At 60.4% G+C, this 54,802-nt stretch carries 59 protein-coding genes (1 of these 59 only partly in view); 23 read left to right on the top strand and 36 right to left on the bottom strand.

Annotation, left to right across the window (positions count from 1 at the left end; translation table 11 throughout):
- The 4 genes from GE543_RS20955 to GE543_RS20940 form a co-directional block, all read right to left on the bottom strand.
- A protein-coding gene (locus tag GE543_RS20955; protein WP_153222293.1) for a TonB-dependent receptor crosses the window boundary here: on the bottom strand, nucleotides 1–236 show its 5' portion. It extends 2,071 nt beyond the left edge of the window; the window shows 236 of its 2,307 coding nt (coding positions 1–236); its start codon is at nucleotides 234–236; its stop codon lies off the left edge, out of view.
- A 71-nt stretch (nucleotides 237–307) separates the two neighbouring features.
- Nucleotides 308–712, bottom strand: coding sequence for a biopolymer transporter ExbD (locus GE543_RS20950; protein ID WP_010438282.1), 405 nt, complete (start codon nucleotides 710–712; stop codon nucleotides 308–310).
- 1 nt (nucleotide 713) lies between these two features.
- Nucleotides 714–1,406 (bottom strand): MotA/TolQ/ExbB proton channel family protein, encoded by a 693-nt coding sequence (locus tag GE543_RS20945; RefSeq protein WP_003317067.1) that lies wholly within the window; start codon nucleotides 1,404–1,406, stop codon nucleotides 714–716.
- A gap of 10 nt (nucleotides 1,407–1,416) precedes the next feature.
- Nucleotides 1,417–2,265: an energy transducer TonB gene (locus GE543_RS20940; protein ID WP_153222292.1), complete on the bottom strand. Its 849-nt coding sequence runs from the start codon at nucleotides 2,263–2,265 to the stop codon at nucleotides 1,417–1,419.
- A gap of 320 nt (nucleotides 2,266–2,585) precedes the next feature.
- Here GE543_RS20940 and GE543_RS20935 point away from each other — a divergent pair, with 320 nt between their 5' ends.
- Complete coding sequence (locus tag GE543_RS20935; protein ID WP_004412103.1) at nucleotides 2,586–3,434, top strand: ureidoglycolate lyase; 849 nt, start codon at nucleotides 2,586–2,588, stop codon at nucleotides 3,432–3,434.
- A gap of 48 nt (nucleotides 3,435–3,482) precedes the next feature.
- On the opposite strand, the gene GE543_RS20930 is transcribed toward GE543_RS20935, so the two are convergent.
- Nucleotides 3,483–4,301 carry an alpha/beta fold hydrolase gene (locus tag GE543_RS20930; protein WP_153222291.1) on the bottom strand — a complete coding sequence of 273 codons (819 nt, stop codon included), beginning with the start codon at nucleotides 4,299–4,301 and terminating at the stop codon, nucleotides 3,483–3,485.
- Between the two features lie 291 nt (nucleotides 4,302–4,592).
- Between GE543_RS20930 and GE543_RS20925 the strand changes: the two genes are divergently transcribed.
- The 3 genes from GE543_RS20925 (at nucleotide 4,593) to GE543_RS20915 (ending at nucleotide 8,867) form a co-directional block, all read left to right on the top strand.
- Entirely contained in the window at nucleotides 4,593–6,911 is a 2,319-nt protein-coding gene (locus tag GE543_RS20925; protein ID WP_371927218.1) for a mechanosensitive ion channel family protein, read from the top strand.
- A 152-nt stretch (nucleotides 6,912–7,063) separates the two neighbouring features.
- On the top strand, nucleotides 7,064–7,948 hold the full coding sequence (locus tag GE543_RS20920) for a sugar nucleotide-binding protein (protein ID WP_003426665.1): 885 nt from the start codon (nucleotides 7,064–7,066) through the stop codon (nucleotides 7,946–7,948).
- Nucleotides 7,941–8,867 (top strand): NAD-dependent epimerase/dehydratase family protein, encoded by a 927-nt coding sequence (locus GE543_RS20915; protein WP_153222289.1) that lies wholly within the window; start codon nucleotides 7,941–7,943, stop codon nucleotides 8,865–8,867. The genes GE543_RS20920 and GE543_RS20915 overlap by 8 nt, the downstream gene beginning before the upstream one ends.
- A 483-nt stretch (nucleotides 8,868–9,350) precedes the next feature.
- Here GE543_RS20915 and GE543_RS20905 read toward each other — a convergent pair whose 3' ends face one another.
- The 5 genes from GE543_RS20905 to GE543_RS20885 form a co-directional block, all read right to left on the bottom strand.
- Nucleotides 9,351–10,037, bottom strand: a complete 687-nt coding sequence (locus GE543_RS20905; protein WP_004412095.1) for an OmpW family protein — start codon at nucleotides 10,035–10,037, stop codon at nucleotides 9,351–9,353.
- 103 nt (nucleotides 10,038–10,140) lie between these two features.
- Nucleotides 10,141–10,665 carry a DUF3299 domain-containing protein gene (locus GE543_RS20900; protein WP_004412093.1) on the bottom strand — a complete coding sequence of 175 codons (525 nt, stop codon included), beginning with the start codon at nucleotides 10,663–10,665 and terminating at the stop codon, nucleotides 10,141–10,143.
- Nucleotides 10,666–10,673: 8 nt separating this feature from the next.
- On the bottom strand, nucleotides 10,674–11,939 hold the full coding sequence (locus GE543_RS20895; RefSeq protein ID WP_003317058.1) for an ABC transporter permease: 1,266 nt from the start codon (nucleotides 11,937–11,939) through the stop codon (nucleotides 10,674–10,676).
- A 1-nt stretch (nucleotide 11,940) separates the two neighbouring features.
- On the bottom strand, nucleotides 11,941–12,651 hold the full coding sequence (locus GE543_RS20890; RefSeq protein ID WP_003400342.1) for an ABC transporter ATP-binding protein: 711 nt from the start codon (nucleotides 12,649–12,651) through the stop codon (nucleotides 11,941–11,943).
- 69 nt (nucleotides 12,652–12,720) lie between these two features.
- Nucleotides 12,721–13,308 (bottom strand): DUF2796 domain-containing protein, encoded by a 588-nt coding sequence (locus GE543_RS20885; protein ID WP_153222288.1) that lies wholly within the window; start codon nucleotides 13,306–13,308, stop codon nucleotides 12,721–12,723.
- Between the two features lie 301 nt (nucleotides 13,309–13,609).
- Here GE543_RS20885 and GE543_RS20880 point away from each other — a divergent pair, with 301 nt between their 5' ends.
- Nucleotides 13,610–14,032: a nuclear transport factor 2 family protein gene (locus GE543_RS20880; protein ID WP_003317055.1), complete on the top strand. Its 423-nt coding sequence runs from the start codon at nucleotides 13,610–13,612 to the stop codon at nucleotides 14,030–14,032.
- A gap of 61 nt (nucleotides 14,033–14,093) precedes the next feature.
- Entirely contained in the window at nucleotides 14,094–14,447 is a 354-nt protein-coding gene (locus GE543_RS20875) for a hypothetical protein (RefSeq protein ID WP_100073338.1), read from the top strand.
- Between the two features lie 55 nt (nucleotides 14,448–14,502).
- Here GE543_RS20875 and trxA read toward each other — a convergent pair whose 3' ends face one another.
- From trxA to GE543_RS20860, 3 genes are all read right to left on the bottom strand, one after another.
- Complete coding sequence (trxA, locus tag GE543_RS20870; RefSeq protein WP_153222287.1) at nucleotides 14,503–15,375, bottom strand: thioredoxin; 873 nt, start codon at nucleotides 15,373–15,375, stop codon at nucleotides 14,503–14,505.
- 269 nt (nucleotides 15,376–15,644) lie between these two features.
- Entirely contained in the window at nucleotides 15,645–16,298 is a 654-nt protein-coding gene (locus GE543_RS20865; RefSeq protein WP_153222286.1) for a methyltransferase, read from the bottom strand.
- Nucleotides 16,295–16,744, bottom strand: a complete 450-nt coding sequence (locus tag GE543_RS20860) for a lipoprotein (RefSeq protein ID WP_003419544.1) — start codon at nucleotides 16,742–16,744, stop codon at nucleotides 16,295–16,297. The genes GE543_RS20865 and GE543_RS20860 overlap by 4 nt, the downstream gene beginning before the upstream one ends.
- Nucleotides 16,745–16,920: 176 nt before the next feature.
- On the opposite strand from GE543_RS20860, the gene nrdR reads away from it, so the two are divergent.
- The 9 genes from nrdR to GE543_RS20815 all read left to right on the top strand — a co-directional run bounded on the left by nrdR (nucleotide 16,921) and on the right by GE543_RS20815 (nucleotide 23,599).
- Nucleotides 16,921–17,385 (top strand): transcriptional regulator NrdR, encoded by a 465-nt coding sequence (nrdR, locus tag GE543_RS20855; RefSeq protein ID WP_003317051.1) that lies wholly within the window; start codon nucleotides 16,921–16,923, stop codon nucleotides 17,383–17,385.
- Nucleotides 17,386–17,426: 41 nt separating this feature from the next.
- Nucleotides 17,427–18,527, top strand: a complete 1,101-nt coding sequence (gene ribD, locus GE543_RS20850; RefSeq protein ID WP_153222310.1) for a bifunctional diaminohydroxyphosphoribosylaminopyrimidine deaminase/5-amino-6-(5-phosphoribosylamino)uracil reductase RibD — start codon at nucleotides 17,427–17,429, stop codon at nucleotides 18,525–18,527.
- A 47-nt stretch (nucleotides 18,528–18,574) separates the two neighbouring features.
- On the top strand, nucleotides 18,575–19,237 hold the full coding sequence (locus GE543_RS20845) for a riboflavin synthase (protein WP_153222285.1): 663 nt from the start codon (nucleotides 18,575–18,577) through the stop codon (nucleotides 19,235–19,237).
- 21 nt (nucleotides 19,238–19,258) lie between these two features.
- Complete coding sequence (gene ribBA, locus GE543_RS20840) at nucleotides 19,259–20,350, top strand: bifunctional 3,4-dihydroxy-2-butanone-4-phosphate synthase/GTP cyclohydrolase II (protein WP_003368927.1); 1,092 nt, start codon at nucleotides 19,259–19,261, stop codon at nucleotides 20,348–20,350.
- A 129-nt stretch (nucleotides 20,351–20,479) separates the two neighbouring features.
- Complete coding sequence (ribE, locus tag GE543_RS20835; RefSeq protein ID WP_002555427.1) at nucleotides 20,480–20,956, top strand: 6,7-dimethyl-8-ribityllumazine synthase; 477 nt, start codon at nucleotides 20,480–20,482, stop codon at nucleotides 20,954–20,956.
- Nucleotides 20,953–21,450, top strand: a complete 498-nt coding sequence (nusB, locus tag GE543_RS20830) for a transcription antitermination factor NusB (protein ID WP_003419525.1) — start codon at nucleotides 20,953–20,955, stop codon at nucleotides 21,448–21,450. The genes ribE and nusB overlap by 4 nt, the downstream gene beginning before the upstream one ends.
- Before the next feature lie 16 nt (nucleotides 21,451–21,466).
- Entirely contained in the window at nucleotides 21,467–22,432 is a 966-nt protein-coding gene (gene thiL / locus GE543_RS20825; RefSeq protein WP_153222284.1) for a thiamine-phosphate kinase, read from the top strand.
- A gap of 133 nt (nucleotides 22,433–22,565) precedes the next feature.
- Nucleotides 22,566–23,183 (top strand): GTP cyclohydrolase II, encoded by a 618-nt coding sequence (gene ribA, locus GE543_RS20820; protein WP_003419520.1) that lies wholly within the window; start codon nucleotides 22,566–22,568, stop codon nucleotides 23,181–23,183.
- Entirely contained in the window at nucleotides 23,180–23,599 is a 420-nt protein-coding gene (locus tag GE543_RS20815; protein WP_003419519.1) for a hypothetical protein, read from the top strand. The genes ribA and GE543_RS20815 overlap by 4 nt, the downstream gene beginning before the upstream one ends.
- A gap of 41 nt (nucleotides 23,600–23,640) precedes the next feature.
- Here GE543_RS20815 and GE543_RS20810 read toward each other — a convergent pair whose 3' ends face one another.
- The 5 genes from GE543_RS20810 to GE543_RS20790 all read right to left on the bottom strand — a co-directional run bounded on the left by GE543_RS20810 (nucleotide 23,641) and on the right by GE543_RS20790 (nucleotide 26,915).
- Entirely contained in the window at nucleotides 23,641–24,213 is a 573-nt protein-coding gene (locus tag GE543_RS20810; protein WP_153222283.1) for a HupE/UreJ family protein, read from the bottom strand.
- A gap of 25 nt (nucleotides 24,214–24,238) precedes the next feature.
- Nucleotides 24,239–24,856, bottom strand: coding sequence for an urease accessory protein UreG (ureG, locus tag GE543_RS20805; protein WP_003368915.1), 618 nt, complete (start codon nucleotides 24,854–24,856; stop codon nucleotides 24,239–24,241).
- A 21-nt stretch (nucleotides 24,857–24,877) separates the two neighbouring features.
- Entirely contained in the window at nucleotides 24,878–25,552 is a 675-nt protein-coding gene (locus GE543_RS20800; protein ID WP_371927217.1) for an urease accessory protein UreF, read from the bottom strand.
- Entirely contained in the window at nucleotides 25,549–26,049 is a 501-nt protein-coding gene (gene ureE / locus GE543_RS20795; protein ID WP_003347894.1) for an urease accessory protein UreE, read from the bottom strand. The genes GE543_RS20800 and ureE overlap by 4 nt, the downstream gene beginning before the upstream one ends.
- Before the next feature lie 233 nt (nucleotides 26,050–26,282).
- Nucleotides 26,283–26,915, bottom strand: coding sequence for a TetR family transcriptional regulator (locus GE543_RS20790; protein ID WP_002555418.1), 633 nt, complete (start codon nucleotides 26,913–26,915; stop codon nucleotides 26,283–26,285).
- A gap of 223 nt (nucleotides 26,916–27,138) precedes the next feature.
- Between GE543_RS20790 and GE543_RS20785 the strand changes: the two genes are divergently transcribed.
- Complete coding sequence (locus GE543_RS20785; protein WP_153222282.1) at nucleotides 27,139–29,205, top strand: AsmA family protein; 2,067 nt, start codon at nucleotides 27,139–27,141, stop codon at nucleotides 29,203–29,205.
- Between the two features lie 122 nt (nucleotides 29,206–29,327).
- Here GE543_RS20785 and GE543_RS20780 read toward each other — a convergent pair whose 3' ends face one another.
- On the bottom strand, nucleotides 29,328–29,867 hold the full coding sequence (locus GE543_RS20780) for a bacterioferritin (protein ID WP_003317037.1): 540 nt from the start codon (nucleotides 29,865–29,867) through the stop codon (nucleotides 29,328–29,330).
- A gap of 506 nt (nucleotides 29,868–30,373) precedes the next feature.
- Nucleotides 30,374–30,712, bottom strand: coding sequence for an osmotically-inducible lipoprotein OsmE (osmE, locus tag GE543_RS20770; protein ID WP_003317036.1), 339 nt, complete (start codon nucleotides 30,710–30,712; stop codon nucleotides 30,374–30,376).
- Nucleotides 30,713–31,022: 310 nt separating this feature from the next.
- Between osmE and GE543_RS20765 the strand changes: the two genes are divergently transcribed.
- A complete protein-coding gene (locus GE543_RS20765) occupies nucleotides 31,023–31,256 on the top strand; it encodes a hypothetical protein (protein ID WP_003368905.1) in 234 nt (77 codons plus the stop codon).
- On the opposite strand, the gene GE543_RS20760 is transcribed toward GE543_RS20765, so the two are convergent.
- Nucleotides 31,253–32,134, bottom strand: a complete 882-nt coding sequence (locus GE543_RS20760; protein ID WP_153222281.1) for a DMT family transporter — start codon at nucleotides 32,132–32,134, stop codon at nucleotides 31,253–31,255. The two genes, GE543_RS20765 and GE543_RS20760, sit on opposite strands and share 4 nt — an antisense overlap.
- A 152-nt stretch (nucleotides 32,135–32,286) precedes the next feature.
- Between GE543_RS20760 and GE543_RS20755 the strand changes: the two genes are divergently transcribed.
- A complete protein-coding gene (locus tag GE543_RS20755) occupies nucleotides 32,287–32,577 on the top strand; it encodes a PsiF family protein (protein WP_032699795.1) in 291 nt (96 codons plus the stop codon).
- 188 nt (nucleotides 32,578–32,765) lie between these two features.
- The gene (locus GE543_RS20750) at nucleotides 32,766–33,776 is read left to right on the top strand and encodes an AI-2E family transporter (protein WP_003419507.1); all 1,011 of its coding nucleotides are present in this window, start codon (nucleotides 32,766–32,768) and stop codon (nucleotides 33,774–33,776) included.
- A 316-nt stretch (nucleotides 33,777–34,092) separates the two neighbouring features.
- On the opposite strand, the gene GE543_RS20745 is transcribed toward GE543_RS20750, so the two are convergent.
- On the bottom strand, nucleotides 34,093–35,358 hold the full coding sequence (locus GE543_RS20745; RefSeq protein WP_003347909.1) for an Hsp70 family protein: 1,266 nt from the start codon (nucleotides 35,356–35,358) through the stop codon (nucleotides 34,093–34,095).
- 327 nt (nucleotides 35,359–35,685) lie between these two features.
- Between GE543_RS20745 and cbpA the strand changes: the two genes are divergently transcribed.
- Nucleotides 35,686–36,630, top strand: a complete 945-nt coding sequence (gene cbpA / locus GE543_RS20740) for a curved DNA-binding protein (RefSeq protein WP_046237851.1) — start codon at nucleotides 35,686–35,688, stop codon at nucleotides 36,628–36,630.
- Between the two features lie 75 nt (nucleotides 36,631–36,705).
- Here cbpA and GE543_RS20735 read toward each other — a convergent pair whose 3' ends face one another.
- Nucleotides 36,706–37,836, bottom strand: a complete 1,131-nt coding sequence (locus tag GE543_RS20735; RefSeq protein ID WP_003419477.1) for a sensor histidine kinase KdpD — start codon at nucleotides 37,834–37,836, stop codon at nucleotides 36,706–36,708.
- A 160-nt stretch (nucleotides 37,837–37,996) separates the two neighbouring features.
- Between GE543_RS20735 and GE543_RS20730 the strand changes: the two genes are divergently transcribed.
- Both GE543_RS20730 and GE543_RS27175 read left to right on the top strand, forming a co-directional pair.
- On the top strand, nucleotides 37,997–38,383 hold the full coding sequence (locus GE543_RS20730; protein WP_052735663.1) for a co-chaperone YbbN: 387 nt from the start codon (nucleotides 37,997–37,999) through the stop codon (nucleotides 38,381–38,383).
- Nucleotides 38,380–38,997, top strand: a complete 618-nt coding sequence (locus tag GE543_RS27175; protein ID WP_046237848.1) for a co-chaperone YbbN — start codon at nucleotides 38,380–38,382, stop codon at nucleotides 38,995–38,997. The genes GE543_RS20730 and GE543_RS27175 overlap by 4 nt, the downstream gene beginning before the upstream one ends.
- Nucleotides 38,998–39,044: 47 nt before the next feature.
- Here GE543_RS27175 and ureC read toward each other — a convergent pair whose 3' ends face one another.
- From ureC to GE543_RS20660, 13 genes are all read right to left on the bottom strand, one after another.
- Nucleotides 39,045–40,745: an urease subunit alpha gene (gene ureC, locus GE543_RS20720; protein ID WP_024672058.1), complete on the bottom strand. Its 1,701-nt coding sequence runs from the start codon at nucleotides 40,743–40,745 to the stop codon at nucleotides 39,045–39,047.
- Between the two features lie 133 nt (nucleotides 40,746–40,878).
- Complete coding sequence (locus tag GE543_RS20715) at nucleotides 40,879–41,184, bottom strand: urease subunit beta (protein ID WP_003391866.1); 306 nt, start codon at nucleotides 41,182–41,184, stop codon at nucleotides 40,879–40,881.
- Nucleotides 41,181–41,714, bottom strand: coding sequence for an N-acetyltransferase (locus GE543_RS20710; protein WP_003419474.1), 534 nt, complete (start codon nucleotides 41,712–41,714; stop codon nucleotides 41,181–41,183). Before GE543_RS20710 ends, GE543_RS20715 begins: the two co-directional genes overlap by 4 nt.
- A gap of 10 nt (nucleotides 41,715–41,724) precedes the next feature.
- Nucleotides 41,725–42,267 (bottom strand): GNAT family N-acetyltransferase, encoded by a 543-nt coding sequence (locus GE543_RS20705; protein WP_003419473.1) that lies wholly within the window; start codon nucleotides 42,265–42,267, stop codon nucleotides 41,725–41,727.
- Between the two features lie 10 nt (nucleotides 42,268–42,277).
- Entirely contained in the window at nucleotides 42,278–42,580 is a 303-nt protein-coding gene (ureA, locus tag GE543_RS20700) for an urease subunit gamma (RefSeq protein ID WP_003317023.1), read from the bottom strand.
- Between the two features lie 302 nt (nucleotides 42,581–42,882).
- A complete protein-coding gene (locus GE543_RS20695) occupies nucleotides 42,883–43,728 on the bottom strand; it encodes an urease accessory protein UreD (RefSeq protein WP_153222280.1) in 846 nt (281 codons plus the stop codon).
- A 48-nt stretch (nucleotides 43,729–43,776) separates the two neighbouring features.
- The gene (gene urtE / locus GE543_RS20690) at nucleotides 43,777–44,475 is read right to left on the bottom strand and encodes an urea ABC transporter ATP-binding subunit UrtE (RefSeq protein ID WP_046237845.1); all 699 of its coding nucleotides are present in this window, start codon (nucleotides 44,473–44,475) and stop codon (nucleotides 43,777–43,779) included.
- 110 nt (nucleotides 44,476–44,585) lie between these two features.
- Nucleotides 44,586–45,446 carry an urea ABC transporter ATP-binding protein UrtD gene (gene urtD / locus GE543_RS20685; protein ID WP_046270577.1) on the bottom strand — a complete coding sequence of 287 codons (861 nt, stop codon included), beginning with the start codon at nucleotides 45,444–45,446 and terminating at the stop codon, nucleotides 44,586–44,588.
- Nucleotides 45,443–46,522 (bottom strand): urea ABC transporter permease subunit UrtC, encoded by a 1,080-nt coding sequence (urtC, locus tag GE543_RS20680; RefSeq protein ID WP_046237844.1) that lies wholly within the window; start codon nucleotides 46,520–46,522, stop codon nucleotides 45,443–45,445. Before urtC ends, urtD begins: the two co-directional genes overlap by 4 nt.
- Entirely contained in the window at nucleotides 46,522–48,111 is a 1,590-nt protein-coding gene (urtB, locus tag GE543_RS20675; RefSeq protein ID WP_003419453.1) for an urea ABC transporter permease subunit UrtB, read from the bottom strand. Before urtB ends, urtC begins: the two co-directional genes overlap by 1 nt.
- 250 nt (nucleotides 48,112–48,361) lie before the next feature.
- Entirely contained in the window at nucleotides 48,362–49,627 is a 1,266-nt protein-coding gene (urtA, locus tag GE543_RS20670) for an urea ABC transporter substrate-binding protein (RefSeq protein ID WP_046237842.1), read from the bottom strand.
- 255 nt (nucleotides 49,628–49,882) lie between these two features.
- Nucleotides 49,883–53,314: a dermonecrotic toxin domain-containing protein gene (locus GE543_RS20665; RefSeq protein WP_153222279.1), complete on the bottom strand. Its 3,432-nt coding sequence runs from the start codon at nucleotides 53,312–53,314 to the stop codon at nucleotides 49,883–49,885.
- 394 nt (nucleotides 53,315–53,708) lie between these two features.
- Nucleotides 53,709–54,170, bottom strand: coding sequence for a copper chaperone PCu(A)C (locus tag GE543_RS20660; protein WP_046237840.1), 462 nt, complete (start codon nucleotides 54,168–54,170; stop codon nucleotides 53,709–53,711).
- 142 nt (nucleotides 54,171–54,312) lie between these two features.
- On the opposite strand from GE543_RS20660, the gene GE543_RS20655 reads away from it, so the two are divergent.
- Nucleotides 54,313–54,771, top strand: coding sequence for a transposase (locus GE543_RS20655; RefSeq protein WP_153222278.1), 459 nt, complete (start codon nucleotides 54,313–54,315; stop codon nucleotides 54,769–54,771).
- The last annotated feature ends 31 nt before the right edge of the window (nucleotides 54,772–54,802 follow it).

The raw sequence follows: 54,802 nt of genomic DNA, 5'->3' as shown, positions 1-54,802 counted from the left end.
TTCACATCCTTTTGCGTCACGCGCTGCACCTGGCGCGTCTCGCCCTGACCAATCACCGACACCGTGCCCAGCGTCATGGCGGCGCTGTTGTCGCTGGCGGGCGCCGTTGCCGAGGTGGGCACATCGTCATCGGCCTGAATGAACGGGCTGATCAGGCACAAAGAGTTCAATGAAATCAGCAGCGCGAGGCGTGTTACCGGGAATCGAGGGGCACGCGATATCGATCGATTGTTCATGGAAAGGTTTTCCTGGGGCGTCAGGGTGCCGCGCTTGCGGCGGGTCATGTGGTTAACGACAGGTTCTTGTTTCAGGGGCTTTCGGTAATCACCGACAGGCGACTGATGCCGGCTTTCTGCACATCGGCCAGTACCTGCGCCACGCGGCCGTAACCCGTCGCCTGATCGGCGCGCAGGCTGACGGCGACGTCCGGGTCTTTGCTGTGCAGGGCTTGCAGCGCCTCCGGAAGTTGCTCCAGCGCTACAGCTTCGCTGTCGATGAACACGCCGCCGCTGGCGTCGACACTCACCACCACCGGGTCGGCCTGATCCAGTGAGGTGGTGGCGACGGTCTGCGGCAGGTCCAGCGGTATGGCGTTATTGAGCAGCGGCGCGGTGACGATGAAGGTCACCAGCAGTACCAGCATCACATCCACCAACGGCGTGATGTTGATGTCGCTGATTGCATCGTCATCGTTGGACGTGGAGAAGGACATGTCAGCTCACTCCTTTCAGGCTCGGGGCCGTCTTGTCGCGGTGGTCGGGTTGCAGCCGGAAGGCGTTGCGTTGCGAGAGGTTGAGGAAGTCCACGGCGAACTCTTCAAGGTCCGCGATCACCAGCTTCAGACGCCGCCCGAAAAAGTTGTAAGCCAGCACCGCAGGCACCGCGACGGCGATGCCGACACCGGTCGCTACCAGCGCTTCGCCAATCGGCCCGGCGACCACCGCAATGCTCGCCGACTTGGCCTGGCTGATCGCGCTGAGTGCATGAATGATCCCGAACACCGTACCGAACAGGCCGATGAAGGGCGCGGTGCTGCCGATCGATGCCAGCAGGATCATGCCGCTTTCCAGGCGACGACGTTCCTTGTGGATCTGTTGACGCAGGCTGCGCTCGAGCAAGTCCTGGCGGTTCCAGCTGTGGCCCAGGTCCGGCGAGTCGTGGGGCGCGGCGAGGGCCTGCGCGCCGGCATCGGTCAGGCGTGCCAGGCTGCCTTCACTGTTCGGCAGGTGCAGCGCATTTTTCAGGTCGCGGGCGGCCCAGAATTGCGTGGCGTAGCGTCGGTTCTGCCGGGTCAGTCGCCAGTGCTGAAAGGTCTTGCCGAGCAACAGCGCCCAGGTCACCAGCGAGAAAATCACCAGCAGGGCCATTGAGGATTGGGTAATGAGTACGGAGTAAGCAGTGTTCATGACGTGAGCCTCAGGGTGCGAGTTTGAAAGCCATGGGGACGTTGACCCAGCCTTCTACCGGGGTGTCGCCGCGTTTGGCGGGAATAAAGGTCCATTGCCGGACGGCGGCCTGTGCGGCTTCGTCCAGCGCCGGGACGCCGCTGCTTTGCAGCACTTGCACCTGGTCGGTACGTCCGTTGGGCAGCACATGCACGCGCAGCATCGTCGTGCCTTCCTGATGGCGGCGCGCGGCGGCAGGCGGATAGACCGGCGGCGGATTGTTCAGGTAACCGGCCCGGCCTATGGGGGCGGTGGTGGTTTGTGGTGCCGCAGGTGCAGGTGCAGGTGCAGGTGCAGGTGCAGGTCTTGGCGCTGGCGCTGCAGCAGGTGCGGGCGCCGCGACGGAGGGGGCCGGCGCAACAGGTCTGGCGACAGGTTTGCTCGGTGCGGTTCTGGGCTGCGCCTTGGGCTTGGGTAGCTCGGCAGGTTTGGGCTCAGGTGGCGCAGGCTTGGGGGCTGGCTCCGGCTTGGGAGCTGGCGCAGGCGGCTCCGGTGCTGGCTGAGGCGTTGGCTCTGGCGGTGTCGGTTGGGCTACCGGCGGCGCAACGGGCGGCGGCACCCACTGCACGGTGATCGGCATCGGCGGGGTCGGCTCGGGCGCTTGCGGGTGGTCGGCCATCAGCCACGCGGCCAGCGCGGCATGCAACCCGATCGCCAGTGCAATCGCCAATGCGGCGTGCGGCCATATGCGTGGTGCGTTGTCGCTGTGCTGCTGGACCGCAAGCGACGACGGGGCAACGTTGCAGTTACCCACAGGCTGATGGGGCCAGTGGCGTAGCTGGCGCGGCGGTAAGCGGCGGGACAGTATCAGCGTTGACATGAGTTCAGCTCACCCGTTAAAGAATACGAGCCCGTCGTGTTGGCGAAAGGCTCGTTTCAACTGGAGCTGATATTAATACTCGTTGTGTGTATTAATTATGACCGCCGCCGTGTGATCGTGGTTTTCTGTTGTTAAACGTGAACCCGGCTTGCCGCGCAACTGTTCGTAAATTTCATTAGGCGAGGCATCGGCTGCAATGCTATCTGTCCAGACGTGCCACGTTCGTACCTACACGAAAACGTATTGCCGCGCAGGCTGGGCAACAGGGCGTCACCCTCTTGATCCGCGGTTCACACCTTGGACAGAAACGGGAGAACTCGATGAAATTGCTACGTTACGGTGAGAAGGGGCTGGAAAAGCCAGGCTTGCTTGATGCTGCCAACCAGATCCGTGACCTGTCTGCACACGTCAAGGATATTGCTGGCGATGTGTTGAGCCCGGCAGGTCTTGCAAGCTTGGCTGCGCTGGATCCCGAGAGCCTGCCGCTGGTTCCGGGCCAACCACGCATCGGAGCGTGTGTCGGGCAGGTCGGCAAGTTCATCTGCATAGGCTTGAACTACGCTGACCACGCTGCGGAGTCGCAGATGGAAGTGCCGAAGGAACCGATCATCTTCAACAAGTGGACCAGTGCAATTTGCGGTCCCAACGATGATGTCCAGATCCCCCGTGGCTCGCTCAAGACTGACTGGGAGGTCGAGTTGGGCGTGATCATCGGCAAGGGCGGACGTTACATCGACGAAGCCGATGCCATGGAGCACGTGGCCGGGTATTGCGTGATCAATGATGTGTCCGAGCGCGAATGGCAGCTTGAGCGCGGTGGGACCTGGGACAAGGGTAAAGGCTTCGATACTTTCGGCCCGTTAGGTCCATGGCTGGTGACCCGCGACGAAGTTGCCGATCCTCATTCACTCGACCTGTGGCTGGAAGTGGACGGCCATCGTTATCAGAATGGCAATACGCGCACGATGATTTTCAGCGTGCCGCAACTGATCGCCTACCTGAGCCGTTGCATGAGCCTGCAACCAGGCGATGTCATCTCGACGGGGACGCCACCGGGTGTGGGGCAGGGCGTGAAGCCGCAACCTGTCTTCTTGCGTGCAGGGCAACGCATACGTCTGGGGATCGCGGGGCTGGGCGAGCAGAATCAGTTGACCGTTCCGGCCGACTGACCCGCTGCCAGCAGGGAGCTGGCAATCGGCTCCCTGTCACACGAACCATCAGCCCTGCACAAACGCCAGCAGGTCTTTGTTGAGCGTCTCTGCATGGGTCACTGCAAACCCGTGCGGCGCGCCTGGGTAGACCTTCAGTTCGGCCCCCTTGATCATCGCGGCAGCCCGTTTGCCCGAGGCTTCAAACGGCACTACCTGATCGTCGTCACCATGAATCACCAGGGTCGGCACATCGATTTTTTCCATGTCCGGGCGGAAGTCGGTTGCGGAGAACGCCGTCACGCAATCCAGCGTGCCCTTGAGCGAGGCGAGCAGGGCGATGTTCAGCGTCTGCGTCTGTACGCCTTCGGAGACTTTCTGGCCGTGGTTGATGCCGTAGAACGTGCTGGCGAAGTCGCTGATGAACTGAGCACGGTCCTTGAGCAGGCCTTCGGTGATGCCATCGAATACGGACTGCTCGACGCCTTCCGGGTTGTCTCCGGTTTTGAGGAAAAACGGCGTAACCGAGCCCAGCAATGCCAGCTTGGCCACCCGCTCGCTGCCATATTTGGCGATATAGCGTGTGACATCACCGCCGCCCATGGAGAAACCCACCAGTGTCACGTCGCGCAGATCGAGGTGTTCGATCAGCTCGGCGATGTCGTCAGCGAAGGTGTCATAGTCATAGCCGGTCCACGGCTGACCGGAACGACCGAACCCGCGGCGGTCGTAGGCGATGGTGCGATAGCCCCGGCTGCTCAGGTATTCCATCTGGTATTCCCACATGTCCGCATCCAGCGGCCAGCCGTGGCTGAACAGGACCGGTTTGCCCGTGCCCCAATCCTTGTAATAGATCTCGGTGCCATCTTTGGTGTTGAACGTGCTCATGCAGATTCCTCTTGATGTCAGGTTCTCGATGTCGGGTTGATCCGGCGAACGCCGTGCTGCGCAGGCGGGTGAACGCCTTCGGCAGCTCCCGATAATTCCGGCACTGGAGGTTTTGCATAGTTCAGTCGAGAAGACTGAGCGTACTGCCCAACCGCGGTTTTCTGAAACATTGCCTCATCGTATTTCCCTGCCGAAACCGAACTTGCCGCGCATACGGGAATCAGTTCATTGGGGTCGAGGCTTGCCTTGCCCTGTCTATGGTTTGACTTGCCCATTGAAGGAGAGAACTGCGTGGCGTCTCAGCTGAAAATCTTGATCCTTTCGGGTCTGCTGTTATTCGCAGGCAGTTTCAATCTCCAGGCGGCCGATGTACCTGCATTACCGATGGGCGCGGCGGTGCCGGCAGACGACAAGGCGGCTGAAAAGGCTGACCCCAAAGCCGACCCCAAGGCCGCTGACAAACCCGCCGCGAAAGCGGATGACAAGGCGGCTGACAAGGACAAGACCGATGCGAAACCGGCCGATGGTGCAGAGCCTGCGGCCGAGGCCCCAGAGTTGCTGGTGCAGGGCGGGTTGCTCGGTGCCATCAGTACCAGCATCGATGACGTCCAGGAAAAGCTCAATCTGGATGACAACCTGTTCGACGCCTGGCAACTGCGCGCCGATCGCGCCGCTGACGAGCTGGAAAAGCTGGTCAACAAACGCACCACACGCTCCCCATGGAGTGTCGCCGGGGACTTTCTCGCCCTGTCTTTTGTATGGATCGCATCGTTTGCGGTTCTGACCACGCTGGGTCGTTTTCTGGCCGTACGCTTGTGCCGCACACCGTTCATGCGGGTGCGCGCGCGCAGTCAGGCGCTGCTCAAGTACGTGTTGCCATTTACTCTGCCAGCCATCGTCTGCCTGCCGTTGACCCTTTACGTCAGCCACTTCATGCCGTCTTCGGTAGGCCGCGCGCTGGCGCTGTGTTTCGCGTATGCAACCAGCAGCGGCATCGTCTCGACTTCGGTGCTGCTCTGCGTGATCGTGATGTTCAACTTCGGGCATAAGCGTGCCGGCGTGCGCATGATCCGCCGCTACGCGCCGCGGCCACTGTTCGTGGTCGGCTTCCTGGCGGCGCTGAGTGACGCGCTGACCAGTCCGCAGATCGCCCGTCAGCTGGGCAGTAACGTCACCACCAGTGTTGCGGTGTTTACCGGGCTGTTTGCCTCGGTGGTGTTCTGCATGCTGATCATCAAGGTGCGTCGCCCGGTGGCCCACCTGATCCGTAACCGCTCCTTGAGCAGTCGTCTGCAGCGGCCCGCGCTGCAACAGTCGTTGAAGATATTCTCCAAGCTGTGGCACCTGCCGATCCTGCTGATGATTCTGGTCTCGGCGATCAACCTGATTGGCGCTGGCGAGGACAGTCAGCAAGCGCTGCGGTGTGCGTTGTTCACCACCATTCTGCTGATTGCCACGGTGTTCCTCAGCACCGTGTTCCAGCACCTGTTCAAACCGACGGAAACCCTCGGGCGCGGCGGGCATGTGTACAAGGCGCGCCTGCTGAGCCTGGTGTACGCGGTGTTGCGTATCGCGCTGGCCATCGGGTTCATCGAGATACTGGGGCGGATCTGGGGCTTCTCGATGTTCGAGTTTGCCCAACGCAATACTCTGGGCCGAGTGATCAGTGATTCGCTGAGCAGCATCGGTCTGATCTTCGTCGTCACCTGGCTGTTGTGGGTAGTGCTCGACACCGCCATTCAGGAAGCCCTGAAACCGCCGGTCAATCATCGCAGCGGACGCCAGCCGAGTACTCGGATCAAAACCATTCTGCCGCTGCTGCGCAACGCGGTGAAAATCATTCTGGTGGTGATCTGTGCGATCACCACCATGGCCAACCTGGGCATCAACGTGGCACCACTGCTGGCGGGTGCCGGTGTGGTCGGTCTGGCCATCGGTTTCGGTTCGCAACAACTGGTGCAGGATGTGATCACCGGCCTGTTCATCATCATCGAGGACACCTTTTCGGTGGGCGACTGGGTGGTGCTCAGCACCGGCCATTCCGGTTCGGTGGAAAGCCTGACCATTCGCACCGTGCGCCTGCGTGACGGCAAGGGGTTCGTCCACTCGGTGCCGTTCGGCCAGATCAAGGCGGTCACCAACCAGTCGCGGCAATTCGCGTACGCGTTCTTCTCGGTGCAGTTCACCTATGACTCGGACATCGATGACGCGCTGGCGCTGATCCGCGAGACCGGCCAGTCGATCAGCGAAGACATCCTGCTCAAGCACAACCTGCAGGGGCCGCTGGAGGTCTTCGGCGTCGATCGCATGGACCTCAACGGCGTGGTGCTGACCGCGCAATTTCGTACCTCTTCGGGTGGTCAGTACGCGGTGGGGCGCGCGTTCAACGAGCGTCTCAAGCGGCTTGTGGACAAGAACCCGAATGTGCGTTTTGCGCAGACTTATCCACAGATGGTCATGGGGCCGGGCTTCAATAACCCGCAGGCTGGCGTCGAAGCCGAAGGGCCACCCGCGCCCTCGGACCCTGCCATGGCGACACCTTCTGCGCCTGCGCCCGCGCCGCTCAGTCTGGCCAAAGGCAACAGCACGCCCGGCCCGGCAGCTCAGTAACTCAACCGACGCACGGGGCGCTGCAACGCTTTGTCGCGGCGTCGTTAACCCGCCAGGCTGCGCAACTGTTGGGGGTTGGCAGGCAACGTGTTATGTTTGCAGGCGTTTTTCAATTGTTCGTTTGATTACCTGATACCGAGCCTGCTGACTCTATGCGAATGCGCCTTATGCTGTTGGGCGGCGGGAATGCCCTCGGGCAGGCGCTGATTCGTCTGGGTGCCGAGGAAGACATTGGTTTCCTCGCACCACGTCCACCGCAAGACGGCTGGGACGTGGCGAGCCTCACGCAACTGCTTGATGACACCCGTCCCGATGCCCTGATCAACCTTGCTTACTACTTCGACTGGTTTCAGGCGGAGACCGTGAGTGAAGCGCGCCTGACCCATCAGGAGCGCTCTGTCGAGCGTCTTGCCGAACTGTGTCAGCACCACAACATCACGCTGGTTCAGCCGTCCAGCTATCGTGTGTTCGATGGTTCCCGCGCGACGGCCTACAGCGAAAAAGACGAGCCTGTACCTCTGGGCCTGCGCGGCCAGGCCCTGTGGCGTATCGAGCAGAGCGTTCGTGCGACCTGCCCGCAACATGTGCTGGTGCGTTTCGGCTGGTTGCTGGATGACAGCACCGATGGTGTGCTGGGTCGCTTTCTCTCGCGTGCCAAGGAACCCGGAGAGCTGCTGCTCGCCGACGATCGCCGCGGCAACCCGACGCCGGTCGATGATGCGGCACGGGTGATCATTTCGGTCATCAAGCAACTCGACTGCGAAGCGCCGCTGTGGGGCACCTACCACTACGCCGGACACGAGGCGACCACGCCACTGGCGCTGGGGCAGGCAGTGCTCACCGAAGCGCGTCTGCTGCACGCGCTGGCCATCGAATCGCCCACTGCGCAGGCTCATGCCGCGCGCCCCGATGCAGCCGAAGAACCGCAGCACGCGGTACTGGCCTGCAAGAAAATTCTCCACACTTTCGGCATCAAGCCCCGCGCCTGGCGGGCCGGCCTGCCAAGCCTGCTGGATCGGTATTATCGACATGTCTGACGCTCCTGTTCTGATCACTGGAGGTGCGGGTTTCATTGGCTCGCACCTGACCGACGCATTGCTTGCCAGCGGGCAGGCCGTGCGTATCCTCGACAACCTCTCGGCAGGCAAGCGCAGCAACCTGCCGCTCGATAACCCGCAGGTCGAACTGATCGAAGGGGACGTGGCCGATGCCGACCTGGTCAAGCGCGCGGCGCAGGGCTGCAAGGCCGTCGTGCACCTGGCGGCAGTGGCCTCGGTGCAGGCGTCGGTCGATGACCCGGTGCGTACTCACCAGAGCAACTTCATCGGCACGTTGAATGTCTGCGAGGCCATGCGCGAAGCGGGCATCAAACGGGTGATCTTCGCTTCCAGCGCGGCGGTGTACGGCAACAACGGTGAGGGCGAAGCGATCACCGAGGACACCACCAAGGCACCGCTGACGCCTTACGCCTCGGACAAGCTGGCCAGCGAGTATTACCTGGATTTCTACCGTCGCCAGCATGGCCTGGAACCGGTGATCTTCCGCTTCTTCAACATTTTCGGGCCACGCCAGGACCCATCGTCGCCTTACTCGGGCGTGATCAGCATCTTTGCCGAGCGTATCCGCAAAGGCCTGCCGATCAGCGTGTTTGGCGATGGCGAGCAGACGCGGGATTTCTACTACGTCGGGGATCTGCTCAAGCTGCTGCTGCAGGCCTTGTCACGGGAAAGCGCCATCGAAGGCGCGATCAACGTCGGCCTGAACAAGACCACGTCGCTCAACGAACTGCTGGCTGCGCTTGCGCAGGTTGTCGGCAAGCAGCCGGAAGTCACCTATCAGGCACCACGCTCGGGCGACATCAAACATTCCCGCGCCAGTAATCAGCGTCTGCTGGAGCACTTCACCCTCGACGAGCCAACGCCACTGGTGCGCGGGCTTGAGTTGTTGATAGGGTAGAGAGTCCTACATCGAATGTAACTGCCTATTCGCGAACAAGTTCGCTCCTACAAAAGCCTGTGAGCACCTGTAGGAGCGAACTTGTTCGCGAAGATGATATTGCAGGCGCAGAAAGTGCATCGAATGTAACTGCCTATTCGCAACAAGTTCGCTCCTACAAAAGCCTGTGAGCACCTGTAGGAGCGAACTTGTTCGCGAAGCCGATATTGCAGGCGCAGAAAGTACATCGAATGTAACTGCCTATTCGCGAACAAGTTCGCTCCTACAAAAGCCTGTGAGCACCTGTAGAAGCGAACTTGTTCGCGAAGACGATATTGCAGACGCAGAAAGTGCATCGAATGTAACTGCCTTCGGACCAGCCCGCTCCTGCAAAAAGCGCGGCATTACTTCGTCATGGAGTTGGTACGAGATCATCAGGTCTACAAAACACAAAGGCACCCGATAAGGGTGCCTTTGTGTGTGTTGCGTTTGAAGGTGTGCAGGTCAGAACTTGTAACCCACGCCCACCATGTATACCCATGGGTCGATGTCCACGTCGACCTTGGTCTTGCCGACGGCCAGGGCTGACGGGCCGTCCACGGTTGCTTTGGTGTCGATGTCGACGTACCAGACCGAGGCGTTGAGCAGTACGTTGTCGGTGATCATGTAATCCATGCCCAACTGCCCGGCGAGGCCGACCGAGTCCTTGAGCTTGAGGTTGCTGAAACCCTGATCCTTGCGGTTGCCGGTCAGGTCGGTATCGAAGAACGTGGTGTAGTTGATGCCCACGCCAGCGTACGGCTGGAATCTCGACGACGGTTCCATCGGGTAGTACTGCAACGACAGCGTCGGCGGCAGTTGTTTGATGTCGGCCAGCTTGCCATCCAGGCCAGGCCCGAGGCCTTTGACCGACACGGTGTGGCTGAACGGCGTGGCGGCCAGCAGCTCGATGCCGACGTGCTGGGTCAGCATGTAGGCGAAGGTCAGGCCCAGCTGGTTTTCGCCGTCGACAGTCGCTTTGGTGCCGGAAACCTTGGCACCGTCGAGGCGCACTTCGCCGCTGTCTTCATTGGGCTGGACGTGTGCGACACCGGCGCGAACGATGAAGTCGCCAGGCTGGTAGGCGTGTGCCGCGACCGGGGCGGTGAGGGCAAGCGCGACAAGGGACGCGCGTAGCAGATGCTTGTGCATGGAGGCTCCAGAGATCAGTCAAAATTTATGGGCGTAATGTTAAAGCGCTGTCGAGCGGCGACTTTGACTCAGCTCAATGAAATCGCTGGGAACCTCGTGATCCTTATGAATCCGGCAACTCGTAGACAAGAATCTTGTCTGCCTGCATCTGATAACCCGCTTCTGCCAGTTCGCTGGAAGACGACTTGGCCTGCATCGGTCCTTCGATCCAGTACGGCTGATACAGCTCATCGACCTTCACACCCAGCTCGCTCGTGACATGCACGATCTGGTTCGCCGGTGGCGGCGGCACATGGATGCAGGCGCCGAAATACGGCACCAGCAGAAACTCCGTCACCCGGCCTTCCTCACTGACCTCAAGCGGCACGATGTAGCCCGGTAAACGCACCAGTTTGCCATCCAGTGCCTTGACCACCGGCGCATGCGGCGCCAGTTGGTGGGCCGCAGGCGCTGCCTCCATGGCCAGTGCATCGGACAGCTTGGACATATCGTGCAGCGGAGCCGTTACCGGCTTCACCACAGGTGCATCGGGTGGAATCATGTCATTCCAGGTCAGCTCACGCGGCTCGGCGGCCCACACTTGAGTGGTAACCGAGAACAGCAGAGTGAGTAGCATGCGCCGCATCATGAAGGTCCTCATAAACGAATCGACAGTCCATCGGCCAGTGACTGCCTGTAGGCTCGCCAGGCTGGCACGGTTCCCATCAACAGCGCGCAGCCGAGAATGGCACCGAGTAATGTCCATTCATATTGGCCAGGTGGCATAGACGACAGGTACAGACCGTAGTTGTCGAGCACGTAGTCGCGGGCCACGAAGATGCCGATATAGAGCAGCGCAAGGCCGCTGATGACACCCGCCAGCGCCAGGGCGAAGGCTTCGAGTATAAGCAGACTTGCGATATGCCAGGGGCGCGCGCCGACCGAGCGCAGGATGGCCATTTCCCGGCGGCGCTCGTTGAGGCTGGTGAGAATCGCAGTCAGCATGCCGATCAGTCCGGTCAGCACCACGAACAGCGAAATCACGAACAGCGCCTTTTCCGCCGTGCCCATCAGGCTCCACAGCTCCTGCAGTGCCACGCCGGGCAGAATCGCCAGCATGGGCTCGCCACGGTATTCGTTGATCTCGCGTTGCAGGCTGAAGGTGGAAATCTTGCTGTTCAAGCCCAGCATGAAGGCAGTGATCGCCGTCGGCGTCAGGTCCATATTGCGCGCCTGATCGGCTGAGATGCGCTCGTTGCCGCGTGCCGGAGCGCCGTTGTGCCAGTCGATATGAATGGCCTCCATGCCGCCCAGGCTGATATGCAGCGTGCGGTCCACCGGGGTACCGGTCGGCTTGAGGATGCCGACCACAGTGAATGGCTTGTCGTCATGCTTGACCAGGCTGATCGCGGCGACACCGTGCGCCAGTACCAGCTTGTCGCCCAGCTTGTAATGCAGCGCCTTGGCGACCTCCGAACCCAGCACCACTTCAAAGGGATCGGTCTTGAACTCGCGTCCTTCGGCCATTTCCAGGTGCTGTTGGCGACCGAACTGATAATGCTCGAAATACGCTTCATTGGTGCCCATCACCCGGTAGCCGCGATGAGAGTCGCCCAGCGAAACCGGGATCGCCCACTTGACCTGCTTGCTGTTGGCGAAGTGCTCGAAGCTGTCCCAGCGAATGTTGTTGGTGGCATTGCCGATGCGGAACACCGAGTACAGCAACAGGTTGATCGAGCCGGAGCGCGCACCGACGATCAGGTCGGTGCCGCTGATGGTGCTGGCGAAGCTGGAGCGCGCTTCGGTGCGCACCCGCTCGACGGCCAGCAACAGGCAAACCGACAGCGCAATGGCGAAGGCAGTGAGAAACGCGGTGAAACGGCGGTTGGCCAGGCTGGCCATGGCCAGACGAAACAGATACATCTCAAATCTCCACGGCAACGGCGGCGCGATTCAGGTCGCTCAGCGACAGATTGCGATCAAACAGCGGTGCCAGGCTCTGGTCATGACTGACAAACAGCAGGCTGGCCCCGGCCTCGCGGCACTCGGCGAACAACAGACGAATGAACGCCTCGCGCGAGTCCGCGTCCAGCGCAGACGTTGGCTCATCGGCAATCACCAGCTCCGGTTGACCGATCAGCGCCCGGGCGGCGGCGACTCGCTGTTGCTGGCCGATGGACAACGAGTCGGCGCGGCGTGTCAGCATCGCCGGGTCTTTCAGGCCCAGGTGGGCGAGCAGGGTGGTGGTGGCTTTCTCGACGCTGCCGTGGCGTTGCCTGGCACGCTCGGCACGCACGCTGGAAAAGTGGCAGGGCAGTTCGATGTTTTCCCGCACCGACAAAAACGGCAGCAGGTTGAACTGTTGAAAGATGTAGCCAGTGTGATCGACGCGAAAGCGATCACGCGCGGCCGAAGAGAGGGCCGACAGGTCCTGGTTCAACAGGCGAATGCTGCCGCTGACCGGTTTTTGTACACCGCCCAGCAGGCCCAGCAGCGTGGTTTTACCGCTGCCACTCGGGCCTTTGAGGAACAGGGTTTCGCCGCTTTGCAGGCGGAACTCGGGGATGTCCAGCAGTTGCGGATGGCCGGGCCAGTTGAAGCGCAGGTCCGACAGTTCGATCAGTGCTTGGGTCATGGGCTGACTCACGCTCGGTTGGAAATTAAAAGACCGGGCCAGGCCCGGTCGTTGTACTGCAGGGGGCGATCAGAATTTCAGCGTCGGGTTGGCTGCGATCACTTCTGCGCCTGACTGGCCGCCTGGCGAAATCAGTTGTACCTGAAGCTTCTTGGTGTCGGGAAAGGTTATGAAGATTTGCGACAGGTCGAGCTTCTTCAGAATGGCCGGTGCGTCACAGACGAACTTGTAGTGACCGTGAATTTCGCTGTGCTCATGATGATCGGCGTCGCCGCCCTTGGCGTGTTCATCGTGATCGTCATCCTTGTCACCAAACAACGGGCTTTCCAGCTTTACCGAAGTGGCCGAGCAATTGGCGGCATCGGCGATGCTGAACAACGCGTTGGGCTTGAGCAGCAATTCGCGCGCCTTGGCGACTTTGGCCTTGTCTTCATCCGAGGTCGCAACGTGTTCGAAACCGACGATGTTCATGGCCGGGCTGTCGAATTCGAATTCCAGCGTCTTGCCTTCCAGCACCACATCCAGACGTCCGACGCCGTGCTCGTGCGCACCCAGGCTGCCATGTTCATCGCCATGATCGTGGTCGTGTTCTTCAGCCGCGTGCGCAGCAACGAGTGGTAACAGGGCGAAAGGCAGGGCGAGTAGCAGACGGCGCATAGCGGGCTCCAGAACAATAATCGAGAAAAACTGTTATGTGATCTTATAACAAGTGATGGCCTGCGTGGACGTGTTTTTATCCAGACGCCGGGTGGCCGCGCGGCAGCAAAGCGCTATTGACGGTCTTGTCGGGCATACCCGGTCCGGTGCTTATGCCTAAGTAGTCTCACACTTCGCGTCATCAAGTCCTACTCTGGAAGATGAAAATCGCTACACCTGCGCCGGATGCGCAGGAAGGTTTTCATCGCCAGTCAGGGCCTGCGCTCGACCTGGGCCGAGTGCGACATCAGGGAAGATACTCATGAACAAGCTCCATTCGAACAGAGAAGTCCTGCGTGCTGTGTACAAGGATATGACACGCATCACCGAATTCGCCGACGCTGACATCGTGCTGCACAAGGCGGATCAAGGCGCTGGCGGTGGCTTGTCCATAGCCATCGGCAGGGAGGCAGTGCTTTCCCATCAGATCAATCTGATCAGGCGTACCCATCAGACCCTGTACATGGATGTCCACGACATCATCGCCAACGATCACTTCGGCTCGGTGCTGGGCGAAATGCGCGCCAGTTGTGAGGGCCGGAAAATCATCATGCCGTTTTGCGACCTGTGGCGGTTTCGCGATGGCCGAATTATCGAATGCTGGGAAAACGTCTACGACGTGCGGGCGCTTGGCAATTTCATCAACGGCAAGGAACCGGTCCTCAACCAGTGGCGTTACGGTTGATCATGGGAATGCGCGCCAGCCTGTGGGAGCATGTACGCCTGACTGTCAGCAGGTGCACATCATGTTGCGTATTCGTGGAACCGTAGGCCAGTGGCCGGTGGATTTGACCCTTGAACTGGACGAAGGAGACTGGGCGCAACTGGGCGCGCAGCTCAAGGGCGTGGCCCCGGAGGCGCCAGCCGCCGTAGCCGAGAACACGCCGCTCAACCAGGACGACAGGCTCTGGCAAGTCGCTCAGGAATTGCTGCACAAGGCCGGGCAGATGAGTGGGCCGGATCTATTGGGACAACTGGAAGGGTTGGCGGGCAGTACCGCTGCGGGCAAGCATCTGCTGGTGCGCTTGCGTCACTCGGCGAACGTGAAGGTCGAGAGCGGTGGAGATGCGCCGCTGTACAGCTGGGTCGAAGCGACGTGACCTGACCGCGCTGAGCAACAACAGGCACCTGGTGCGGTGCCTGTTGTGTTGCGCCTCAGTACAGCGCGGCAAACAGCTTGCGACGGTAGGCCGTGACCAGCGGGTGATCATTGCCCAGCAAGTCGAATACTTGCAGCAGCGTCTTGTGCGGCAGGCCCTCGGCGTAATTGCGATTGCGGATGAACAGCTTGAGCAGGCCCTCGAGCGCAGCTTCGTACCGTTGACGCGACAACTGCTGAATCGCCAGTTGCAGTGCTGCTTCATCGTCCTGCGGGTTTTGCGCAAGACGGCTTTTCAGTTCGGCAGCGTCCGGCAGGGTCGCGGCTTGCGCGAGGAACGTCAGCTGGGCCTTGGCACCGGCCAGTTCGGCCTTGTGTGCATCACCGGTGACCGCATCCAGCACGGCCTTGGCCTCGCTCAATTCGCCCCGTTCGGCCAGGCAGCGCGCATACAGAATCAGCGCGGCGCCATTGGTGTTGTCTTCGCCCAGCAGCACCTTGAGCTGTGCTTCGGCTTCGGCGAAACGACTTTCCGCAAACAGCGCCTGTGCCTGCTTGAGCGGGTCGGCGGCTGGCGGTGGCGGCATGACCACGTGCTGGTCGAGAATCTTGCGGATTTCCGACTCGGGCTGGGCACCGGCAAAGCCATCTACCGGCTGGCCGTCCTTGAACAGCACCACGGTAGGCAGGCTGCGAATGCCGAAGCGCGCCACGATGTCCTGCTCGATGTCGCAATTGACCTTGGCCAGCAGCAGCTCGCCCTGATAACTCTCGGTGATTTGCTGCAGCAGGGGCATCAAGACCTTGCAGGGCGCACACCACTCGGCCCAGAAATCCACCAGCACCGGCTGGTCGAAGGACTTGTCGATCACCAGTTGATCGAAGTTCGCGGCGGTTGCGTCGAAAATGTAAGCAGTTTCCTGGCTCATTGCACGTCTCGAAGAATCTGAATGCTGCCAACTATAAAGCCCGCAGGGCAATGCTGAAAGCGGTGTCGTCTATTGGACATGATCGTGCCCACACTCATTGCTATTGATGCTGGCCGAAGGCCGTGGGAGCGAACCGGGCGACGCTTCGCTTGTTCGCGAAAGGGGTGGAAAGCTCTCTGGAAATTTATCGTTTGAACGACCGTCTTCGCGAACAAGTTCGCTCCTACAAAAGCCGTTTAGCTGAGCAATCCCGGACTGTTATTTAGCGCTCACCGCGCCGCGTGATAGAGGCTCACGTCGCGAAATTCGTGCGGCTCGGCCAGGTCCGGCAGGGTGTGCGCATGGAGCATCGTCAGACGCTGGTAGGCAGCGTGCTTGAAGTCGCGCACGCGGGAATCCGCCACCAGTGCCTCGCGGCCTCGGGAGAGGAACTGGTCCAGCAACGGCAGGTTGGCGCGGTCGTAGAGCACGTCGGCGACCAGAATCAGATCGAAGCGGTCCGCCTCGGCAAAGAAATCCGTCGAGTAGCGCAATGGCACCTGATTGAGTTCGGCATTGGCCCGGCAGGCAGCGAGCGCCAGTGGGTCGAGATCACAGGCCACAACCTCAAGCGCCCCGGCTTTGAGCGCTGCAATGCCCGCCACACCCGAGCCCGCACCAAAGTCCAGTACCCGCTTGCCAGCCACCCAGTGCGGGTTTTCAGCCAGAAAACGTGCCAGGGCCAGGCCGCTGGCCCAGCAAAAGCACCAGTACGGTGGGTCTTCCAGAATGCGCCGCGTTTCATCCGGGCTGAAGGCGCGGTCCATGTTGGCATCGTCGATCAGCCACAGCTTCAGCGCTGTGCCCGGCAGCGCAGTAATTGCCAGCCGGGCGTCGCCGAGCAGCTCGCTCAGCGTGCGTTGCAGGTGTTGCGGAGCGATCATGGCGCCTTGACGAACTGCAACTGCCCCAGGGCCTGAGTCACCGGCTGATCGATACGCATCGACGGCAGGTGCAGGATTAACTGCCCGGATTTACTGGCGCGGCCACGCAATTCGACGCGTCCGCCGACCGGAAAGGCTTCCGGGTTGAAGCGCAGCTGGAACGGCAATGATTGACCGTTACCCTTGAGCAGGGTGTTGGTCAGCAGCTTCTGCGGACGTCCGCGTTCGTCGATGACCAGCATTGCCAGCTCGACCTCGGCGCCAGCCGGCACGCCCAGCAATTGCCCGCTGAGTTCACGTTGGTACGGTTGCAGTGGCCCCGGCCCGGCAGGCAGCTTGATCGAAGGCGCGACCGGTGGCGGCGCAGCGGGTTTCGGCGCGTCATTGCTGCTGCACGCGGCCAGCAAGCCGATGAAGCAGAGTAGAAAAGCGGGGCGTAACGTCATCAAGAGCTCCACAAGGCAAAATTCGAAAGGCTGGGTGACGCCAAGCGTGCAGTATTACCGAGCCCGGACAATTTCACACCGCTTTAATGCGCGTCTATATACCGTAAACCCTCAGCCTTGTCTTGCCGGCAGGATGCGCTAACATGGCGCTCCCCATTCTTTCGTTGCCAGCCACCATGCACTGTCCCTTCTGCGGTGCCAATGACACCAAAGTCATCGACTCCCGCCTCGTCGCCGAAGGCGAGCAAGTACGCCGCCGACGCGAGTGCCTGGCCTGCGGCGAGCGCTTCACCACGTTCGAAACTGCCGAGCTGGTCTTGCCGCGTCTGATCAAACAGGACGGCAGCCGCCAGCCTTTCGATGAAGAAAAACTGCGCGCCGGTATGCAGCGCGCGCTTGAAAAGCGTCCGGTGAGTGTCGAACGCCTGGAAGCGGCCCTGGTTCACATCAAACACAAGCTGCGCGCGACCGGCGAACGCGAAGTCAAATCGCTGGTAGTGGGTGAGCTGGTCATGACCGAGCTGCAGAAGCTCGACGAAGTGGCCTACATCCGTTTCGCTTCCGTGTACCGGCGCTTTCAGGACCTCAACGAATTCCGTGAAGAAATCGATCGTCTGGCCCGCGAGCCGGGCAAGGAATAAATGCATTGCTGACTGAACAGGCGGCTCTCGACGTTCATTACATGGCGCGAGCACTCGAGCTGGCGCGCAAGGGGCTCTACTCCACGCATCCCAACCCGCGAGTCGGCTGCGTGATCGTGCGTGAAGGCCGGATCGTTGGCGAAGGTTGGCATGCGCGCGCCGGTGAGCCGCATGCCGAAGTGCATGCGTTGCGCCAGGCCGGCGAGCTGGCCAGAGGTGCGACCGCCTACGTCACCCTCGAACCGTGCAGTCACCAGGGGCGCACACCGCCCTGTGCCGATGCACTGATCGAAGCCGGGCTGACGCGGGTGGTCGCGGCGATGCAGGACCCTAACCCCGAAGTCTCCGGCCGTGGCCTGTTGCGCCTCATGAATGCCGGCATCGGCGTTCAATGTGGCGTGCTGGAAAGCGAAGCGCGAGCGCTGAACAAAGGCTTTCTCAAGCGCATGGAGACCGGCCTGCCTTACGTGCGGGTCAAAATGGCCATGAGCCTGGATGGCCGCACAGCGATGGCCAGCGGTGAAAGCCAGTGGATCACCGGCCCTGAGGCACGTTCTGCCGTGCAACGCCTGCGGGCGCAGTCGAGTGTGGTACTCAGCGGCGCCGACACGGTGCTGGCCGACAAGGCTCGTCTCACCGTTCGCCCTGATGAATTGGGGCTCGATGCCGAACTGACCGCGCTGGCCGCTGCACGTGCACCGTTGCGCGTGTTGATCGACGGCCGTTTACGCGTGCCGCTCGATGCACCGTTCTTCCAGGCAGGCAGTGCGCTGGTCGTGACCTGCGCCGCTGCGTCGGCGCGAGGTCGTTATCAGGAAGAGGGCCACGAAATGCTCGCCCTGGCCGACAGCGCCGGTCATGTGGACCTGCGCCGGTTGATGGGCGAGCTCGCCGCGCGTGGCGTCAATGAAGTACTGGTCGAGGCCGGTCCGCGACTGGCGGGGGCTTTTGCCCGGCTCGGGCTGGTCGACGAGTTTCAGCTCTTCATTGCCGGCAAGTTTCTTGGTTCATCGGCCCGCCCGCTGCTCGATCTTCCGCTGGCGCAGATGAGCGAGGCACTTGAGCTGAACATTGTGGAAATGCGTGCTGTCGGTAATGACTGGCGAGTCATCGCTCTCCCTGTGCGCACACCCGGCGTATAATTCCCGGCTTTCGCCTTGCGCGCAGCCCTTGTTCTCCCGGAGGACCCATGTTTACCGGCATTATCGAATCCATTGGCAGCATCCGCGCCCTGACTCCCAAAGGCGGCGACGTCCGCGTTTATGTGGAAACCGGCAAGCTTGACCTGACCGACGTCAAACTCGGCGACAGCATTGCCGTCAATGGCGTATGCCTGACCGCTGTCGAATTGCCCGGTGATGGCTTCTGGGCTGACGTCAGCCGGGAAACCCTGACCGTCACCGCCTTTGTCGACCTGAAGAGCGGCAGCCGGGTCAACCTGGAAAAGGCCCTGACCCCGACTACACGTCTGGGTGGTCATCTGGTCAGCGGTCATGTCGACGGCGTCGGCGAAATCGTCGCCCGTGCAGATAACGCCCGCGCCATTCAGTTCACCGTGCGTGCGCCACGTGAGCTGGCCAAATACATCGCCCACAAAGGCTCGATCACGGTCGACGGCACCAGCCTGACCGTCAACTCGGTCAACGGCGCGGAGTTCGAACTGACCATCGTGCCTCATACCTGGAGCGAAACGATCATGGCCGACTACCAGCCCGGCCGTAAGGTCAACCTGGAAGTCGACCTGCTGGCGCGTTATCTGGAGCGCCTGCTGCTGGGCGACAAGGCCGCCGATCCGGGCCACGGCACGATCACCGAAAGCTTCCTGGCCGAGAACGGCTACCTCAAATCCTGAATTGATTGAAGGGGGTGCCGCGTGGCGCTCAACAGTATCGAAGAACTGGTCGAAGACATTCGCCAGGGCAAGATGGTCATCCTCATGGATGACGAAGACCGCGAAAACGAAGGCGACCTGATCATGGCTGCCGAATGCGTGAAGCCCGAGCACATCAACTTCATGGCGCGTTTCGCCCGTGGTCTGATCTGCATGCCGATGACTCGCGAGCGCTGCGAAACCCTCAAGCTGCCGCTGATGGCCGCGCGCAACGGTTCGGGTTTCGGCACCAAGTTCACCGTTTCCATCGAAGCCGCCGAAGGCGTGACCACCGGTATCTCGGCAGCCGACCGCGCACGTACTGTGCAGGCTGCCGCTGCCAAGGACGCCAAGGCCGAAGACATCGTCAGCCCGGGCCATATCTTCCCGCTCATGGCCCAAGCGGGCGGCACCTTGGCGCGCGCCGGTCATACCGAAGCGGCCTGCGACCTGGCGCGCATGGCCGGTTTCGAGCCGACGGGCCTGATCTGCGAAGTCATGAACGACGACGGCACCATGTCGCGTCGCGCCGAACTCGAAGCATTTGCCCTGCAACATGACATCAAGATCGGCACCATCGCCGACCTGATTCACTACCGGATGATCCACGAACGTACCGTTCAGCGGATTGCCGAGCAGCCGATGGACAGCGAACTGGGCAGTTTCAACCTGGTGACCTACCGTGATTCGGTCGAGGGCGACGTGCATCTGGCGCTGACTCTGGGCACCATCTGCGCCGAAGAGCCCACGCTGGTTCGCGTGCACAACATGGACCCGCTGCGTGACCTGTTGATGGTCAGCCAGCCCGGCCGCTGGAGCCTGCGCGCCGCCATGCGCGCGGTTAACGAGGCGGGCAGCGGGGTGGTACTGCTGCTCGGTCACCCGCTGGATGGCGATGTCTTGCTGGCTCATATTCGCGAAACCGCCGGTCAGCAACCGATCAAGACACCGACCACGTACAGCACGGTCGGTGCCGGTTCGCAGATCCTTCGTGACCTCGGCGTGCGCAAAATGCGCCTGATGAGTTCGCCGATGAAGTTCAATGCGATATCCGGTTTCGATCTGGAAGTTGTAGAATACGTGCCCTCCGAATAAATACCGGCAGGTCGGGGCGTGTGAAAGATGGTTTTTCGCAGGTTTTGGCCTGACAGGCATGATTCGTGGCCTAATATCCCTCAAAGTCCGCCCCAAGGCGGGCTTGCTCTTTAATACGAGACTCACCGAATGACCTTGAAGACCATCGAAGGTACCTTCATCGCCCCCCAGGGCCGCTATGCCTTGGTAGTTGGCCGTTTCAACAGCTTCGTCGTGGAAAGCCTGGTTAGCGGTGCCGTTGATGCGCTGGTACGCCATGGCGTGAGCGAAAGCGACATCACCATCATCCGTGCCCCGGGTGCGTTCGAGATTCCACTGGTTGTGCAGAAAGTTGCCCAACGCAGCGAGTTCGCGGCCATCGTCGCACTGGGTGCAGTGATCCGTGGCGGTACTCCACACTTCGAATACGTGGCAGGCGAGTGCGTCAAGGGCTTGTCCCAGGTGTCCATGGAGTTCGGCGTGCCGGTCGCTTTCGGCGTGTTGACCGTCGACTCCATCGAACAAGCCATCGAGCGTTCCGGCACCAAAGCCGGCAACAAAGGCGCTGAAGCCGCTCTGTCCGCTATCGAAATGGTCAGTCTGCTGTCGCAGCTGGAGGCCAAGTGATTTCCGACGATACCGACCAGTTCAACCCGCGCGATGCCAAGTCGCCGGAAGCCGCCAAGGGCAAAAGCGCCAAGCGTCGTGAAGCACGTCAGATGGCAACCCAGGCCCTGTATCAGTGGCACATGGCTGGCCATTCGTTGAACGAGATCGAAGCGCAGTTCCGTGTCGACAATGATTTCAGCAACGTTGACGGCACCTACTTCCGTGAGCTGCTGCACGGCGTGGCAACCAACAAGACCGAGATCGACACCGCGCTTTCGCCTTGCCTTGATCTGACCATCGAAGAGCTCGACCCGGTTGAGCTGGCCGTACTGCGGCTGTCCACCTTCGAACTGCTCAAGCGCATCGACGTGCCTTATCGCGTGGTGATCAACGAAGGCATCGAGCTGGCGAAAGTCTACGGCTCCACTGACGGCCACAAGTTCGTCAATGGCGTGCTGGACAAGCTGGCGCCGCGCCTGCGTGAAGTCGAAGTGAAGGCCCACAAGCGCTGATTCGCGCCTGACCTTCATGGGAGAGTTCGAGCTGATCCGCAATTACTTCGCCGCCGCGCCCTGTGCACAGGCGGGCGAGGAAGTTGCCCTGGGGATCGGCGACGACTGCGCGCTGCTGGCGTTAGCGCCCGGTGAGCAGTTGGCGATCTCGACCGATACCCTGGTTGCCGGGGTACATTTTCCTGATGCCTGCGACCCCTTTCTGCTTGGCCAGCGCGCGCTGGCGGTGTCTGCCAGTGATCTGGCGGCCATGGGCGCCCGGCCTGTCGCGTTCACCCTTGCCCTGACCCTGCCGCAGGTCGATGCCGCCTGGCTGCAGACCTTCGCTCGCGGCCTTAACCAGATGGCGCAAGGCTGTTCGCTGCGTCTGATCGGTGGTGATACCACGCGCGGTCCCTTGAGCCTGACGCTGACAGTGTTCGGCGCTGTGCCGGCCGGATCAGCCCTGACCCGCGCGGGTGCTAAGGCGGGTGACCTGCTGTGTGTCGGCGGCACGCTGGGTGATGGCGCAGGTGCATTGCCGCTGGTATTGAAGCAGTGTAGCGCCGAGCCCTTGATCGCCGAAGCATTGCTGGCCCGCTACTGGTCGCCGCAACCGCAACTGGCGCTGGGGCAGGCTTTGCGCGGCAGGGCGACGTCGGCGCTGGACATCTCCGATGGGCTGCTGGCTGACTGCGGACACATCGCTCGCGCATCGGGTGTCCGTCTGGTTGTGGAGCGCGACAGGCTGCCGATGTCCGACCCATTGCTGACCTTGTTCGATCTGCCCTCTGCCCGACAGGCCGCACTGAGCGGTGGCGACGATTACATCCTGGCCTTCACACTGCCTTCCGAACACTTGCCGACTGTACTGAAAGAAGGCTGGCCGGTGCACGTCATTGGCCGGGTAGAGCAGGGGCAAGGCGTCGTGCTTGTCGACGACGCAGGGCAAGACGTCACGCCTGACACGCGTGGCTACCAGCATTTTGGCGGTGAGCAGTGAGCGGATGAGCGCTTCTATCTATCGAACTTTATGATCTAAATGCCCGAGAATTCACCCTGAGCGTCTGCAGGAACCTGCTGTTACAATGCAAATCTTGCGAATTTCCAGTCTTCATACTGATCAGGAGCACACGGTGCCCGTCGTCTTTGTCGCCGCTTCCAAACTGCCCACTCCCTTTGCAGAGTTTGCCATGCACGGCTTTATCGAGTCGGCAACCGGCCGTGAACACGTCGTCCTGAGTCTGGGCGATGTGGCGGACGGTGAGCCGGTTCTGGGTCGCGTACATTCCGAATGCCTGACGGGCGATGCCCTGTTCAGTCAGCGTTGCGATTGCGGTTCTCAACTGGAGGCTGCCCTGCGCGCCATCGCCACCGAAGGGCGGGGCGTGTTGTTGTACCTGCGCCAGGAAGGGCGCGGTATCGGTCTGATGAACAAGATCCGCGCCTACGAGCTGCAGGATGGCGGCGCCGATACGGTTGAAGCCAACGAGCGTCTGGGCTTTGCTGCCGATCAGCGTGACTACGCGATCTGCTTGCCGATGCTTCAGCATCTGGGCGTGCAGTCGTTGCGGCTGATGACCAACAACCCGCGCAAGGTCAAAGCCTTGACCGAGATGGGCATCAGAGTCGCCGAGCGCGTGCCGCTGCACACCGGGCAAAACCCGCACAATCGTCTTTATCTGGCGACCAAGGCGGGCAAGCTGGGGCACATGATGGGCAACGAACATCAAAGCGAGGTCGGCCCCGCGTGACACGCAGCGAGGTTCGTCAAAAGCTCGAGATGCAATGGTGGCGTCAACTGGGTCTGACCCTGGCGCCATTGCTGGTGGTCTGTGTATTTTTCGGTGCCAGCGAGCCGCTCATTCCGGTGTTGGCGATCCCGCTGTTCATCGCCGGCATAGGCTCGATGTTCGTCAGCCTGAAACCCTTCGGCGCCTACAAGCGCGCGTTGGCGGTCACCCAGGCTGCACTCGATACACCCGAGGAGCCGGCAGCATGGCTCAAACTCGCGGCCATTCGCCGTCTGGCGTTCCTGGCCGCCGGGTTGCCCGCCTGGATCGCCGCCATCGCGGTGCTGTTCGGTCTGCATCCCTTGCCGGTCTGCCTGCTGGCGTTTGCCAGCGCAGTGCTGCTCTACCTGTACCGCATTCCTGCGCCTTCGCGCTGATCATCCGCAACTGAAGCGGACACGATCAGCGCGAAGCTCGATCAGGCTGCCAGCAACCACACACCCGCTGCCGCAGAGGCTGCACCAGCGATACGCACCAGCGGTGCTGCCGCCTGAGGCAACACGCGAACCACCGCATAACCCAGCGCATGCAAGGCCGCAGTTGCAGCAACGAAACCTGTTGCGTACGCCCACGGGCTGGACATCTCCGGCAGTTCAAGGCCATGCGCTACACCGTGGAACAAGGCGAACAGGGCTGTTGCGGCGACCGCCAGCGCCAGCGGCGGACGTACTGCCAATGCCACGGCCAGGCCCAGAGCCAGTACCGATGCGGCAATGCCGCTTTCCAGCGCCGGCAGGTTCAGACCTTCAAAGCCCAGCATGCCGCCGATCAGCATGGTGCCGACGAAAGTGCATGGCAGCGCCCAGCGTGCCGACCCTTGTTGCTGCGCAGCCCACAAGCCGACGGCAAGCATTGCCAGCAAGTGGTCCAGCCCACCAATCGGGTGGCTGATACCAGCGATCAGGCCGTTATCGCCATGACCGGGGTGAGCCAGCGCCAGAGTCGGGACCAGCAACAGCGCGAGGGCGCCAAGGGCTTTTTTGTAGTTCATCGACGGGTTCCTTTTGGTTGTGAATTCAGGCGGCTGCAGTCAGCAGGCCCTGGCGCTCAATGAAGGCAATGATCTGTTCCAGACCCTGACCGGTTTTCTGATTGCTGAACACGAACGGCTTTTCTCCACGCATCCTGCGCGTGTCGCTGTCCATCATTTCCAGTGACGCGCCCACCAACGGGGCGAGGTCGATCTTGTTGATCACCAGCAGGTCCGACTTGCAGATGCCCGGGCCGCCTTTGCGCGGCAGCTTGTCGCCGGCCGACACGTCGATCACGTAGATGGTCAGGTCGGAAAGCTCCGGGCTGAAGGTCGCGGAAAGGTTATCGCCACCGGATTCGACGATGATCAGGTCCAGGCCTTCGAAGCGGCGATTGAGCTGGTCGACGGCTTCCAGATTGATCGAAGCATCCTCGCGAATGGCGGTGTGCGGGCAGCCGCCGGTTTCAACGCCGATGATGCGCTCAGGTGCCAGTGCCTCGTTACGCACCAGAAAGTCAGCGTCTTCGCGGGTATAGATATCGTTGGTCACCACGGCCAGGTTATAGCGGTCGCGCAATGCCAGGCACAGCGCCAGGGTCAGCGCCGTCTTGCCGGATCCGACCGGGCCACCGATTCCGACGCGCAGAGGTTGGCTGTTCATTGAGTTCTCCATAAGGACTGATCAGGACCGGAATAACCGGCTGTATTGACGTTCGTGCGCCATGCTCGCCAGGGACAGACCGAAGGCTGCGCTGCCGGCATGGCAGGGATCTTGTGCGCTGGCACTGACCTGCGCCTGCTGCAATAACGGCAACAGCTCGCTGGTCAGGCGCTGGGCGGCTTGCTGGCCCAGCGGCAGGGTTTTCATCAGCACGGCCAGCTGGTTTTCAAGCCAGCTCCATAGCCAGGCGGCCAGCGCATCCTGCGGGCTGATCTGCCAGGCGCGTGCGGCCAGCGCCCAGCCAAGGGCCAGGTGCGGCTCGGCAGTCTGCTGCAGAAAATGCCGTGCATCACGATCCAGTTCAGGCAGGCCATCGAGCAACTGCTTCAAGGAATACCCCATCTGCCGGCTTTCCAGATGCAGCTCGCGAGCCTCGCGGCTGGCGCGATGCTGCTCGCTGACTTGCAGCAACTGACCCCAGTCACCGGCTGCCGCTGCTTCGCAATGAGCCAGCAGCAGCGGGGCCTCGAAACGCGCGAGATTGAGCAGCAGTTGATCGCCGATCCAGCGGCCCGCGGTCTGCGGGTCCACCACAATGGACTGCTCCACTGCCATTTCCAGCCCTTGCGAATAGCTGTAGCCACCGATGGGCAGCTGCGGACTGGCCAGGCGCAATAGCGCCCAGGCGCTGTTCACTTGCGCACGCCGAACTGGTGCATGCGCGGCGGATAGTTGAAATCCTCCTCGCCTGCGCGCGAGTGATGATGCCCGCCGCCGTAGGCGCCATGTTCCGGCTGGAACGGCGCTTCGATGGTGTCGACAGTGGCGCCCAGTTGATCGAGCATCGCCTTGAGCACGTAATCGTCGAGCAGGCGCAGCCAGCCGTCGCCGACTTGCAGGGCCACGTGACGATTGCCAAGGTGATAGGCCGCGCGGGTCAGTTCGAAGGTGCTGCTGCACGTGACATGCATGAGTTTTTCGGGACGTGCGCAGACACGCACGACACGGCCGTCCTTGGCCTGAAGAAACTCGCCATCGCGCAGCGGCGACTGGCCGCGTTGCAGAAACAGGCCAACGTCTTCGTTTTCCGCACTGAAGCAGCGCAGTCGACTTTTGCTGCGTGCCTCGAAATTCAAATGCAGCTCGGCGGCCCATTCGGCCTGAGGTTCGATTCGGTCGTGAATCACCAGCATCAGATAGCTTCCAGCCAATTGCGATGCTTCAAATCAGAGCAAGGGGCTTGCCAACAGTGCAGCTTGCGGGGAAATGGCTGACAGAAGCGGGTGATGCGAATGTTGGCACACATCGTGTTGCTCTATTTGGGTGCATAAGCAAGTCGATGCGTTAATTTGGTGCGAGTCTTTTGCTTGAGGGGAGCGTTAATAGTGAGACGTCGTTCTCGGGACGAAGCAGAGCGTGCCGACGCTCAATCGTGACTGCCCAGCCCCCGCCAGTGCCGTGCGCCAATGAAGATGAAGCGCAGTTGCTGGGTGATCTTCGCCTGAGGTGTCAGGTGCGGGGCCAGTGAGGCAGGGGGCGGGTCGATCAGTTCCGGCAGCATCGCAAACACGCTTTTCACCACCAGATCGGCGATGATCGACAGGGCATCGGCATTCAGGTGCTGCCATTTGGGCATCTTTGCCAAGTCGGCGGTGAGGTCGGCGCTGATGCCTTCACGCAGCGCTCCGAGCGCCTGGCGCACCTTCAAGGAGCCGCCGTATTGTTCGCGCGCCAGAAACAGGAACTGCGAGCGGTTGGCCGCCACACGTTCGAGGAATATCTTCACCGAGGCACGAATCAGCCCGCCCATGGCGAATTCGTTGTGGCGCACCAGCCGGATGGTCTCGCGAAAGGTCTGGCCGACCTCGCTGACCAGTGCCAGCCCCAACTGGTCCATGTCTTCAAAGTGCCGGTAGAAACCGGTCGGTACGATACCTGCCGTGCGCGCCACTTCGCGCAGGCTCAGGCTGCCGAAGCCGCGCCCGCTCTCCATCAGTTGATGGGCAGCATCGAGCAGGGCTCTTCGGGTCTGTTGTTTCTGTTCGGCGCGGGGCAGCATGGCTCAAACGATTCTTGGATTAGGCTGGGTTGCACTTTAGCAAATGCGCTTTGCCTGCGTCGAAAGGGTTTTCAGTCAGGCTCCTTGACCAGTAACAGTGCATGAGTGCTGGCCTTCGATGCATTTTCGTATTCAAATCAAACCCTCGGCGCGTTTGTCAGTCGAACATTCATGTCGTATTCAGCGCGCCAGGGTCGGGGCGCTGTTTTCTGGAGAGTGACGCATGGCGCGCAGCCGCAAGATTTTCGCCTGGACAGGTGCCACGTTGCTGGTGGTGCTGGCTATATTGGTCATTGTGATTGTCACTTTCGACTGGAATCGCATCAAACCTACCCTCAATGCAAAAGTCAGCGAAGCGCTGCATCGTCCGTTCGCCATCAATGGTGATCTGGATGTGCGCTGGACGCGCGAGCCCGAGCTCGGTGGCTGGCGTGCCTGGGTGCCGTCGCCGCACTTTGTCGCCGATGACCTGAGTCTGGGTAATCCCGAGTGGTCGAAGACCCCGGAGATGGTGACCCTCAAGCATGTCGAATTTCGTCTCTCACTGCTGCCGCTGCTGGCTCAGCAAGTGGTTATCCCGCGTATCGATCTGACCGGGCCCGAGGCCAGACTCGAGCGTCTGGCCGATGGTCGCGCCAACTGGGTGTTCGACCTGCCCAAGTCCGACCCGAATGCCGAGCCCTCCAAATGGGTGATGGACATCGGCGCGATCAAGTTTGACAAGGGACTGGTGAGCTTCAATGACCAGAAACTCAACGCCAATCTGGACGTGGTGATCGACCTGCTCGGCAAGCCGATCCCGTTCAGTGAAATCGTCGGCAGCAAGGAAGCGAAAAAGGCCCAGGAAAAGGGCGCAGTACCGCAGGATTATGCGTTCGGTCTGGCGGTCACCGGCCAATACCACGATCAGAAGCTGAGCGGCACCGGCAAGGTCGGCGGTCTGCTCGCGCTCAAGGATGCCAATCAGCCGTTTCCGGTGCAGGCTGACGTCAAGGTCGGTGACACCCATGCGCTGATCGCCGGGACCCTGACCGATCCACAGAACTTGGGCGCGCTGGATCTGCGCCTCAAGCTTTCCGGCGCGAGCCTGAGCAATCTGTACCCGCTGACGGGTGTGACCCTGCCGGATTCTCCGGCGTACTCCACCGATGGCCGCCTGATCGCCAAACTGCACGATCCGGCTGGCGCCAACTTCCGTTACGAAGGCTTCAACGGCAAGATCGGCAACAGCGATATCCACGGCGACCTGGGCTTCGTCGCCAGTCAGCCCCGGCCCAAGCTGAGTGGCGTGCTGGTCTCCAATCAGTTGCTGTTCAGTGACCTCGCGCCACTGATCGGTGCGGACTCCAATGCTGCGCAGAAAAAGCGCGGTGGCGAGAGCAAGCAGCCTTCGGGCAAGGTTCTGCCTGTCGAGGAGTTTCAGACTGATCGCTGGCGGGCGATGGACGCCGACGTGGAGTTCACCGGCAAGCGCATCGTGCAGAGCCCGGACCTGCCGTTCACCGACCTCTACACCCATCTGGTTCTCGACGATGGTCAGTTGAGCCTTGAGCCGTTGCGTTTTGGTGTGGCAGGCGGCAAGCTGGACGCGGACATTCGCCTCAACGGGCAAAACAAGCCCATGCAGGGCAGGGCCAAGCTGTCGGCGCGCAATTTCAAGCTCAAGCAGTTGTTCCCGACCTTCGAACCGATGAAAACCAGCTTCGGTGAGCTGAACGGCGACGCCGATATCAGTGGGCGCGGCAACTCGGTTTCAGCCTTGCTGGGGTCTGCCAACGGCGAAATGAAGATGCTGGTGAACGACGGCGCGATCAGTCGTGGCCTGATGGAAATTGCCGGGCTCAACGTGGGCAACTACGTAGTCGGCAAGCTGTTCGGCGACAAGGACGTGAAGATCAATTGCGCGGCCTCGAACTTCGGTATCAAGGACGGGCTGGCGACCAGCCGGCTGTTTGTCTTCGATACCGAGAACGCCATCATTTACATCAACGGCACCGCGAACCTGAAGACCGAGCAACTGGACCTGCAGATCAACCCTGAGTCCAAGGGCTTCCGCGTGTTCTCGCTGCGCTCGCCGCTGTACGTCAACGGCCCGTTCGCCAAGCCCAACGCAGGCGTACAGTCCGGTCCGTTGTTGCTGCGCGGAGCCGGCATGGTCCTGCTCGGTGCAACCGTAGGTCCTGTTGCCGGTTTGCTGGCGCTGGTCGCCACTGGCGACAGCGAGCCGAATCAGTGTGGCCCGCTGCTGGAGCAGATGCGCACCGGCAAGGCGCCGAAGACGGTGAAGTAACGCTCCATCTCTGTTGCCCGCGCTGGAGCGTGCGCAACGATGTTCACATATGTGCCTCGAGAAACTACCGGGCAAAAAAAAAGCCAGGACACAGGTCCTGGCTTTTCATTGGCTGCTGGGGCTTACAGATCGTTCAGAATGTCTGCCATGTCGTCAGCGTGCTCTTCTTCCTGAGCAAGGATTTCTTCGAAGATGCGGCGGGTAGTCGGGTCGCTGTCGCCGAGGTATTGAATGATCTCGCGATAGCTGTCGACGGCGATGCGCTCGGCAACCAGATCTTCGTAGACCATTTCCTTCAGCGTGTTGCCAGCCACGTACTGCGCGTGGGAGTTCTTCGACAGGGTGTCCGGGTTGAACTCCGGCTCGCCGCCCAGTTGCACGATACGCTCGGCCAGTTTGTCGGCGTGCTGCGCTTCCTGCTCTGCGTGTTCCAGAAACTCGGCTGCCGCGACGCTCGCTTTCAGGCCCGACGCCATGTAGTAGTGGCGCTTGTAGCGCAGCACACAGACCAGCTCGGTAGCCAGCGATTCATTGAGCAGGCGCAGGACCGTTTCGCGGTCAGCGCTGTAACCTTGAGTCACAGCACCATCCTCAACGTTCTGGCGTGCGCGCTGGCGCAGAGTATTTACATCGGAAAGCTGTGATTGCGGTGCAGAATTCATCATTTATCTCCAGGACTCATCAGGTTTTGCTGTCCCGCTCTGTGTATTGCCCGGCAGGATCAGCAAGGGTTGTGAGTGCTGCAGAAGGGAAAAAGTTTTATCGGATTTTCGCAGGTGCGCAAGGTTGTGACTGAATGTAAAAATATAAGAAACGAGTGCTGAGCCCCGCGGTCCCAACCTTGAGACCCAAATAAATCGTGGAGATACACAATGCTCAAGTTCCTGGGAAGCACCGTTGGCATCATCTTTCTGATCGGCCTGGTCGTGGTTATCGCCCTGTTCAAGCTGGTTTTCTAGGCTTTGTACGAAAAAGTCGGCGAGCGAAGGTCAGGCGAGGCAAAAACAGGCGAGGAAGCGGAGTCTACGTGTTGTAAATGAGCATTCCGAGCCTGTTTTTAACGAAGCATCACCGAGCGCAGCCACTTTTCGTACAGATCCTAAAAAGCATTCAACAAAAAGCCCGAGGCATTCATGCCTCGGGCTTTTTGTTTGTGCCTGCGTTTTGATTACATCGCTTTTTCGTTCTTCTCGCGTTGTTCGCACGTCATGAAACCTTTGTTGGTCACACGGCCGTCGCTGTTGAAACTGACGTGGTAAACCTGTTTGTGGCCGTCTTTGTTCATGACGTAGTTGTTGCAAGTGCCTGGGTTGACCCGGCGCTCGATGGTGCTCGACGGCTCACCGCCGATGGTCAGGACCTGCTGGCGCGTCATGCCGTTCTCGACCTGCTTGACCAGCGGCTCATTGCGATAAGTGACGTAGTCCACCGGGTTCTGCACAGTTGTGTTGCTGCAGCCAGCCATCGTCGCCAATACAAAGGTCGCCGCGAAGAGTTTCTTGTACATCGTTATTGCTCCACATGTCAGAGCCGGTTTTGGCCCGGTATGCCTTGGAGCAGAGGAGGGGCTTAAGAGTTCGAAAAAAAGATGGCGATGAGGCAGTACCTTGCCTCCACCCTGATGCCGTTGCTGAATCCTCCGGACCGCATGACGATCGGGCATGAAAAGCGCTTTGAATATTCCTCGCACGTTCCCGAAAGGCCGAGGTCAATCTGATGGCATGGTTGAGCGTTTTGCTCAGCCTTGGGCTCGGTCATCGGTTGTCGGACCGTAGTTCGTTAATCAGCCGCTCCTCAGTGACGGCCAGGAAGATGCGATGAGCGATAAAGAACTGTATGAGATCGAGTACACCCTGCTCGGCGAGCACCACGTAGACATTATCGAGAATCTGGACGTGCCCATCATCGAAGTGGTGCACGAACTGGCGCTCAAGCATCACGTAGAACTGGACGAACTGCCGATGGGTGAAGCCGGTCTGCCGCTTGCCGCCGGCATCACCGATGTGTCGATTCACAGCCTGGAGGGCAGCGAAGGCAGCGCGACTGCCTAATCCGCCCTGGATCGCAGCGGTGTCGTCCAGCGTTCCGCGAGGATGACGCCGCACAGGGTCAGCGCTCCGCCGAACAGGTGATAGAGCGCCAGTTGCTCGCCCAGTGTCGCCGCGGCAATCAAGGCCGTGGCGATGGGCATCAGGTTGAAGAACAGTGTTGTGCGGCTGGGGCCCAGGCGCATGATCGAGGTCATCCACAGCCACGGCGCGAGCATCGACGTTGGAATCGCGGCATACAGCACCATCGGTATGTTGCTCGCATTCAGGCCGGTTTTCGCCGACAGCATGAACGGCGGCAGCAAGACGATAATCGCCAGCAGGATCTGTACGTAAAGCAACTGCAGGGGCGGCAAACGCAACTGCCACTTCTTCAGCAGCGTGCTGTAGACCGCATACGACGCGGCGGCCACCAGCACCATCGCATCGCCCCGATTGACACCTTGCTCGATCAGGCCGGCCGGATTGCCTGCCGAGACCACGACCACCACTCCCGCGAATGACAGCACCGCCCCCAGTAGTGCGCCCGAGGTCAGGCGAGTGCCGAGGCAGGCTATCGACAGCCCCAGCGCCATCATCGGCACCATCGACTGAATGATCCCCATGTTGGTGGCGGTTGTCAGGCTGGCCGCGAAATACGCCAGGCTTTGATACAGCGCTGTGCCAAGCACGGCCAGAATGAAGATCTTGCCAAGTACCGGTTTGATCGCCGCGCGGTTAGCCCACACAGGCCCGAGCATGAACGGCGTGAACAGCAAGCCGGCCAGCGCCCAGCGATAAAAGCCTATTTCAGCCGGAAAGATCACCCCGGCAGACGCCTTGGTGACGGCTGTGTTGACCGCCCAGATAAGGACGGTGATCAGCGGAAAAGCGTATTGCATAAGGGGATCATCGTTAAAGCGAGGCGTAATTATCCGCCTGTTTGTCGAGAATGCCAGCGGCGATGTCCGGTGTCCCGTCACAGAGTGCAGACGCTGACTACACTGAATCTCAGCCTGTGCCGCCCGGTGCAGTGGATCTGGAGAGTGGATCGATGAACAAGCTCGGTATTCCTGTGTTGCTCGTTGGTTTGATGTTGTCTGCCCAGGGTTTCGCTGCGACCGCGCAGCAGAACAAAATGACCACCTGCAATGCCGACGCCAGCGCGCAGTCGCTGAAGGGTGATGAGCGCAAGGCGTTCATGAGCACTTGCCTGAAAGCGGCACCGCCGCCGGCGGCTACCCAGCAGGAGAAGATGAAAACCTGCAACGCGACCGCCAGCACTCAGGCGCTCAAGGGGGACGCGCGCAAGAGTTTCATGAGCGATTGTCTCAAGAAGAAATAATTTTTCAGTCAGCCTCTTTGCTGCTGGCAACAGGCGCGGGTGCAGTAAACACTGCGCTTTCGCGCCGTTCTCGAGCCGATCATCGGGCAGATGATTGCGGCTTGTTTTTTAGCGCTTTCGGATCACTGGTTCTGGACTGAGAAGGCTGGCAGACTGCCCACCTTCCTTGTGTTGCCCGTTGAGGGTCTATGCCAACGTTTTCTGCGCGTCAGGTGTTAATAGCCAGCTGGATACTTGTATTTGGCGGTCTGTTATTGGTGTTGCCATTCAAGTTGTTGCCCAGCCTGCTGGCCGGACTGCTGGTGTTCGAGCTGGTCAACATGTTGACCCCCAAGCTGCAACGGCTGATTTCCGGCGAGCGGGCTCGCTGGCTGGCTGTGGCGCTGCTGGGCACGCTGGTGGTCAGCCTGCTGACGCTGATTTTTGCCGGGGCCATCAGTTTTGTGCTGCACGAAGCCGAAAATCCGGGCGCCTCGCTCGACAAGTTCATGACCCTGGTGGATCGCGCTCGTGGTCAATTGCCTCCGTTCATCGATGCCTACCTGCCTGCCAGCGCAGCAGAGTTTCAGGTTTCGCTCGGGCAATGGCTGCAGAAGCACGTGGGCGAATTGCAGTTGATCGGCAAGGGCGCGGCGCACATGTTCGTCACCATGCTGATCGGCATGGTACTGGGCGCGATCATTGCCTTGCAGCGTATCTCCGACGTGCATGCGCGCAAGCCGCTAGCAGCCGCACTGTTCGATCGGCTGTACCTGGTCAGCCGGGCGTTTCGCAACATTGTTTTCGCCCAGATCAAGATTTCCCTGCTCAACACGGCGTTTACGTCGGTATTTCTGGCCGTCGTGCTGCCGTTGTGCGGGATTCACCTGCCACTGACCAAGACCCTGATCATCATGACCTTCCTGCTCGGCCTGTTGCCGGTGGTGGGTAACCTGATGTCCAACACGCTGATCTTCATCGTCGGCATGTCCATCTCGATCTGGGTCGCGCTGGCGGCGCTGGGCTACCTGATCGTGATCCACAAGGTCGAGTACTTCCTCAATGCGCGCATCGTGGGCGGACAGATCAACGCCAAGTCGTGGGAGTTGCTGCTGGCGATGCTGCTGTTCGAAGCCGCATTCGGCCTGCCGGGCGTGGTCGCAGGGCCGATTTACTATGCCTACCTGAAGAGCGAGTTGCAAAAGGAAGGGTTGGTCTAGGGCGCTTGCGTAGATAGGCGTCCGAAAGAACGCCTATCGTGCCAGTTCACCGCGTTGGCATGCAGCTCTGGACGCTCTGCGTCTGCGGTGCTGCAGAGCATCCACATGGCTCGAAACACTCCCGCCCGAGGGAGTGATCCGCATGGCTTGAAAACACCCCGGCCCTGTGGGAGTGAGCTTGCTCACGAAGAGGCCCGTGCAGCCGCTGGAAGTCCATTGGTCAGGTAATCCGTCTTCGCGAGCAAGCTCGCTCCCACAAGATCAGCGATCTGTGACGCGGAGCATCACGAAGGGCATTCCCACGATAGGCGCATGACTAGCCGTAACGCTTCTTCGCTTCGATGGCCAGGCCGCTGCCGATGCTGCCGAAGATGTTGCCTTCGACGTGGCGTGCGTTGGGCAGCATGTTCGAGACGCTGTTGCGCAGGGCCGGGATGCCGCTTGAACCGCCGGTGAAAAACACTGTGCTGACCTGTTCGACACTCACTCCCGCATCGTTCAGCAAGTTCGTCACGCTGTTGCGCACCCGCTCAAGCTGGGCATCGATGGCGGCTTCGAACATCACCCGGCTCAGGTCCACGCTCAGGCCGGCTTCCACTCGATCCATGAGCAGGTGACGGCTGTCGGCGTGAGTCAGCTGGATCTTGGTTTCTTCCACTTCCATGGCCAGCCAGTGCCCGGCGCGCTGTTCGATCAGTTTGAACAGGCGATCGATACCGCCAGTGTCTTCGATGTCGTAGCGCATGCTGCCCAGGGCCAGTTGCGATTTTTGCGAGTACACGGCGTTGATGGTGTGCCAGGTCGCCAGGTTCATGTGGTGGCTGGTCGGCATGTACGCACCGCTTTTCATGCGGCTGCCATAACCGAACAGCGGCATCACGCCTTGCAGGCTCAACTGCTTGTCGAAGTCGGTCCCGCCGATGTGCACGCCACCGGTGGCGAGGATGTCCTGCTGGCGATCATCGTGCTGGCGTCGCTCGGGCGACAGACGCACCAGCGAAAAGTCCGAGGTACCACCGCCGATGTCGACGATCAGCACCAGTTCTTCGTCCTGGATGGTGGACTCGTAATCGAACGCCGCAGCGATCGGTTCGAACTGGAATGACACGTCCTTGAAGCCGATCTTGCGTGCCACTTCAGCCAGCGTGTCTTCGGCTTCCTGATCGGCCTGGGCGTCGTCATCGACAAAATGCACCGGACGGCCCAGTACGACCTGCTCGAATTCGCGTCCGGCCGTTTGCTCCGCGCGCTTTTTCAGCTCGCCGATAAACAGGGCCAGCAAATCCTTGAAGGGCATCGCCGTGCCCAGCACGCTGGTGTCATGCTTGATCAGCTTCGAGCCCAGCAGGCTCTTGAGCGAGCGCATCAGGCGGCCTTCGTAGCCTTCCAGATACTCGTGCAGCGCCAGGCGGCCATACACCGGCCGGCGCTCTTCCATATTGAAGAACACCACCGAAGGCAGGGTAATCTTGTCGTCCTCCAGCGCGATCAACGATTCCATGCCGGGTCGTTGCCAGCCGACAGTGGAGTTGGACGTGCCGAAATCGATACCGCAGGCACGGGCCGGGGATTGGTCATTCATGTCTTTTACGTTCCAGTCAAAAAACGGCCGCGCAGTTTATGTCAGCGCGGGCAAATTGCGTAGCGCGACACGTCGCTTATATTTACCTGGCTGTATTTGCGGCCAAGGCTTGAACTGAAGCCTGTTACCCCCAATCTTGAAGGGATTCCCGGTAGACGCTGTTGTCGGACATTAGGGTGTCGAGCTATCGACCCGCCGACAAAAGCAGCTGGTCTATCTGTATATTTTTCGACGTTAGGTAATCCAGATGCCTCGTGACAGAGGGAGCTGGGCGCGTGACGCCAGCGTATCTGGCTTTGCCGGATAATTCGGATGGGTGATCGTTACATGGATTTCAAAGACTACTACAAGATACTTGCCGTGGAGCCGACGGCGGACGACAAGGCGATCAAGACCGCCTATCGCAAACTCGCGCGCAAGTATCACCCGGACGTCAGCAAGGAAGCAGGCGCCGAAGACAAGTTCAAGGAAGCGTCCGAAGCGTATGAGGTACTCAGCAGCCCTGAAAAGCGCGCCGAGTATGACGAACTGCGCAAATACGGTCGTCAGGGCCGTCCGTTCCAGACCCCGCCGGGCTGGCAAAGCCGTGCCGGCGCCGGGGCAGGCGGGTTCGAGGAAACGGCAGACTTCTCGGAGTTTTTCAGCTCCATTTTCGGTGGCCGGCCACAGCAGGGCGGGCGTACCCGCAACCCTGGGCGTACCGGTCAGGACGTAGAGATGGAGCTGGCGGTGTTCCTCGAAGAGACCCTTTCGGGGGAATCCAAGCAGGTCAGCTTCAAGGTGCCGCAGCACAGCCCCAACGGGCAGCGCATGAGCGACATCACCAAAACCCTGAACGTGAAGATTCCGGCCGGCGTGGTCGATGGCGAGCGTATTCGCCTGAAGGGGCAGGGCGCGCCGGGCGTGGGCGGTGGTGCCAATGGCGACTTGTACCTGATCATCCGCCTGGCCCCGCACCCGCTGTTTGAGGTCGAAGGCCATGATCTGGTCATCACCGTGCCACTGGCCCCCTGGGAAGCCGTGCTGGGTACCAAGGTTGCCGTGCCGACGCTGACCAGCAGGCTCAACCTGACCATCCGCCCGGACAGTCAGAACGGGCAGCGTCTGCGGATCAAGGGTAACGGCTTGATAAACAAGAGTGGCGAGCGCGGCGATCTTTACGCGCAGTTGAAAGTCGTCGTGCCCAAGCAAACCGACGAGGCTACCCGCGCGCTCTGGCAGAAACTGGCGGACAGTTCGTCGTTCGATCCCCGCGCGCAGTGGAAGGGTTGAGCGGAGCGGTCTTGCGATTCTGTCTTTTCTGCCTGGGCTGATGCGGCACCCGCATCAGCAGGCAGTCAGCCTCGGTCAGTTTTTCGGCAGCACCACATTGAAGGTCGTGCCCTCACCAATGGTCGAGGTCACAGTGATGCTGCCGCCGTGGGCGTTGACCACTTCCTTGACGATGAACAGGCCCAAGCCAAGGCTGGTCGACGTGCCGCGTGTTTCGCTGTTTTCCTCGGTGCTGCGCACCAGCGGATCGAAGATCGTCCCGATAGCGTCTTCGGCAATCGGTTTGCCTTCGTTGTGGACCACCAATATCACGGCTTTCTCGGCACCCGTGACAGTCACCGTTATCTCGTGACTGGCGGCACCATGCTGCAGGGCGTTGCCGATCAGGTTCTGCAACATCTGGCTGATCCGCCCGGCGTCCCAGTGACCCTTGGTGTTGCCTTCGATGTTCAGCACCGGCACAGAGTCCGGTCGCCCGGCGCAGGCTTCCTCGATGGCCTCGCGGCAGGCGCTGGCCAGGTCCATGTATTTACGCTCTACCGGCAGCCCCGCGCCCAGGCGGCTGCGCACGAACTCCAGCAGATCGCTGACCATCGAGCCCATATGGCGGGTGCTGGTCTGGATACGTGAAACATAGGACTGGGTCTTGTCGTCCAGCGTTATTTTGCGGGCCAGCAACTCGGTGGACATGCTGACGGCCTGCAGTGGCGCGCGCAGGTCGTGACCGAGAATGGCGAGAAAGATATCCCGTGAGCGCCCGACCCGCTCCGCATAGGCCGCAGTGGATTCTGCAAGCGCCTCGTCGATGGCTTCGTTGAAGCGAATCACGTCCTGAAAATCGGCCAGTTGCGGCGCTGCCAGGCTTTCTACCCAGAGGCGGATGACGCTGGCGCGCAGATGGCGAAACTCCGACGTCATCTGCACCAGATCAAAACCGACCTCATGGCGCAATTCGCCATGGCTGCTGGCTGCTTCGTCCAGGCTTGGCGTCTTGTTCAGCTCTTCGCCTCTGGCCTTGGCAATCTCCTCGCTTTTGCTCTGCGCGGTCTTCATGTCCCGTGCTGCGGCGAGCAAAATCGACCTGGCGTGATCCCGCAGCTCGGCCGTGGTCATCGTTTCTGCCGCCGGTTTCAGGGTTCTGGCGAAGTCTTCCCATTCATCGACGATGCGATCCACATGAATAACGATGAATTCGGAAAGGCGCATGGCCGGTTACCTTTGGAGGAGCGTGACGAAAGAATGGGCGCATATTACCTCCTTTGCATGACGCGACAAACAGGGCGTTTACTGTCATTTCTGTCAGTAGACGTGCTATTCGCTTCGTCCTATGTTTCCTCCGGGGATTATACGAACGGAGGGCCGGGACATGAGTGTCATTACGGTTACAGATGCAACCTTTCAACAGGAAGTTCTTGAAGCCAGCAAGACGAAGCCGGTCCTGGTCGAATTTTCTACCAGAGGTAAGGAAAACAAACAAAAACTGCCTAATGCCAGTGCAAAAATGGACGCTGTCATAGACGAACTGGCCGTCGCGTACGCCGAGAAAATCAAGTTCGTCAGGGTCGAGATCGAGTTGGGTCCGGACTTGAAGGACACTCTGAATCCGGTGACGTCGAATACGTATGCCATCAACCACGGTCCGACGACCGTGCTGATCAAAATGGCCGAAATAGTCGGTGGTTATGACAAGCAGTACGTAGAGGACACGCTGAAAGCGTTTGCCGGCATTGTTGATGAGGGAGAAATTTCATGATCAAGGCTGAATTATTAACGCTTGTCGAGGCGCGTATCACGCTGGCGGAGCAGGTACCGGCCGGCGCCAACGGTAAAACCAGTAACCGATACGATATGGCGAAAGGGAAACTCAGTGTTTTTCGCGTGCTGAAGCGTACCTTGCAAGGCAAGGCTACCGCAGAGGACCTGGGGACGCTGGACGCCATCAATGATACGTTGCAGGCATTGAAGATACTGGAGTCGGACGAGACATTTCTGAATCGCAAGGAAAAAACAGTTAAAGCAATAACCGTCTCGGATGACGATGATTTCAATAGCGAGTTCTCTAAAGCCAACCCTCTGGTGTTGGTCGAATTCAGCCGACCCGGGGTCAATGAGTATAACGAGCCTGACCACAGCACACGGACTGGGGCGATTCTCGACGAGCTTGCGCCCGAGTTCGAAGGCACGGTCGTGATGCTTCGGGTGCCGATGGACAGCTGTGCAGCGACAGTTCAACAGTACAATGTGACCGTCGCGCCGACTGTTATCTTTTTCAAGAACGGTGTAAAGCTTAAGGAAACCGCTGATTTTCATCTGAAGTCCTGGTACAGGACCGAAATCAAAAAGCTGGACCCCAAACAGTCAGTTTGAGCTGAAACATCCCAGGGCCTTCGCATACCGAAGGCCCTTTTTTGGGTTCAAAACAGAAAGTACCGCTGCGCCATCGGCAGCACGTCCGCAGGCTCGCACCACAGCAACACCCCATCGGCCTTGACCTGATAGGTCTGCGGGTCGACTTCGATGTCCGGCAGGTAATCGTTGTGGATCAGGTCTTTCTTCTGCACGGTACGGCAGCCTTTGACGACACCGATCTGCTTCTTCAGGCCCAGTGACTCCGGTACACCGGCGTCGAACGCTGCCTGGCTGATGAACGTCATGCTGGTGGCGTGCAGCGAACTGCCGTAGCTGGCGAACATCGGGCGGTAGTGAACCGGTTGCGGGGTCGGGATCGAAGCGTTGGCATCGCCCATCAGGCTGGCAGCGATGGCGCCGCCCTTGAGGATCAGGGTCGGTTTGACGCCAAAGAACGCCGGCCGCCACAGCACCAGATCCGCCCACTTGCCGACTTCGATGGAGCCCACTTCATGGCTGATGCCGTGGGTGATCGCCGGGTTGATGGTGTATTTGGCGATGTAACGTTTGGCGCGAAAGTTGTCGTTGCCCGGGCCATCCTGCGGCAGTGGACCACGCTGTTTCTTCATCTTGTCGGCGGTTTGCCAGGTGCGCATGATCACTTCGCCAACCCGGCCCATGGCCTGGCTGTCGGAACTGAGCATGGAAAAGGCGCCCAGGTCGTGAAGGATATCCTCGGCAGCGATGGTCTCGCGACGGATGCGGCTTTCCGCGAAAGCCACGTCTTCGGCGATGCTCGGGTCCAGGTGATGGCAGACCATGAGCATGTCCAGGTGCTCGTCGATGGTGTTGCGGGTGAACGGACGCGTCGGGTTGGTCGAGCTCGGCAGCACGTTCGGCGAACCACAGGCCTTGATGATGTCCGGCGCGTGACCGCCACCGGCACCTTCGGTGTGATAAGTGTGAATCGTGCGGTTCTTGAACGCGGCCAGGGTGGTCTCGACAAAGCCTGACTCGTTGAGGGTGTCGGTGTGGATCGCGACCTGCACGTCGTATTCGTCGGCCACGCTCAGGCAGTTGTCGATGGCCGCAGGCGTGGTGCCCCAGTCCTCGTGCAACTTCAGACCGATGGCGCCGGCCTTGACCTGCTCGATCAGCGGGCCGGGCAGGCTGACGTTGCCCTTGCCGGTGAAGCCGATGTTCATCGGGAACGAGTCCGAGGCCTGGAGCATGCGCGCCATGTGCCACGGGCCGGGTGTGACGGTGGTGGCATTGGTGCCTGTGGCCGGGCCTGTGCCGCCGCCGATCATGGTCGTCACGCCGCTCATCAGGGCCTCTTCGATCTGCTGCGGGCAGATGAAGTGGATGTGCGTGTCGACGCCGCCTGCGGTGAGGATCATGCCTTCGCCGGCAATGACCTCGGTGGCTGCGCCGACGGCAATGGTCACGTCCGGCTGGATGTCCGGGTTGCCCGCCTTGCCAATGGCCGCGATACGCCCGTTCTTGATGCCGACGTCGGCCTTGACGATGCCCCAGTGATCGATGATCAGGGCATTGGTGATCAGCGTGTCGACCACCTCAGCAGCCAGCAACTGGCCCTGGCCCATGCCGTCACGAATGACCTTGCCGCCGCCGAACTTCACTTCTTCACCGTAGGTGGTGAAGTCCTTCTCGACCTCGATCCACAGCTCGGTATCGGCCAGGCGAACCTTGTCGCCGACGGTGGGGCCGAACATGTCTGCGTAGGCTTGTCGGCTTATCTTCATCTCTCGTACCTCGGATTCAGAGCGGCAAGCTGCAGGCCGCAAACTGTAATGTGTTCAAAGCGACAAGCTGCAAGCCGCAAGTCTTTAGTCGTCATATGCTTTGCTCTTGAAGCTTGAAGCTTGAAGCTTGAAGCTAAAGCTCCCCCATCACCCGGCCGGCAAACCCGTAAACCTTGCGCAAACCGGCCAGGTCCACCAGCTCGACTTCGCGGGACTGGCCCGGTTCGAAGCGCACGGCGGTGCCGGCCGGAATGTTCAGGCGCATGCCCCGGCTGGCGGCGCGGTCGAAGGTCAGTGCGTCGTTGGTTTCGAAAAAGTGGAAATGCGAGCCCACCTGAATCGGCCGGTCGCCGCTGTTGGCGACGGTCAGGCTGAGGGTGCGGCGTCCGGCGTTGAGTTCGATGTCGCCGGGCTGGATCTGGTATTGACCAGGGATCATGTCGGTTGCCCCAAGGTTTTGAAATAAATGGCGGTCGGCCGATAGCGACCGTCCGGTGTCGCGCAATAATCCGGCAGTTCACCGACACGGTGGTAGGCCAGCGCGCTGTAGAAGGCTTCAGCCGTTGAGCCCGCTTCGGTGTCCAGGTGCAACAACCCACGCTTGTGTTTCACGGCGGCCTGCTCAACGGCCTCCATCAATTGCCTGCCCAGGCCACGCCCGCGCGCCGCAGGCAGCACCATCAGTTTCTGTACTTCGGCGCGGTTCAGGCCATTGGGCTTCTGACACAGCGACAGTTGCGCACTGGCCAGAACGTTCTCGTTCTCGACCACCACCCACAGCAGCAGAGTGCCAGCGGCGACGTCGACTCTGAGCCCGTCACACCAGCCGTAGGCCTGCGCCATGTCGAGGTCGGCCATGAAACCGACCGACGCGCCATCATGAACCGTATCGAACAACAATTGCGCCAGACCCTGGCGGTAATGCGCGAAGCTTTCGGCGGTGACGCGGCGCAGCTGTGCTGGGTTCATGGCGTGCTCTCTAAAGGGCGGAAGGGGCTTGCGAAACCGGTGGCTGAGCACCGGGCGACAGGTCGAGCTGCATGAACGTCAGGTCCAGCCAGCGACCGAACTTGGTGCCGACCTGCGGCATTTGTCCGGTGGTCTTGAAACCCAGGCGATCATGCAGGGCGATGGACGCCGCGTTACCGCTTTCGATGGCCGCGACCATCATGTGCTTGTCACAGTCGCGGGCGCGCTCGATCAAAGCGGCCATCAGGCGCGGGCCCAGACGTTTGCCACGCTGGTCGGCGCGCACGTAGACCGAATGCTCGACCGTATGGCGAAAGCCTTCGAACGGCCGCCAGTCGCCAAACGACGAATAGCCGAGCACTTCGCCTGCGCTGTCGACCGCGACCAGAATCGGATAACCCTGACTCTGGCGAGCTGCATACCAGGCCTGGCGGTTGGCCAGATCAACCGGCTGCTCGTTCCAGATAGCCGTGGTGTTGAGCACTGCATCGTTGTAGATGTCCAGAATGCCCGGCAGATCGTCCGGCAGGGCATCGCGAATCACGTCCGGCATGATCACTCCTTCAGGCAATCGGCTGATGCACGGTGACGAGTTTGGTGCCGTCCGGAAAGGTGGCTTCCACCTGGATCTCCGGGATCATTTCCGCGATACCTTCCATGACCTGATCGCGGCTCAGCAGGGTCGTGCCGTAGTGCATGAGCTCAGCGACGGTCTGCCCGTCACGCGCACCTTCGAGCAGCGCCGCAGAAATATAGGCCATGGCTTCCGGGTAGTTGAGCTTCACGCCGCGCGCCAGACGCCGTTCGGCGACCAGTCCGGCGGTGAAGATCAGTAGCTTGTCTTTTTCGCGTGGTGTCAGGTCCATGGGGCTTCCGTTTGTTCAAACTCGGTGGTTGATCGTTCCCAGGCTTGAGCCCTCATCGTTATGTATAAGTCTGTTTTAGGTTCTGTCCGAAGGCCGTGGGAGCGAACTTGTTCGCGAAGGGGTCGGTGTAGTCGCCGAACATGCAGCGCCTAAAACATTGTCTTCGCGAACAAGTTCGCTCCCACGACCTGCGGGCAGAAGCGCTAAAAGACCCGATTTTCGGGCTTTTCAGGACTTATGTATCACGCTGAGTGCATCAGCGCCGAGGGTGTAGCCTGGAATGCATAGCGTCCAGTCATCAATCAGGTGTTCCAGATTCTTGGCGTTACCGCCTCGCGTCCCAGCAGGGCAGGGCGCAGTCGTTTCCACAGTTCTATCAGCCAGGCCCGGGCGTGCAATGCTTCGTCTGCCAGACAGCGAGCGACCAGCAGACCGGGCAATTGAGTCAGGTCGCCGCGTACCGGGTTGGGCATCGACAGCGAACGGCAGGCCTCGAGCAGCTCGCTGCTTACTTCGCCGGTCATCAGCAGGGTGGCGAACACCGTCCTGCCGTCCAGGCCGATGGGCGAGTCCAGCAGCCCGTCGCCACCGATAATGCGTTGTCGCTCATGCCAGAGCAATGTGCCGTCGCGCCGGATATCCAGATGCGATTGAAAATGCCCGTGTTCGAAACGCTCGCCACTGGCTGGCCGGCCCAGCGCCACCACATCCCAGTAGCATAGCTTCGCATCACCGTGCAGCTCTATGCGGGTGCTCAGTTCTGCCTGGGCGTTGCTGAAGACGATGGTTTCCTGCGGCAGCCATTCCAGCGTCGCACCGGGCTGGACGTGCAGCTCCAGTTGCTGAAAGGCCGGGCTGGCGGCGCGATACCATTTGGCCGCGCCGGGGCTTGTCAATTGCGCCCACGCATCGGCCCCCACGGTGGCCGAGATATCCAGCCGGTCACCCCCGGCGATGCCACCCGGTGGATGAACGATAATGTGCTGGCACACCTCAGGGCCTTCGGCGTACAGATGCTTTTGCACCCGCAGCGGTCCTTTGTGGCGCCGCTGCGTCGGGCGTGTGCTGTCATCGAAACGGCCGTAACCCAATTCCAGCTCGGCGTGCCAGCTGGGGGTGAAGAGGGCGGTGTTGGCAGGCAGGTTCATGGTGTCTTCATTGGCTTGTCGAATGCTGCACGATAACGGATTGACGCATCAAATGGTGACCAGACCACGAACGCCGTCGCTCTCCATGTTCTCGCCACGGCCCTGCTGGACGATCTCGCCCCGCGACATCACCAGGTACTGATCGGCCAGTTCCGCGGCGAAGTCGTAGAACTGCTCGACCAGCAGAATCGCCATGTCGCCCCGCTCTGCGAGCTTTTTGATAACTACGCCGATTTCCTTGATCACTGAGGGCTGAATACCTTCGGTGGGCTCGTCGAGAATCAGCAGGCGCGGACGGCTCGCCAGTGCCCGGCCTATGGCCAGTTGCTGCTGCTGACCACCGGACAGATCGCCGCCGCGACGGTGCTTCATTTGCAGCAGCACCGGGAACAACTCGTAGATGAAGGCTGGCACTTCCTTGGCCTCGGAGCCCGGAAAACGGGACAGGCCCATGAGCAGATTTTCCTCGACCGTCAGCCGGCCGAATATTTCCCGGCCCTGCGGCACGTAAGCAATCCCGGCATGTACCCGCTGATGCGTTTTTAACTGGGTGATGGTCTTGCCTTCCCATTGCACCGAACCTTCCTTCGATGGCAGCAGGCCCATCAGCACGCGCAAGAGCGTGGTCTTGCCCACGCCGTTGCGGCCCAGCAGGCAGGTGACTTCACCGACCTTCACATCAAACGACAGACCGCGAAGAATGTGGCTGCCGCCGTAATACTGATGAAGCTTTTCGACCTGGAGCATGGTGGGTCCTTTTTTGAGCTGCAAGCTACAAGTTTCAAGCGGCAAGAAAGAGCAGCATGCTGCCTTTGCTTCTAGCTTGCCGCTTGCAGCTAAAAGCTTGCAGCAGGGCGCTAGCGCCCTAAATACACTTCGATCACGCGTTCGTCGGCCTGTACGTCGTTCAGCGAGCCTTCAGCCAGCACGCTGCCCTGGTGCAGCACGGTGACATGGTCGGCAATCGAGCCGACGAAGCCCATGTCGTGCTCAACCACCATCAACGAATGCTTGCCGGCGAGGCTCTTGAACAGCTCGGCGGTGAATTCGGTTTCGGCATCGGTCATGCCCGCGACGGGCTCGTCGAGCAGCAGTAATTGCGGGTCCTGAACCAGCAGCATGCCGATCTCCAGAAACTGCTTCTGGCCGTGGGACAGCAAGCCCGCAGGACGCTGCATCGAGCTGGTCAGGCGGATCGTTTCCAGCACCTCACCGATCCGGTCCTGTTGCTCGCCGCTCAACCGCGCACGCAAACTGGCCCACACCGATTTGTCGCTCTTCTGCGCCAGCTCGAGGTTTTCGAACACGCTCAAGGCCTCGAATACCGTGGGTTTCTGGAACTTGCGGCCGATGCCGGCCTGAGCGATCTGCACTTCGGTCATCTTCGTCAGGTCCAGCGTTTCACCGAACCAGGCCTTGCCGTGGCTGGGACGGGTCTTGCCGGTGATGACGTCCATCAGCGTGGTCTTGCCCGCGCCGTTGGGGCCGATGATGCAGCGCAGTTCGCCCACGCCGATGTACAGATTCAGATCGTTCAGGGCCTTGAAGCCGTCGAAGCTGACGCTGATGTCTTCCAGCGTCAGGATCGTGCCGTGGCGAGTGTTGAGGCCTTTGCCAGCGCTTTTGCCGAATCCCACTGCGTCGCGGCTGGTGCCAGCGTCGGAGTTTGGCGCCAGGATCGGTTCCAGCATGAAAGACGGGGTCGGAGTGGTTTTCATTGCTCGCTCCTTTTCTTCAGCATGCCGATCACGCCCTTGGGCAGATACAGCGTGACGATGATGAACAGCGCGCCAAGAAAGAACAGCCAGTATTCCGGGAAGGCCATGGTGAACCAGCTCTTCATGCCGTTCACCAGACCTGCGCCCAGCAGCGGGCCGATCAGCGTGCCGCGGCCACCCAGGGCTACCCAGACAGCGGCTTCAATCGAGTTGGTCGGCGACATTTCGCTGGGGTTGATAATGCCGACCTGCGGTACATACAAGGCGCCAGCCAGACCGCACAGCACGGCGCTCAGGACCCAGACGAACAGTTTGAAGCCGCGCGGATCGTAACCGCAGAACATCAGACGGTTTTCCGCATCGCGCAGCGCGGTCAGCACGCGGCCGAACTTGCTCTGCGCCAGGCGCCAGCCGATGTACAGACTGGCCACCAGCAGTGCGACCGTGGCCAGAAACAGCGCCGCTCTGGTCCCTTGTGAACTGATGCTGAAGCCCAGAATGCTGCGGAAGTTGGTGAACCCGTTGTTGCCGCCAAAGCCGGTCTCGTTGCGAAAGAACAGCAGCATGCCGGCGAAGGTCAGCGCCTGGGTCATGATCGAAAAGTACACGCCCTTGATCCGCGAGCGGAAGGCGAAGAAGCCGAAGACCAGCGCCAGCAGTCCCGGTGCCAGGACCACCAGGCACATCGCCCAGAGGAAGTGGTCGGTACCCGCCCAGTACCACGGCAGCTCGGTCCACGACAGGAAGGTCATGAAGGCCGGCAGACCATCGCCAGCGGCCTGACGCATCAGGTACATGCCCATGGCATAACCGCCCAGGGCGAAGAAAAGGCCGTGGCCCAGCGACAACAGCCCGGCGTAGCCCCAGACCAGGTCCAGCGCCAGCGCGACGATGGCGTAGCAAAGGATCTTGCCCACCAGGGTCAGGGTGTAGGCCGAGACCTGAAAGCTGTTATCGGCAGGCAGCAGCGACAGCAGCGGCAGTGCCAGCAGCACCGCCAGTATTAAGGAGCCTGCGGTCAGCGTGCCTCTGGGCCCGACTTTTTGCGCGGCAGTGACTATCAATGGCTGGCTCATCAGTCAATCACCCGTCCTTTCAGTGCGAAGAGGCCTTGCGGACGTTTCTGGATAAACAGAATGATCAGCGCCAGGATCAGGATCTTGCCCAACACGGCGCCGATTTGCGGTTCGAGAATCTTGTTGGCGATGCCCAGCCCGAAGGCCGCCATCACGCTACCGGCCAGTTGCCCGACACCGCCGAGCACTACCACCAGGAACGAATCAATGATGTAGCTTTGCCCAAGATCAGGGCCCACGTTGCCGATCTGGCTCAGGGCAACACCCCCCAGACCAGCGATACCCGAGCCCAGACCGAAGGCCATCATGTCGATGCGCCCGGTCGGTACACCGCAGCAGGCGGCCATGTTGCGGTTCTGGGTGACGGCGCGCACGTTCAGGCCCAGGCGGGTCTTGTTCAGCAGCAGCCAGGTCAGCACCACCACGAACAGCGCGAACGCGATGATCACGATGCGGTTGTAAGGCAGCACCAGATTAGGCAGCACCTGGATGCCGCCCGACAGCCATTGCGGGTTGGCGACTTCGACGTTCTGCGCGCCGAAGGCCAGACGCACGGCCTGAATCAGCATCAGGCTGATGCCCCAGGTCGCAAGCAGGGTTTCCAGTGGGCGGCCATACAGGTGACGAATGACCGTACGCTCCAGGGCCATGCCGATCGCGGCGGTGACAAAGAACGCCACCGGCAACGCGATCAGCGGGTAGTACTCGATGGCCCCCGGTGCGTAGCGCTGCAGCATCAGTTGCACGACGTAGGTGGAGTAGGCCCCCAGCATCAGCATCTCGCCGTGGGCCATGTTGATTACGCCCAGCAGGCCGAAGGTGATCGCCAGACCCAGCGCCGCCAGCAACAGGATCGAGCCCAGCGACATGCCGCTGAACGCCTGGCCGAGGATTTCACCGATCATCAGCTTGCGCTTGACCTGCGCCAGGCTGGTTTCAGCCGCCACGCGTACCGAAGCGTCGGTTTCCACGCCGGGTGCCAGCAATGATTCAAGACGGGTACGCGCCAGCGGGTCACCGGTTTCGCCCAGCAGTCGCACGGCAGCCAGACGTACTGTCGGGCTGGAATCGACCATTTGCAGGTTGGCCAGCGCCAGGGTCAGCGCGCTTTTGACACTGGAATCGGATTCGCTGGCCACGCGTTCGGTCAGCAACTCGAGTTGTGCAGGGCGCGCGCTTTTTTGCAATTGCAGGGCGGCGGCCATGCGCAGTCGTGTATCGGCTGCCAGCAGCTGATGGCTGGCCAACGCCGTTTCAACCAGGCCGCGCAGCCGGTTGTTCAAGCGCAATTTACGCGGTTCGTCAGGCGTTGGCGCATCGGCGGCGGCAGGGGCCTGTGCATCGACGGCCACGTATTGATCGTTGTTTTCGATCCAGGCACGCTTGCTGCTGTCGGCACCCACACGGCCATCGCGCAAGGCTTCAAGCAGCTCGACACGTTCCGGCACAGGCCTGGCGGCCCAGGCTTCCAGCAGCTCTGCCTGTTGCGAAGAACTGGCTGCGACAAAGTCACTGGCATCACCGGCCTGGGCAGCCAAAGGCAGCAGCAGGCTGATGGTGAGGATCAAACGGTAAAAATAAGAAGGCATATCAATATGGCCTTGGCTGTTTTTGATTCTGGCCGAAGGCCGTAGGAGCGACCGGGGCGGCGATCCGCCTTGTTCGCGAAAGGGCCGGTACATTCTCCGAAAATGTATCGTTCGAACTACCGTCTTCGCGAACAAGTTCGCTCCTACGCCCTGTGGGCAGAAGCTTTGAAGCCCCTTATTTCGCGGGCTTCAGGACCTGTCTATAACGCTTGGCGCTGGAGCGTGGGAACGATCAAGCAGCGTTGATCCGTCAGTTGCTCTTCGCCGGGGTGTCCGGCTTCTTGTCGTTGCCAGGGATGTACGGGCTCCATGGCTGGGCGCGGATCGGCTCTTTGGTCTGCCAGACGACGCTGAACTGACCATCGTCCTGGATTTCGCCGATCATCACGGGCTTGTGCAAGTGGTGGTTGGTCTTGTCCATGGTCAGGGTAAAGCCCGACGGCGCTGCGAACGTTTGGCCGGCCATGGCTTCACGGACCTTGTCCACGTCGGTGGATTTGGCTTTCTCGACCGCCTGCGCCCACATGTGAATGCCGACATACGTGGCTTCCATCGGGTCGTTGGTCACGGCCTTGTCAGCGCCTGGCAGGTTTTTCTTTTTGGCGTAGGCCGTCCAGTCAGCCACGAACTTCTTGTTGACCGGGTTTTCCACCGACTGGAAGTAGTTCCAGGCAGCCAGATGGCCTACCAGTGGCTTGGTGTCGATGCCGCGCAGTTCTTCTTCGCCTACCGAGAAGGCCACAACCGGTACGTCGGTAGCGTTCAGGCCCTGGTTGGCCAGTTCCTTGTAGAACGGCACGTTGGAGTCGCCGTTGACGGTGGAGATAACGGCCGTCTTGCCACCGGCGGAGAACTTCTTGATGTTGGCGACGATGGTTTGATAATCGGAGTGGCCGAACGGGGTGTAGACCTCTTCGATATCGGTATCTTTCACGCCTTTGGAATGCAGGAAGGCGCGCAGAATCTTGTTGGTGGTACGCGGGTAGACATAATCGGTGCCGAGCAGGAAGAAGCGTTTGGCCGAGCCGCCATCTTCACTCATGACATATTCGACGGCAGGGATGGCCTGCTGGTTAGGCGCGGCGCCGGTGTAGAAAACATTGGGCGACATCTCTTCGCCTTCGTACTGCACCGGGTAGAACAGCAGCCCGTTGAGTTCTTCGAAAACCGGCAGCACCGATTTGCGCGACACCGATGTCCAGCAGCCGAAGACCACGGCGACCTTGTCCTGGGTCAGCAACTGACGGCCTTTTTCCGCGAACAGCGGCCAGTTGGAGGCCGGGTCGACGACGACCGGTTCCAGCATCTTGCCGTTGACGCCGCCTTTGGCGTTGATCTCGTCGATGGTCATCAAGGCCATGTCCTTGAGCGATGTCTCGGAGATGGCCATGGTGCCGGACAACGAATGCAGAATGCCGACCTTGATGGTCTCGGCAGCCTGAACGGTCCAGGTCAGCCCCATGGCGGCGATGGATGCGGACAGGGTAAAGGCTTTGATCAGGCTGCGACGCTTCATTGACTGGCTCCCTTAGTACATTGTTTGAGGTTTGGCGGCGGTGCATTTCGTTGCTCTTCCAAGCTTTAGCAAGGTCTGGGCCAATGTAGGAACGTCGCAAAATGGAACGAATGTGTCGCGGTTCGGGGAGGGTGTGCACCAAGGTGGAACCCGGCTTTGCCCCGCGGGCGCTGCGGGCTCTGCAATGGTGCAAGGCTGCTTCGCAGGAGCGCCGGCCAGGAACGGCCGGCTTTCCAGATCACTCGCTTGCGGGTTTCAGACCCAGAGTTCCTGTTCTCCGGTATACAGATCATAGGTCTGATCGACCAGTTGTTCGGGCGCATCGAACCAGGCAAACAGCTGCCCGTTGATCCGTTTGGTCGCGCCCAGTTGCACGCACGTGCCTGGCGGGATTGCCACGTGGTCGCCAAGAAAACCGGTGAACATGTTCTTCTTGGGCACCGCCGGTGCAAAGATGAAGAACACCGGGTGGTTTTCGGCATTGGCGTTGCGACTCACGAACCCGTCCTGGCTCCATCTGGAGGCATTGGCTCGCGACACCGATGCAGACTGCACGCCGTTGTCGGTGAACACCGAACCCACCTCGCGTTCAAGGCAGGCCACCCCGTCGCTGGACACATAGGTGGCGCGAAAGGCAGTGCCTTCCCACGCCTTGAGTTTATGGAACTGACGTAAAAACCTGCGCGTGGTGGCGTTGCGCACGCCGCTTCGCAGCAGCGGGTTGATGTCCGTTGAACCGCTTTCCACATAGGCGACTATTTCGGAATAGTTCTCTGCGTTGGATGTCTGGGCCAGCGCCAGGTAATCGCTCTCGAACTTCAGGCGTTCGGTGCTACTGGCTTCCTCCAGAGAGGCCGGCCAGAGAGTGGTCAGGCTGGCCAGCCGGGATTGGGCATTGCGGATTGCCGTCTTGCTCATGCGCGGTATCTGTTTGCCGACGACTTTCCAGGTGCCGCTGGTGCTGCGCAGGGCAAACTCCTGCTCGTGCACCAGTTGCGTTGCATCCATCGGGTTGACCCGATAAAGGCGTGAGTGACCGAACATGTTGGCCCGCCGGCTCAGAAAACAGGTCTGGCCTTCTACTTCAATGGCAACGAAGCGTTTGGGGTCCATGGCGACGATCAGTTTCGAGTTTGCAAAACGCGGGGCCTTGGAGTGCGACAGGAGGTAGCCGATCTGTACCTGACCGTCATGGCCTACCCTGCGTATCAGGTGCGGGCGTCTTGGCTTTTTTGTCGCGTTGACTGCCGGTTTCAGGGCCAGCGCCAGGTGGCCGACCAAGGCGATGGCCAGATAGCTGATGGCGCTCAGGAACTCTTCGGCAGCACCTTCCAGATCGTTCTCATCGATTTTTGAAAAGGCACTCCAGGTCTTGTACAGGCCTACCCCCAACGAGACAGGCAGCATGATCGGATCAGGCAAAAACAGAATCGCAATGCCGGCGATCAGGTCGAATCCCCGGGCCGATTGCCCCCTGCCGGTTGCCTGACTCATCTGCCGTTTGGCTTCGTTGATCAACTGATCAATCTTGGTCTCGTGACTTTCCTCATAAATGTCCTTGCTCTGTGTGACAAACACGACCGGGCGCAGCAGCCTGGGCGGGATAGGTACAAGCGTGAGTTGAGTCAATACCTCTGGCGGGCGCCAATGCTTCGCTTGCTTTTCGTATTGCATGGCACGCAGTGTCTCGAGGCGCCTGGAAAGCGGTATTTGCTCAAGCAGATACCGCTGGAACGGCGCCTCCTCCAGAAAGCTCGTGGTGAGATGAAACATGCTGTAGAACCAGCGGAAAACGATGCCGTCCGGAGCATCCAGGGTGCACAGTACCAAGGGACCCTTTTCGAATTTTTCGGCAGGAGCGATCAACATGACATTGGTCATCTTGAATTGATTGACGCTGAAAAACCTGACCTCTATGGCTTCGCCGTTGACGGTCGGACGTCCTTGCGGCGCGGGGGAGTCCAGCACTGCTTTGATCCACTCGCGGCCTGAAGGTGAAAAAGTCTGCTGCTCCAGCTCCAGCAGCACCATCTTCATCTGCGCCTCCAGCATGGCCTTTTGCAATCTTTTCAGCTGCTGTGCGTAGGCCGAGGTCCTCAGATGAAGGTCGAGGTAATCACTGAGATGCCGCGGGTCCTCTATGGCCTCTACCAGCGCCTTGATCGCTGACTTTTCCAGTCGAGTGATGACAGCACCGGTGTCATCGACAGCCCGGACTACCAGTGCGTCCTCGACCAGAATACGGTGAGCACGGTCATGCGCCAATTGCCTGAGTGATACCTGCAGAGTACTGGTTGCCGGTGGCACGGGGGCGCCGGTAATCTCCTGCACTTCAGTGCCTACACGGTACGTCATTGACAGCGTGATGCGTTCTGCTGCCGTCGGGATGGACGAGCGTTTCAGCATGTCATCCAGTTGCTTGTCGATATAGCGCGTGAGGTAGGTGCGGCTGTCGTTCTCCGGCTGGTCGAAGTTATCCTTGCTGGCTTGCCGGATGCTGACGATCGATTCACCAAACCGTTGTGCCTGATCCAGCCATTCCTGGTGTTGCGATGGCGTCATGGTTTTCCACCATTCAGGCATCTGGCTCTGAATCAGATCGGCATCCAGTCTGTCGAGCCGCCAGTGGTTGTCGAAATAAACGTCCGATCCCGGCAGATGGGTCAATGATTGCTCGAAACAAATCTCGTCCATGCGTTGAGCGCGAGCGAGTTGTACGGCCTGTGCAAAAATTGACTGCTGTCTGACGACCAGACCTGCATGCAGCAGGCTCAGGAAGTCGCCCTCCATCAGGGTGTACTGCCATTGCAGCCCGTTGGCGTTGAAGTCGATCTGCTTCACCTGTTCAGTTCCCAGGCTTTGCCCGTATTCGAGAACTGCTGCCCTCTTGATCAGGGTTTCGTGCAGTTGCTTCAAGGACGCAAATGCCTGCAGCCCTTCGTGGGGCGTGAACAGCAGGACATCTTCACGTTCTTCTTCGTCGATCCGTACCGGTTCGTCACGCAGGCGTCGGGCAATGACAAACGCACCGTAAAGCGACACCGGAGGATTCTCACCGGTACGCGCCGAGAGGCTGTACACGCTGTGCGCTTGAATATCCGCCATGTTTGCGGCCAGGCTGGTGTCGCATGGGCGCAGTGCTTGCGAAAGCAGGCTGTAGTGGTTGGTGGTCATTGTTCCCAGCGCGATGAGCACTACGCACTCGGCTTTCAGGCACTCGATCTGTTCGGCGATGAACTGACTGCGCCGGGTTTCGCCGCCATCGGGGGCTGCGCTCCAGTAGTCTGCCAGTTTCTGGCGGTAGAACGGTTCCAGTTGCTGGCTGATCTGATTGTAAAACAGGGTCGTGGCCGCGCCGTCCAGCAGCGGGATGGCGGGCGTTTGTGACGTGGAGGAGGGCGATGGGTAGAGCCCTTGTACGTCGCTGTGGGCCCAGTTCAGATGACCGGTGAAATACTCGACCAGACTGGATATCAGTGGGGCATTGATGATATTCCCGCCGTCGTCTGAAGCTGCCTGGCTGTCCCGGTAGCTCAGCGATGTGGTCTGAACATCCAGCCCGGGTATGAGGCGGTGCAGCAGATCGCGGGCCAGGTCCTGCGTAACCTGGCTGAAAGCGGGCGGGTAGGTATCGCTGGCAGGTGGGTTGTCTGGCAGTGGGGGTGATGCGGTGAGCGGTAGGTTCATGGTGCTGATTCGTCTGCATGATGGATGATCCACTCAAGGCGTTGGCCGAGCGGTTCATTTCATATAGTCAGGCTTGAAGGCACGCGGGTATCGGCCAGCGCAGTTCGAGGACTGCAGCATCGGCTGTCTGATCGGTAGGAAGTATCGGAAACGCGCGAGATTGAGGCAAGGGCGGGGCCTGAAACCGGGTATGAGGAGGAATTCATCACAACGCCACTCAGTGGTTTCAGGCCCCGCAGTGAGCAATCTAAGCTGTTGCCGCTGTTTTGGCAAAGCGCGAAAGCACTATTCGATCAAGCGCCCGGACAATCAGCATCTGACCTGCGTGCCAGGTGTGTCGCCGCATCAGGGATAATGAGGATATTCAGCTCCCGGCCCTGCTCGTGAAGGCTACTCAGTGCTGGTGTTCCGGAGCCTGTTTTTGCACCACGACCTGTACCTCCACATCCCCCGCCTTTTCGAAATGCAGAGTCATCGGGAAGTGCTGGCCGACCACCAGCTTCGAGCGGTCCTTGATGTCCAGCAACATCACGTGCCAGGCCATGGGGGCGAAAGCCACCTTCGCGCCAGCCGGTATGTCGACCGCCTGCACGTGCTGCATCTTCATCAGCCCGTCGGCATGTACATGCTCATGCAACTGCGCCTGCCCGGCGATGGGCGTGTCGACGCTAATCAGCCGGTCGGCGCTGTCACCCTTGTTCTCAATGGTGAAATACGCCGCCACCGTCGGTGCATTGGGCGGTAGCTCCATCGACCACGGATGGCCAATCAGCAATGACCCTGCCTTGTACTCATGGGCGTGGACGAGGCTGGCTGGCAGCAGCAGTGCGGCCAGCAGCAATGCTTTTTTGAGCATGGGGAGATTCTCCGGGGATTCGATGAAGGAGTGAAAGGTAGCTCAATTGGACATCCGAAACACTTGGGCAAACCTTTGAGCACTGCTGAGTGAGCCCGTTTCGTACAGTCGTTCCCCGGCATGCAGCCATTGGGTGATTAGGATGAATGAAAGGGCACAGTCACATCGTTTGCGCTTGGGGCGATTCTCCGGTACGGGCCAAATGTATTTAGTCACCGCAAAAACATTCCAGAGAAATCCTGTTTTTTCCGATTGGCGCATGGGTCGTCTGTTGGTTGATGAGCTTCGACACGTTGAAGAGCAGCAACTGGCCGATTCATTAGCCTGGGTGGTAATGCCCGACCACATTCACTGGCTGCTGCAGTTGCATAGTCACTCATTATCCAGCGTTGTACAGCGTGTCAAATCGAAAAGCGCGATCGCCATAAACAGAGCCAGAGGCTGCAGTGGACCTTTTTGGCAAAGCGGGTTCCACGACGTCAGCATCCGTACTGAAGAAAGCCTTTTGGATTTTGCCCGTTATATCGTTGCCAATCCTGTTCGAGCCGACCTAGTCAAAAGCGTGCGCGATTATCCCTTATGGGACGCAATTTGGCTGTGAAAAACCGGTCTCTTCGTGAGCAATCTCACTC

The organism is Pseudomonas sp. SZ57 (assembly GCF_009495975.1).
Classification (GTDB): domain Bacteria; phylum Pseudomonadota; class Gammaproteobacteria; order Pseudomonadales; family Pseudomonadaceae; genus Aquipseudomonas; species Aquipseudomonas syringae.
The sequence above is the reverse complement of the archived record's forward strand: the minus strand, read 5'-3'. Positions and strand labels throughout refer to the sequence as shown.

Bases quoted from the DNA above. Each gene is read 5' to 3' on its own strand.
- ribD (WP_153222310.1), top strand. From the start codon at position 17,427: ATGGCGCGAGCACTCGAGCTGGCGCGCAAGGGGCTCTACTCCACGCAT.
- osmE (WP_003317036.1), bottom strand. From the start codon at position 30,712: ATGTACAAGAAACTCTTCGCGGCGACCTTTGTATTGGCGACGATGGCT.
- GE543_RS20935 (WP_004412103.1), top strand. From the start codon at position 2,586: ATGAAATTGCTACGTTACGGTGAGAAGGGGCTGGAAAAGCCAGGCTTG.
- GE543_RS20750 (WP_003419507.1), top strand. From the start codon at position 32,766: ATGCCAACGTTTTCTGCGCGTCAGGTGTTAATAGCCAGCTGGATACTT.
- GE543_RS20715 (WP_003391866.1), bottom strand. From the start codon at position 41,184: ATGATCCCTGGTCAATACCAGATCCAGCCCGGCGACATCGAACTCAAC.
- ribE (WP_002555427.1), top strand. From the start codon at position 20,480: ATGACCTTGAAGACCATCGAAGGTACCTTCATCGCCCCCCAGGGCCGC.
- GE543_RS20785 (WP_153222282.1), top strand. From the start codon at position 27,139: ATGGCGCGCAGCCGCAAGATTTTCGCCTGGACAGGTGCCACGTTGCTG.
- GE543_RS20905 (WP_004412095.1), bottom strand. From the start codon at position 10,037: ATGCACAAGCATCTGCTACGCGCGTCCCTTGTCGCGCTTGCCCTCACC.
- GE543_RS20900 (WP_004412093.1), bottom strand. From the start codon at position 10,665: ATGATGCGGCGCATGCTACTCACTCTGCTGTTCTCGGTTACCACTCAA.
- urtB (WP_003419453.1), bottom strand. From the start codon at position 48,111: ATGCCTTCTTATTTTTACCGTTTGATCCTCACCATCAGCCTGCTGCTG.
- GE543_RS20765 (WP_003368905.1), top strand. From the start codon at position 31,023: ATGAGCGATAAAGAACTGTATGAGATCGAGTACACCCTGCTCGGCGAG.
- GE543_RS20745 (WP_003347909.1), bottom strand. From the start codon at position 35,358: ATGAATGACCAATCCCCGGCCCGTGCCTGCGGTATCGATTTCGGCACG.
- GE543_RS20665 (WP_153222279.1), bottom strand. From the start codon at position 53,314: ATGAACCTACCGCTCACCGCATCACCCCCACTGCCAGACAACCCACCT.
- GE543_RS20730 (WP_052735663.1), top strand. From the start codon at position 37,997: ATGAGTGTCATTACGGTTACAGATGCAACCTTTCAACAGGAAGTTCTT.
- GE543_RS20660 (WP_046237840.1), bottom strand. From the start codon at position 54,170: ATGCTCAAAAAAGCATTGCTGCTGGCCGCACTGCTGCTGCCAGCCAGC.
- GE543_RS20930 (WP_153222291.1), bottom strand. From the start codon at position 4,301: ATGAGCACGTTCAACACCAAAGATGGCACCGAGATCTATTACAAGGAT.
- GE543_RS20895 (WP_003317058.1), bottom strand. From the start codon at position 11,939: ATGTATCTGTTTCGTCTGGCCATGGCCAGCCTGGCCAACCGCCGTTTC.
- nrdR (WP_003317051.1), top strand. From the start codon at position 16,921: ATGCACTGTCCCTTCTGCGGTGCCAATGACACCAAAGTCATCGACTCC.
- GE543_RS20655 (WP_153222278.1), top strand. From the start codon at position 54,313: ATGAATGAAAGGGCACAGTCACATCGTTTGCGCTTGGGGCGATTCTCC.
- GE543_RS20950 (WP_010438282.1), bottom strand. From the start codon at position 712: ATGTCCTTCTCCACGTCCAACGATGACGATGCAATCAGCGACATCAAC.
- ureC (WP_024672058.1), bottom strand. From the start codon at position 40,745: ATGAAGATAAGCCGACAAGCCTACGCAGACATGTTCGGCCCCACCGTC.
- GE543_RS20915 (WP_153222289.1), top strand. From the start codon at position 7,941: ATGTCTGACGCTCCTGTTCTGATCACTGGAGGTGCGGGTTTCATTGGC.
- ureE (WP_003347894.1), bottom strand. From the start codon at position 26,049: ATGCTGGTGATTCACGACCGAATCGAACCTCAGGCCGAATGGGCCGCC.
- GE543_RS20920 (WP_003426665.1), top strand. From the start codon at position 7,064: ATGCGAATGCGCCTTATGCTGTTGGGCGGCGGGAATGCCCTCGGGCAG.
- GE543_RS20755 (WP_032699795.1), top strand. From the start codon at position 32,287: ATGAACAAGCTCGGTATTCCTGTGTTGCTCGTTGGTTTGATGTTGTCT.
- ureA (WP_003317023.1), bottom strand. From the start codon at position 42,580: ATGGACCTGACACCACGCGAAAAAGACAAGCTACTGATCTTCACCGCC.
- GE543_RS27175 (WP_046237848.1), top strand. From the start codon at position 38,380: ATGATCAAGGCTGAATTATTAACGCTTGTCGAGGCGCGTATCACGCTG.
- GE543_RS20940 (WP_153222292.1), bottom strand. From the start codon at position 2,265: ATGTCAACGCTGATACTGTCCCGCCGCTTACCGCCGCGCCAGCTACGC.
- GE543_RS20845 (WP_153222285.1), top strand. From the start codon at position 18,575: ATGTTTACCGGCATTATCGAATCCATTGGCAGCATCCGCGCCCTGACT.
- cbpA (WP_046237851.1), top strand. From the start codon at position 35,686: ATGGATTTCAAAGACTACTACAAGATACTTGCCGTGGAGCCGACGGCG.
- GE543_RS20890 (WP_003400342.1), bottom strand. From the start codon at position 12,651: ATGACCCAAGCACTGATCGAACTGTCGGACCTGCGCTTCAACTGGCCC.
- GE543_RS20705 (WP_003419473.1), bottom strand. From the start codon at position 42,267: ATGCCGGACGTGATTCGCGATGCCCTGCCGGACGATCTGCCGGGCATT.
- urtA (WP_046237842.1), bottom strand. From the start codon at position 49,627: ATGAAGCGTCGCAGCCTGATCAAAGCCTTTACCCTGTCCGCATCCATC.
- thiL (WP_153222284.1), top strand. From the start codon at position 21,467: ATGGGAGAGTTCGAGCTGATCCGCAATTACTTCGCCGCCGCGCCCTGT.
- urtD (WP_046270577.1), bottom strand. From the start codon at position 45,446: ATGAAAACCACTCCGACCCCGTCTTTCATGCTGGAACCGATCCTGGCG.
- GE543_RS20735 (WP_003419477.1), bottom strand. From the start codon at position 37,836: ATGCGCCTTTCCGAATTCATCGTTATTCATGTGGATCGCATCGTCGAT.
- GE543_RS20885 (WP_153222288.1), bottom strand. From the start codon at position 13,308: ATGCGCCGTCTGCTACTCGCCCTGCCTTTCGCCCTGTTACCACTCGTT.
- GE543_RS20945 (WP_003317067.1), bottom strand. From the start codon at position 1,406: ATGAACACTGCTTACTCCGTACTCATTACCCAATCCTCAATGGCCCTG.
- GE543_RS20780 (WP_003317037.1), bottom strand. From the start codon at position 29,867: ATGAATTCTGCACCGCAATCACAGCTTTCCGATGTAAATACTCTGCGC.
- GE543_RS20790 (WP_002555418.1), bottom strand. From the start codon at position 26,915: ATGCTGCCCCGCGCCGAACAGAAACAACAGACCCGAAGAGCCCTGCTC.
- GE543_RS20880 (WP_003317055.1), top strand. From the start codon at position 13,610: ATGAACAAGCTCCATTCGAACAGAGAAGTCCTGCGTGCTGTGTACAAG.
- trxA (WP_153222287.1), bottom strand. From the start codon at position 15,375: ATGAGCCAGGAAACTGCTTACATTTTCGACGCAACCGCCGCGAACTTC.
- urtC (WP_046237844.1), bottom strand. From the start codon at position 46,522: ATGAGCCAGCCATTGATAGTCACTGCCGCGCAAAAAGTCGGGCCCAGA.
- GE543_RS20760 (WP_153222281.1), bottom strand. From the start codon at position 32,134: ATGCAATACGCTTTTCCGCTGATCACCGTCCTTATCTGGGCGGTCAAC.
- GE543_RS20695 (WP_153222280.1), bottom strand. From the start codon at position 43,728: ATGAACCTGCCTGCCAACACCGCCCTCTTCACCCCCAGCTGGCACGCC.
- ureG (WP_003368915.1), bottom strand. From the start codon at position 24,856: ATGAACAGCCAACCTCTGCGCGTCGGAATCGGTGGCCCGGTCGGATCC.
- GE543_RS20860 (WP_003419544.1), bottom strand. From the start codon at position 16,744: ATGACGTTACGCCCCGCTTTTCTACTCTGCTTCATCGGCTTGCTGGCC.
- GE543_RS20865 (WP_153222286.1), bottom strand. From the start codon at position 16,298: ATGATCGCTCCGCAACACCTGCAACGCACGCTGAGCGAGCTGCTCGGC.
- GE543_RS20710 (WP_003419474.1), bottom strand. From the start codon at position 41,714: ATGAACCCAGCACAGCTGCGCCGCGTCACCGCCGAAAGCTTCGCGCAT.
- GE543_RS20810 (WP_153222283.1), bottom strand. From the start codon at position 24,213: ATGAACTACAAAAAAGCCCTTGGCGCCCTCGCGCTGTTGCTGGTCCCG.
- GE543_RS20875 (WP_100073338.1), top strand. From the start codon at position 14,094: ATGTTGCGTATTCGTGGAACCGTAGGCCAGTGGCCGGTGGATTTGACC.
- urtE (WP_046237845.1), bottom strand. From the start codon at position 44,475: ATGCTCCAGGTCGAAAAGCTTCATCAGTATTACGGCGGCAGCCACATT.